The organism is Pseudomonas frederiksbergensis (assembly GCF_017114915.1).
In the GTDB taxonomy this organism is placed as follows: domain Bacteria; phylum Pseudomonadota; class Gammaproteobacteria; order Pseudomonadales; family Pseudomonadaceae; genus Aquipseudomonas; species Aquipseudomonas frederiksbergensis_I.
In genome coordinates this window covers 1-50,353 of record NZ_JAAUOE010000039.1, presented here as the reverse complement: position 1 = coordinate 50,353, position 50,353 = coordinate 1, and the positions used below count along the sequence as shown (strand labels likewise).

General features: G+C 59.2%; 38 protein-coding genes, 10 tRNA genes and 1 pseudogene. 42 read left to right on the top strand and 7 right to left on the bottom strand.

What is annotated here, in order from left to right; translation table 11 throughout:
- Positions 1-554: 554 nt before the first annotated feature.
- The 5 genes from HCU66_RS22460 (at position 555) to HCU66_RS22440 (ending at position 7,170) form a co-directional block, all read left to right on the top strand.
- Complete coding sequence (locus HCU66_RS22460) at positions 555-2,201, top strand: glycoside hydrolase family 13 protein (RefSeq protein WP_205890625.1); 1,647 nt, start codon at positions 555-557, stop codon at positions 2,199-2,201.
- A gap of 509 nt (positions 2,202-2,710) precedes the next feature.
- Positions 2,711-3,907 (top strand): ABC transporter ATP-binding protein, encoded by a 1,197-nt coding sequence (locus tag HCU66_RS22455; protein ID WP_205890624.1) that lies wholly within the window; start codon positions 2,711-2,713, stop codon positions 3,905-3,907.
- A gap of 103 nt (positions 3,908-4,010) precedes the next feature.
- Positions 4,011-5,285, top strand: coding sequence for an ABC transporter substrate-binding protein (locus HCU66_RS22450; protein ID WP_241015625.1), 1,275 nt, complete (start codon positions 4,011-4,013; stop codon positions 5,283-5,285).
- Positions 5,279-6,331, top strand: coding sequence for a carbohydrate ABC transporter permease (locus HCU66_RS22445; RefSeq protein WP_420908071.1), 1,053 nt, complete (start codon positions 5,279-5,281; stop codon positions 6,329-6,331). Before HCU66_RS22450 ends, HCU66_RS22445 begins: the two co-directional genes overlap by 7 nt.
- Before the next feature lie 11 nt (positions 6,332-6,342).
- A complete protein-coding gene (locus HCU66_RS22440) occupies positions 6,343-7,170 on the top strand; it encodes a carbohydrate ABC transporter permease (RefSeq protein ID WP_205890623.1) in 828 nt (275 codons plus the stop codon).
- A gap of 225 nt (positions 7,171-7,395) precedes the next feature.
- Here the strand turns inward: HCU66_RS22440 and HCU66_RS27400 are convergent.
- The 4 genes and pseudogenes from HCU66_RS27400 to HCU66_RS22420 form a co-directional block, all read right to left on the bottom strand.
- A pseudogene (locus tag HCU66_RS27400) lies at positions 7,396-8,166 on the bottom strand (DUF3987 domain-containing protein); the annotation flags it as partial.
- A 1,056-nt stretch (positions 8,167-9,222) separates the two neighbouring features.
- A tRNA-Asn gene (locus HCU66_RS22430) sits at positions 9,223-9,298 on the bottom strand.
- 97 nt (positions 9,299-9,395) lie between these two features.
- Positions 9,396-9,596 carry a hypothetical protein gene (locus HCU66_RS22425; protein WP_030132391.1) on the bottom strand — a complete coding sequence of 67 codons (201 nt, stop codon included), beginning with the start codon at positions 9,594-9,596 and terminating at the stop codon, positions 9,396-9,398.
- Between the two features lie 140 nt (positions 9,597-9,736).
- Positions 9,737-10,933, bottom strand: coding sequence for an amino acid aminotransferase (locus HCU66_RS22420; RefSeq protein ID WP_205890622.1), 1,197 nt, complete (start codon positions 10,931-10,933; stop codon positions 9,737-9,739).
- Between the two features lie 336 nt (positions 10,934-11,269).
- On the opposite strand from HCU66_RS22420, the gene uvrB reads away from it, so the two are divergent.
- From uvrB to HCU66_RS22365, 11 genes are all read left to right on the top strand, one after another.
- Positions 11,270-13,285 (top strand): excinuclease ABC subunit UvrB, encoded by a 2,016-nt coding sequence (uvrB, locus tag HCU66_RS22415; protein ID WP_205890621.1) that lies wholly within the window; start codon positions 11,270-11,272, stop codon positions 13,283-13,285.
- Positions 13,286-13,414: 129 nt separating this feature from the next.
- Entirely contained in the window at positions 13,415-14,896 is a 1,482-nt protein-coding gene (gltX, locus tag HCU66_RS22410) for a glutamate--tRNA ligase (protein WP_018928106.1), read from the top strand.
- 203 nt (positions 14,897-15,099) lie between these two features.
- Positions 15,100-15,175: transfer RNA gene (locus HCU66_RS22405), tRNA-Ala, on the top strand.
- A gap of 79 nt (positions 15,176-15,254) precedes the next feature.
- Positions 15,255-15,330, top strand: a tRNA-Glu gene (locus HCU66_RS22400).
- 53 nt (positions 15,331-15,383) lie between these two features.
- A tRNA-Ala gene (locus HCU66_RS22395) sits at positions 15,384-15,459 on the top strand.
- 80 nt (positions 15,460-15,539) lie between these two features.
- Positions 15,540-15,615, top strand: a tRNA-Glu gene (locus HCU66_RS22390).
- Between the two features lie 181 nt (positions 15,616-15,796).
- Positions 15,797-16,336, top strand: a complete 540-nt coding sequence (locus tag HCU66_RS22385) for a TetR/AcrR family transcriptional regulator (RefSeq protein ID WP_038980068.1) — start codon at positions 15,797-15,799, stop codon at positions 16,334-16,336.
- Positions 16,337-16,366: 30 nt separating this feature from the next.
- A complete protein-coding gene (locus HCU66_RS22380; RefSeq protein ID WP_205890620.1) occupies positions 16,367-17,200 on the top strand; it encodes an alpha/beta fold hydrolase in 834 nt (277 codons plus the stop codon).
- Positions 17,201-17,248: 48 nt separating this feature from the next.
- Positions 17,249-17,686 carry an acyl-CoA thioesterase gene (locus HCU66_RS22375; RefSeq protein ID WP_205890619.1) on the top strand — a complete coding sequence of 146 codons (438 nt, stop codon included), beginning with the start codon at positions 17,249-17,251 and terminating at the stop codon, positions 17,684-17,686.
- 80 nt (positions 17,687-17,766) lie between these two features.
- On the top strand, positions 17,767-18,726 hold the full coding sequence (locus tag HCU66_RS22370; protein ID WP_205890618.1) for a tRNA dihydrouridine synthase: 960 nt from the start codon (positions 17,767-17,769) through the stop codon (positions 18,724-18,726).
- Positions 18,727-18,857: 131 nt separating this feature from the next.
- Complete coding sequence (locus tag HCU66_RS22365; RefSeq protein WP_205890617.1) at positions 18,858-19,304, top strand: Hsp20 family protein; 447 nt, start codon at positions 18,858-18,860, stop codon at positions 19,302-19,304.
- Between the two features lie 216 nt (positions 19,305-19,520).
- Here HCU66_RS22365 and HCU66_RS22360 read toward each other — a convergent pair whose 3' ends face one another.
- Entirely contained in the window at positions 19,521-22,799 is a 3,279-nt protein-coding gene (locus tag HCU66_RS22360; protein WP_205890616.1) for a sensor domain-containing protein, read from the bottom strand.
- 81 nt (positions 22,800-22,880) lie between these two features.
- Positions 22,881-23,771 (bottom strand): LysR family transcriptional regulator, encoded by an 891-nt coding sequence (locus HCU66_RS22355; RefSeq protein WP_019649335.1) that lies wholly within the window; start codon positions 23,769-23,771, stop codon positions 22,881-22,883.
- Between the two features lie 159 nt (positions 23,772-23,930).
- Between HCU66_RS22355 and leuC the strand changes: the two genes are divergently transcribed.
- From leuC to HCU66_RS22240, 23 genes are all read left to right on the top strand, one after another.
- Positions 23,931-25,349: a 3-isopropylmalate dehydratase large subunit gene (gene leuC / locus HCU66_RS22350; protein WP_205890615.1), complete on the top strand. Its 1,419-nt coding sequence runs from the start codon at positions 23,931-23,933 to the stop codon at positions 25,347-25,349.
- Positions 25,350-25,360: 11 nt separating this feature from the next.
- Positions 25,361-26,005: a 3-isopropylmalate dehydratase small subunit gene (gene leuD / locus HCU66_RS22345; protein ID WP_105346662.1), complete on the top strand. Its 645-nt coding sequence runs from the start codon at positions 25,361-25,363 to the stop codon at positions 26,003-26,005.
- A 143-nt stretch (positions 26,006-26,148) separates the two neighbouring features.
- Positions 26,149-26,916 carry a class I SAM-dependent methyltransferase gene (locus HCU66_RS22340; RefSeq protein ID WP_205890614.1) on the top strand — a complete coding sequence of 256 codons (768 nt, stop codon included), beginning with the start codon at positions 26,149-26,151 and terminating at the stop codon, positions 26,914-26,916.
- 79 nt (positions 26,917-26,995) lie between these two features.
- On the top strand, positions 26,996-28,078 hold the full coding sequence (gene leuB, locus HCU66_RS22335) for a 3-isopropylmalate dehydrogenase (RefSeq protein ID WP_205890613.1): 1,083 nt from the start codon (positions 26,996-26,998) through the stop codon (positions 28,076-28,078).
- Between the two features lie 68 nt (positions 28,079-28,146).
- The gene (gene asd / locus HCU66_RS22330; RefSeq protein WP_205890612.1) at positions 28,147-29,259 is read left to right on the top strand and encodes an aspartate-semialdehyde dehydrogenase; all 1,113 of its coding nucleotides are present in this window, start codon (positions 28,147-28,149) and stop codon (positions 29,257-29,259) included.
- Positions 29,260-29,529: 270 nt separating this feature from the next.
- Positions 29,530-30,540: an aspartate-semialdehyde dehydrogenase gene (locus tag HCU66_RS22325; RefSeq protein WP_205890611.1), complete on the top strand. Its 1,011-nt coding sequence runs from the start codon at positions 29,530-29,532 to the stop codon at positions 30,538-30,540.
- 207 nt (positions 30,541-30,747) lie between these two features.
- Entirely contained in the window at positions 30,748-33,339 is a 2,592-nt protein-coding gene (locus tag HCU66_RS22320) for a motility hub landmark protein FimV (protein WP_205890610.1), read from the top strand.
- A 258-nt stretch (positions 33,340-33,597) separates the two neighbouring features.
- Positions 33,598-34,422, top strand: coding sequence for a tRNA pseudouridine(38-40) synthase TruA (truA, locus tag HCU66_RS22315; RefSeq protein WP_205890626.1), 825 nt, complete (start codon positions 33,598-33,600; stop codon positions 34,420-34,422).
- A gap of 63 nt (positions 34,423-34,485) precedes the next feature.
- On the top strand, positions 34,486-35,112 hold the full coding sequence (locus tag HCU66_RS22310) for a phosphoribosylanthranilate isomerase (protein ID WP_205890609.1): 627 nt from the start codon (positions 34,486-34,488) through the stop codon (positions 35,110-35,112).
- A gap of 212 nt (positions 35,113-35,324) precedes the next feature.
- Positions 35,325-36,245, top strand: coding sequence for an acetyl-CoA carboxylase, carboxyltransferase subunit beta (accD, locus tag HCU66_RS22305; protein ID WP_007935172.1), 921 nt, complete (start codon positions 35,325-35,327; stop codon positions 36,243-36,245).
- Positions 36,242-37,549 (top strand): bifunctional tetrahydrofolate synthase/dihydrofolate synthase, encoded by a 1,308-nt coding sequence (gene folC / locus HCU66_RS22300; RefSeq protein ID WP_205890608.1) that lies wholly within the window; start codon positions 36,242-36,244, stop codon positions 37,547-37,549. The genes accD and folC overlap by 4 nt, the downstream gene beginning before the upstream one ends.
- The gene (locus tag HCU66_RS22295; protein ID WP_205890607.1) at positions 37,533-38,195 is read left to right on the top strand and encodes an SPOR domain-containing protein; all 663 of its coding nucleotides are present in this window, start codon (positions 37,533-37,535) and stop codon (positions 38,193-38,195) included. Before folC ends, HCU66_RS22295 begins: the two co-directional genes overlap by 17 nt.
- Positions 38,196-38,292: 97 nt before the next feature.
- Positions 38,293-38,853 (top strand): CvpA family protein, encoded by a 561-nt coding sequence (locus HCU66_RS22290; RefSeq protein WP_205890606.1) that lies wholly within the window; start codon positions 38,293-38,295, stop codon positions 38,851-38,853.
- A 41-nt stretch (positions 38,854-38,894) separates the two neighbouring features.
- On the top strand, positions 38,895-40,400 hold the full coding sequence (gene purF, locus HCU66_RS22285) for an amidophosphoribosyltransferase (RefSeq protein ID WP_108217777.1): 1,506 nt from the start codon (positions 38,895-38,897) through the stop codon (positions 40,398-40,400).
- Positions 40,401-40,467: 67 nt separating this feature from the next.
- Entirely contained in the window at positions 40,468-41,679 is a 1,212-nt protein-coding gene (locus tag HCU66_RS22280) for an O-succinylhomoserine sulfhydrylase (protein WP_205890605.1), read from the top strand.
- Complete coding sequence (locus HCU66_RS22275; RefSeq protein WP_205890604.1) at positions 41,676-42,452, top strand: SDR family oxidoreductase; 777 nt, start codon at positions 41,676-41,678, stop codon at positions 42,450-42,452. Before HCU66_RS22280 ends, HCU66_RS22275 begins: the two co-directional genes overlap by 4 nt.
- A 176-nt stretch (positions 42,453-42,628) precedes the next feature.
- Positions 42,629-42,704, top strand: a tRNA-Val gene (locus HCU66_RS22270).
- A 55-nt stretch (positions 42,705-42,759) separates the two neighbouring features.
- Positions 42,760-42,836 (top strand) — tRNA-Asp (locus tag HCU66_RS22265).
- A gap of 92 nt (positions 42,837-42,928) precedes the next feature.
- Positions 42,929-43,005, top strand: a tRNA-Asp gene (locus HCU66_RS22260).
- Positions 43,006-43,159: 154 nt separating this feature from the next.
- Positions 43,160-43,236: transfer RNA gene (locus HCU66_RS22255), tRNA-Asp, on the top strand.
- A 257-nt stretch (positions 43,237-43,493) separates the two neighbouring features.
- Positions 43,494-44,003 carry a sigma-70 family RNA polymerase sigma factor gene (locus HCU66_RS22250; protein ID WP_205890603.1) on the top strand — a complete coding sequence of 170 codons (510 nt, stop codon included), beginning with the start codon at positions 43,494-43,496 and terminating at the stop codon, positions 44,001-44,003.
- Positions 44,000-44,944 (top strand): FecR domain-containing protein, encoded by a 945-nt coding sequence (locus tag HCU66_RS22245; protein ID WP_205890602.1) that lies wholly within the window; start codon positions 44,000-44,002, stop codon positions 44,942-44,944. The genes HCU66_RS22250 and HCU66_RS22245 overlap by 4 nt, the downstream gene beginning before the upstream one ends.
- A gap of 66 nt (positions 44,945-45,010) precedes the next feature.
- A complete protein-coding gene (locus HCU66_RS22240; protein WP_205890601.1) occupies positions 45,011-47,434 on the top strand; it encodes a TonB-dependent receptor in 2,424 nt (807 codons plus the stop codon).
- A 75-nt stretch (positions 47,435-47,509) separates the two neighbouring features.
- On the opposite strand, the gene HCU66_RS22235 is transcribed toward HCU66_RS22240, so the two are convergent.
- The gene (locus HCU66_RS22235) at positions 47,510-48,793 is read right to left on the bottom strand and encodes an NAD(P)/FAD-dependent oxidoreductase (RefSeq protein ID WP_205890600.1); all 1,284 of its coding nucleotides are present in this window, start codon (positions 48,791-48,793) and stop codon (positions 47,510-47,512) included.
- Between the two features lie 183 nt (positions 48,794-48,976).
- Between HCU66_RS22235 and HCU66_RS22230 the strand changes: the two genes are divergently transcribed.
- The 3 genes from HCU66_RS22230 to HCU66_RS27210 form a co-directional block, all read left to right on the top strand.
- Positions 48,977-49,053: transfer RNA gene (locus HCU66_RS22230), tRNA-Val, on the top strand.
- Between the two features lie 195 nt (positions 49,054-49,248).
- Positions 49,249-49,701, top strand: coding sequence for an anti-virulence regulator CigR family protein (locus tag HCU66_RS22225; RefSeq protein WP_205890599.1), 453 nt, complete (start codon positions 49,249-49,251; stop codon positions 49,699-49,701).
- Positions 49,702-49,879: 178 nt separating this feature from the next.
- A partial coding sequence (locus tag HCU66_RS27210; RefSeq protein ID WP_241015624.1) for a hypothetical protein occupies positions 49,880-50,353 on the top strand: 474 nt, incomplete at its 3' end.

Below are 50,353 nucleotides of genomic sequence, written 5' to 3'. Positions count from 1 at the left end.
CCCGTAGGAGCTGCCGAAGGCTGCGATCTTTTCTCTTGGGCTCACTTGAGTCTCAAGCGGAAGATCAAACCTGACCAAGGCCAGTATTGCCCTGACGAGTGGCATCTTTGGTAACTCCCTAAGTGGCTCGTCGGCGGGGGGGGAACTGGAGTGGTGGTAGCTCAGATGTGTCCTGAATAAGGTCCTCGGTAAAAAAGATAGAAGTGCGCTGGCGCTCACGAGATAAAACTTCATGGCTTATAAAATAAACGTTCACTGGTGCTTTACCTGAAATACTGAAAGCAGTACTCGTTAAACAGTACCGTGATGCTCAAGTAACTAAGGGATGTTTTCCACCTTGCGACTCACGTAACAATATAGCTGATGCGCATCGGTAGGCGATTGTGCTGGTCGTGGGTTAATTGTTTTTTGTCGGGCCGTGGAGTAGTTCGCTATTTGTTTTGACGACTGTTTTGCACTGGTAAGTGTTTTGGGGCTGTATCGGATGCACAGCGTGCGCTAATAAAATCGTATTCATTGACTTTAAACACGAGACGCAGGTAAAGGAAGCAAGTATGTCTATCCATATTAAAGAAGAGCCCATGACCGAATACCGTGTCGGTGCGGAGTGGTGGCGCAGCGCTGTTATTTATCAGATATATCCTCGCTCTTTTGCCGACGCGAATGGCGACGGTATAGGTGACTTGGTCGGAATCTCATCGAAAATTCCCTATCTTTCTTCATTAGGGGTAGATGCTATATGGCTCTCTCCCTTTTATCGCTCTCCCCAGATGGATGCTGGCTACGATGTGGCGGATTACTGCGATGTCGATCCGCTATTTGGCAGGCTGGATGATTTCGACCGGATGTTGGAGCAGGCCCACGAAAAAGGGATCAAGGTCATCATCGACTTGGTGCCCAACCATACGTCTAGCGCCCACAGTTGGTTTCAGTCAGCTCTGAAGACCCCAGTGGGAAGTGCGGAGCGTAATCGCTACATCTTCCGTGATGGTAAAGGTGAGAACGGGGAGTTTCCACCGAACAAATGGCAAAGCGTTTTCGGCGGTGATGCATGGTCTCGCATTCCCGGAGAAACACAATGGTATTTGCATCTGTTTGATAGTAGCCAACCGGATCTCAATTGGGAATGCCCCGAAGTGCGGGCGGAGTTTGAAGACATCTTGCGTTTTTGGTTGAAGCGAGGGGTCGATGGATTCCGTGTCGATGTGGCACATTCGTTGGTAAAAGTACCCGGGCTGCCCGATTGGGAGAGCAAAGACTCAGAAGAAAGCGCTATGAACGTTGGGCCGATGTGGGACCAGGAAGGCGTACATGATATTTATCGTAGCTGGAACAAGGTGCTGAAAGAGTTCGCCGGTGATCGCATGCTGGTCGCCGAAGCCTGGGTCCAGCCGCAATCTCGGCTGGCGCGTTATGTGCGCAGCGATGAAATGCACCAAGCCTTCAACTTTGATTATCTGCTGACACGCTGGGATGCCATGGCATTGAGAGAGGTCATCGATACCTCTATGGCTGCCGCCGCTGAAGTTGGGGCGCCGACGACTTGGGTCATGTCAAACCACGATACCGTGAGGCATACATCACGATACGGGCTGAGCAACCCGGGTACCCGCCCGAGAGGTATTGATGCGTCCAGAGAGCAGCCTGATGAGGCGTTGGGGTTGCGTCGTGCTCGTGCTGCGGCGCTTCTGACGCATGCATTGCCGGGATCGGCTTACATCTATCAGGGGGAAGAGCTGGGTTTGCCTGAGCATACAACCCTGGACGCAGCTCACCGGCAGGACCCTCGCTTTTTCCGCACCAATGGGGAGGAAGTAGGGCGCGATGGTTGTCGTGTGCCGATCCCCTGGGTTTCAGGTGAAGCTTCTTATGGATTCAGCACAGCAGGGGAGTCCTGGTTGCCTCAACCAGAGTCATTCGCCCAATACAGTGCAGATGTACAACAAGGCAACCCGCAATCAACGCTGGAGCTCTATCGCCAGTTGCTGCAGCTGCGCCGTGAGTATGGGTTGGGTAGCGGCTCTCTGACCTGGCTGCCTTCGGCCCAAGGGGTGCTGTTGTTTGACAATGGCCCGATCCGCATTGTGATCAATCTGACAGATATGGCCACTGCACTTCCTGACGGTGAGCTTCTGATCTCCAGCGAACCGGTCACTCAACCCTATGTTTTACCCGCCAATGCTGCGGCATGGCTGAGATGAGTGATCAACTCCCTGCTCGACAGAGCAGGGAGTGTCGGCCGGTATTTATCGGTGTTCGTTAGTCGTGTCTGGGCGCCGTTGCTATAGCCAATCCAAAGCGCTTTGGGCTAGGCTGCAAGTGCTTGAGCGCAACAAGAATAAAAAGAAAGTGGGAGACATCTATGATCAGTACAGTTGGCCATCGGAAGGTCAGCGTAAAACCGTCATTCGGGAGTCACGCTTACCTTGCCTATCAAATAAAAGGCGGATTGAATCCGTTCGTCGCTCTTGGTTTTCACCGCGAAAGATCGGTTCTTGGGGGGGCGTCTACTTTTCCTCTATGCAAAGACGTCTGCACCCAGCGCGAAGTTCTCCAGTATCCACGTAGCCCTTCGAGGGTTTCCTCTCAACGACATATAAAACGCTCTACGAGCTGCTCCCCGCGAATCGAGCAAGCGTTCAACCATTAATTGTGCGCTTGGCGCGAGGCAGGCCGCTCGAATCGTTCGCGCGGATGTCCTGGAGGAAAAATGGCACGAGTTCAGTTACGCAGTGTAGGTAAGGCTTACGATACCCACCAGATAATCAAGAGTGTGGATCTGAATATCGAAGACGGTGAGTTCTGTGTCTTCGTCGGTCCTTCCGGGTGTGGGAAATCAACATTATTGCGGATGATTGCGGGTCTGGAGGACATCACCAACGGCGAGTTGCTGATCGGCGATGTACTGGCCAACACCTTGCCCCCGGCCAAGCGTGGTGTTGCGATGGTGTTTCAGTCATATGCGTTGTACCCGCACATGAGCGTGTACGACAACATGGCCTTTGGGTTGAAACTGGCTGGCAAAGACCGAAAGGAAATAAAAGACAGTGTCCTGCGAGCAGCGGGCATTCTGCAACTCGACCATTTGCTCGATCGTAAGCCCAAGCAACTATCGGGTGGTCAGCGACAGCGGGTTGCCATTGGCAGGGCGATTGTCAGACAACCAGAGGTGTTTCTGTTCGACGAACCGCTTTCCAATCTGGACGCCTCTTTACGGGTGCAAATGCGAATCGAAATCGCCAAGCTGCACAAAGATCTCAAGGCAACCATGGTGTACGTGACCCATGATCAGGTCGAAGCCATGACCCTGGCGGATAAGATTGTGGTGATCAATAAGGGCAATGTGGAACAGATCGGAGCACCGTTGGAGCTTTACAATCATCCGCAAAATCTGTTTGTTGCCGGATTCATTGGTTCACCCAGGATGAATTTCGTCGATTGCAGGATTGTTTGCATTAATCCTCATGAGGCAACTGTTGTGCTGCCCGGTGGAAGTCATGTGACGGTGGCTGTGGAGGCGGGGGGCGCCAAGCCGGGCGACGAGGTGATCCTCGGCATTCGTCCAGAGCACTTGGTAGTTTCCCATTCGGCAACCTTTGATCAGAGTTTGAGCGGCAGGGTGGAGGTGTTGGAACATCTCGGTGACGAGACCTTTGCCTACCTTGACATCCCGGGCACCCGTGATGGACTGCTGACGGCTCGTTTGCCGGTGGCGACGTCAGTACAAGTAGGTGACACGCTCACACTCAATATACCGAAGCACGGTAGCCATCTATTTGCCGCTGATCAAAGAGCATACCCGAGGGTAGACGCGGTCGAGGTTGCTCTCGCTGCGAACACACATGCACTGACGGTCCCCGACAAGTCATCTGGCACCGGACAACTACCCGAATGTGCGCTCCATTAGTACACGAATGCGTTCGGCGAAAGCCAAAACACAACAATAATGATTTAGCACGGCGTAACGCTACCCACTTGAGGTGCGTTGTGTCTGCGAGGCTGGAGGCACTATGAACATGCGCAACTGCACCAGATTCGGCTTGGGTATTCTCTTGGGATCGCTACTGCAATCGGGTATCTGCTCAGCAGCGACTGTTACCATCTCTTGCATTGCGAACGGCAAAGACTTGGAGATGTGTACTCAGGGCGCTGAGGCCTGGGCACAGCAAAGTGGTAACAAAGTCAATGTGGTGTCTTCGCCGGACTCGGGCCGATTGGCGCTGTATCAACAGTTATTAAGCGCTGGTTCATCGGATATTGATGTATTGCAGATCGACGTCGTCTGGCCGGGCATACTGGCGCAGCATCTGATCGATCTGAAGGAAAAGGTCGGTAGTGGGACTGAAGAGCATTTTGCCTCAATTATCAAAAACAACACCGTAGGTAATCGGTTGGTTGCGATGCCCTGGTTTGCCGATGCTGGGGTGCTGTATTACCGTAAAGATCTGCTGGAAAAATACAAGGCTAAGGTCCCGGAAACCTGGGACGAATTGAGCGCCACGGCTAAGAAGATTCAGGATGCCGAGCGTGCTAGCGGTCATGACAAGTTGTGGGGGTTTGTCTGGCAGGGCCGCAATTACGAAGGGCTCACGTGCAATGCCCTGGAATGGGTATCGAGCTACAACGGTGGTGCAATTGTCGATGCCGCCGGCAAGGTGACGATAGACAACCCCGAGGCAACAGCCGCTCTGACCCTGGCCAAGGGGTGGGTGGGCAGTATCAGCCCACAAGGCGTTCTGAACTATGGCGAGGAAGAAGCCCGCGGTGTATTCCAGTCCGGCGATGCGGTGTTCATGCGCAATTGGCCTTACGCGTTGGCGTTGGTCAACAATGCCGACAGTCCAGTCAAGGAGAAAGTCGGTGTAGCGGTACTCCCAAAAGGTGGTGAAGAAGGGCGACATTCGCCGATCCTTGGAGGGTGGCAGCTAGCCGTTTCCAAATACTCCAAAGAGCCTGACTTGGCGGCGGATCTGGTGATGTACCTCACCAGCGCGGCTGAGCAGAAACGACGTGCCATCATTGGCTCCTACGCCCCAACAATCCCGGCCCTATACAAGGATGAAAGTGTGCGGGTGGCAGCTGGCCCGGTGGTAGACCCGCTCTACGACACACTAAGCAGCGCTGCGGCTCGCCCATCTGCGATCACCGGGGTCCGATACAACCAGTTTAGCGCCGAGTTCTCCAATGCTATTTATTCCGTTCTCTCCGGTCGTACCGACGCGGCGGCGAGTTTGAAGGAGTTGGCTAGTAAACTGAACAGAATGAGCCGGGGTGGGAAATGGTAACCACCACGGCGAAATCGCCAATCGCGGATATCCACTCCAGCGAAAAGCGAGAGAATCCCGCGTCCCGTAGTAGCGCTTTAACCCGCGACCGTGTGCGGTCAGCGTGGTTGTTTCTGGCCCCGATGTTGGTGATTCTGGCGCTTATTGCCGGTTGGCCGCTCGCCCGCACTATCTGGTTTGGTTTCACCAATGNGGTGATTCTGGCGCTTATTGCCGGTTGGCCGCTCGCCCGCACTATCTGGTTTGGTTTCACCAATGCCAACCTTGTGGATTTGAGCGGCGCGCAGTTTATTGGTTTTTCCAATTATCTAAGTGTTGACGCTGGGCACTGGTCGGGCCTGCTTACGGACCCCGATTGGTGGCGCGCGGTTTGGAACACTGCGTGCTTTGCTGTTGTGTCGGTCAGTCTGGAAGTCGTTCTGGGTATGATCGTCGCTCTGGTGTTGAACGCACAGTTTCCAGGGCGTGCGTGGGTGCGCGCGGCCGTGCTGATCCCCTGGGCTATTCCCACTATTGTCTCAGCGAAAATGTGGAGCTGGATGCTGAACGATCAGTTCGGGATCCTGAATCATGCGCTGATGGCCTTGGGCGTCATCGACCATCCGCTCGCCTGGACGGCGGATCCAGACCTCTCGATGATGGCCGTGGTGATGGTGGACGTCTGGAAAACTACACCCTTTATGGCGCTGCTCATTCTGGCCGGCCTGCAGATGCTGCCTTCCGATTGCTATGAAGCCGCAAAGGTTGATGGTATCCATCCGGTGCGGGTGTTCTTCAGGGTCACATTGCCGCTGGTTCGGCCCGCGATCATGGTAGCGGTGCTTTTTCGCGTGCTGGATGCCTTGCGCGTGTTCGATCTCATTTATGTACTGACCTCCAATAGTAAAGACACCATGTCGATGTCGATTTACGCACGCCAGCAGCTCCTGGATTTCCAGGAGGTCGGCTACGGTTCCGCCGCGTCCACGCTGTTGTTTCTGGTTGTGGCCTTCTGCACCGTTCTATATATCGTGGCCGGGCGCGTTCGCTTCGACGATGAGCATTAAGGAGATTTGTTATGAAAAAAGCACTCGGGACCTGTGCCTTTTACTTTCTGGTGGCGATGATTGTTTTCGTTTCTGTGTTTCCGTTTTACTACGCGATCATTTCCTCGCTTAAACCGTCGTCGCAGCTATTTAATGTCGACTACTTTCCTGAGTTCTGGCACTGGGGAAACTATGTTTCAGTGTTCCGTGAGCAACGCTTCGCGGCTAACATCCTAAACTCACTGCTGGTCTCGCTTTCTGTGGTTGTGGTGTCTTTGTTGCTGAGCGTCACCGCTTCCTATGCGTTGGGGCGAATACGTTTCCGCGGGCGCAACACGATCCTCGTGACTATTCTGGCTGTTTCCATGTTTCCGCAGGTCGTTGTTCTGTCGGGCATGTTCGAACTGATCCGCTTGCTCGGCCTATACAACAACATGCTTGGCCTGACGCTTTCATACTTGATTTTCACACTTCCTTTTACTGTCTGGGTGCTGACCACTTTTATTCGAGGTTTACCCAAGGAGCTGGAGGAAGCGGCAATCATGGACGGTGCTGGGCCCTGGACGATTATTACCCGTGTATTGATGCCGCTGATGTGGCCGGTTTTAGTGACTACAGGGTTATTGGCCTTTGTGGCAGCATGGAATGAGTTTCTCTTTGCCTTGACGTTCACCTTGACCAACGAGCAGCGCACAGTACCTGTAGCAATTGCTTTGATTACCGGTGGCAGCGCACATGAACTGCCTTGGGGCAACATTATGGCCGCTTCGGTCATTGTGACGATCCCCATTGTTTTGTTGGTTTTGTTCTTCCAGCGGCGCATTGTTTCAGGGTTAACCGCAGGAGCAGTGAAAGGCTGAGGCCTCTAGATTTAGTCGGTGTGACGTTCGAACACGAACACAGGAGGCTTTAATGGGGGCTTTGTCACAGGGTCTCTCTCTGCTCCTGTGGGTCAGAGTGTTCTCATGGTGCTCTCTTGAAGCGTGATCTTTGACTTACCACTTTGCTGACCTTCCTCGTGTGTGTATCCGTCGTGCTGCTGACCGTTTGGCAGATAGGATGTGGTTGACCTCGATCAGGTCGCGGTCTTCCAGTACCGCAAGGACGCCGGCAATCCGTAGCAGGTTGTCCGCGGCCTTGGAGGCGCTGGGTCGTACGGGACCAGGCTCCTCAGGGGCAGGGTTTTGGGGTGTAGCGCGCCATCGCTGTCGATTGCCCAAGGACGTTGCAGCAGGTCGGTGATTCGTTGGGTGTAGCGTTTGAGACTGATGTCTTGGGTGAGATCCACCGGCTGATAAAAGCGCTGTCCGGCCAAGCTCGGTGGCCAGGTGATCAGGCAACGGGCGAAGATGCCTTGGCTGTTGAGCAACGGGTCCTTGAGCAGTCGACCTGCCAAATAGGGCTGCAGCATTAAGTGCAGGCTCTATCTGGATTGGCGTGTCGGTGTGGCAATCGATCGTTGCCATCTGCTTCTGAGATTGCGCCAGCGTGGCAGGATGGCGACTGAGTTTTTCGTGGTAGGCCTGCCATTGCAGGCGTTCCCATTCGCGGGATGGTTGCAAGGCCAGCTTATCCACCGCCGTCTTGCGATCACCGGAAGCCGCAATAGTGAGCAGGTACAGTGACAGCGGATAGACCCGGCCATTCAAATGCACATTGGCATGCCCCTGAGTGGCCAAGGCCGAGGTGGCCAGCACCGATTGCGCGGCCATGGCCTGCGGCACACCCATCACTTCGGCCATGCGCTCGACGGCCGGTCCCAGCAGATCACCGAGGGCGGCCACCGGATAATCTAATGGCGTCGGGTTGGCCTCCAGCAAGGGTTGCGGCGGCAAGCTCCAGCTTGATTGCAGCATCACCTTTCTCCTGTTTTCCCACTGATGCCCTCACGCGCCCGCCACGGATGTTGAGTGTTATCAGGGATGAAGGTCCCTGCGGCCTGTGAGGGTGTTCACTGACGCGGAACGGACGGCTCTTTACGACCAAGAGCCCGGGCAACTCCCATGAAACTGGCCTCCTGGACGCATCCGAGGATGCGGGCGGGTGGAGGCTGTACCGGTTGACGAATCCGGTGCCGCGAGATTCTGAGTCTGGTGAAGGCAGCGATGCGATGACCAGGGCATGCCTGACTCAGTCAGGTGCAGTCCATTCCTTGGGCTTCGGCACCATCATCTGCGTCGCTGTTGCGAGTGACTTTTCGGTGTTTGTCACGCCGATTGTCACGAGGGGAAATGCCGCAAAGCCTTGTACGGGTTGGGCTGCAGCAGCGGAATTAGCGCCCGTCTCTTTCCGGGAGAAAGAGACGGGCGCAGGTTGGCGCAAGGAAATGGCCAAGCGGATAGGTTGCTGCAGAGCAGCTATGAAAGGGGAAGAGTTGCCGCAGTCGGCACACTGATAAAAGTAGGCATCCATCACATCGCTGTGACCGTGCGAGCCGCCGGACGCTAATCGCACTTTGGGAGAACCACCACGGTGTGGCGTAGCCTTAAAGGTTCTGGCTACCTGGGTTGCTGTCAACGACAGCGCTTTGCCCGATCTTTTCTACGCCTGTGGAGAATGCGGGTCAAGGCTCGAACTTTCGGGAGTTCTGCGGCTGTGGATGAAATTATCCACCGGTGGAAATCATTGGTTTTCCACAGACAGTTGCGTGGGTTTTAGATTTTTTAAATGAGGTCCATCCAAACAGGGTGGCTTTGCAGCCCTGTTTGGATGGACCCGCGTGGACAAGCGGATCACTGAGATATGAGGACCGAGCGCTTACTCAGTTGCGCCACGTTTTGCTTTTAGGCGAGCGAGCTGCGCTTCGCCGGTACCCACCGGAATCCGACGGAACGCCAAAACGCAAAAACCCGCCAGAAGGCGGGTTTTTCGGTTGTTTCAGAGATTTTGGAAGCCCTCTCTGGAACCTTGTCTGGCTCCACGACCTGGACTCGAACCAGGGACCCAGTGATTAACAGTCACTTGCTCTACCAACTGAGCTATCGCGGAATGGCGTGTATGTTACTGATTCAAAAAGAGAAGTCAAGCCTTTGTTGGGAAATTGATATTTTCGATTCAGTGACCAGGGCTGTACGCGCGAATTGGCCTAACCGCCGAAGGTAATGGTGGCGAGCATCAGCTTGGCGTACAGCATCGTGGCCGCCAACTGCACCAGCCACAACGCCAGGCCGCCAAGGAATACGCCCGCGGCCACTTGCAGCACCAGGTTATTACCGCGTTTGGCCGAGGAGCGGGGCACGAAGTGGTCCAGCTCGTCGCGGTCGGCGCGTAGGTCATCGTTTTTCATGTGGGTTCTCGCAAGAATTCTCGGGTGTACACAAAACTTTGTGAGAGTTTAAAGGGCGCAGCCGCTGCTTTGAGATTTATCTGAGGCCAATAAAAAACGGGAAGCCACTTTGGCTTCCCGTTTTCATATCACGCGACGACTCAGATCACCTGAACGATGGCCTTGGTCACGACGTCGATGTTGCTCTGGTTCAGCGCAGCCACGCAGATGCGGCCGGTGTCCAAGGCATAGATGCCGAACTCGCTGCGCAGGCGGGTCACTTGCTCAACTGTCAGGCCGGAGTAGGAGAACATGCCGCGCTGACGACCGACGAAGCTGAAATCGCGCTGAGGAGCGTTTTTTGCCAGCAGGTCGACCATCTGGGTGCGCATGCCGCGAATCCGCAGGCGCATTTCGGCCAGTTCCTCTTCCCACTGGGCGCGCAGTACCGGGCTGTTCAGCACGGCGGCGACGATGCTTGCGCCGTGGGTCGGCGGGTTGGAGTAGTTGGTGCGGATCACGCGTTTGACTTGCGACAGCACGCGAGCGCCTTCTTCTTTCGATTCGCTGACGATCGACAGAGCGCCAACGCGCTCGCCGTACAGCGAGAAGGATTTGGAGAACGAGCTGGAGACGAAGAAGGTCAGGTCCGATTCGGCGAACAGACGCACGGCAGCAGCGTCTTCATCGATACCGTCGCCAAAACCCTGGTAGGCCATGTCGAGGAACGGCACGTGACCTTTGGCTTTCACCACGTCCAGCACATTTTTCCAGTCCGCCGGGCTCAGGTCCACGCCGGTCGGGTTATGGCAGCAGGCGTGCAGCACAACGATGGAGCCGGACGGCAGGGCGTTCAGGTCTTCCAGCAGGCCGGCGCGGTTAACGTCGTGGGTGGCGGCGTCGTAGTAGCGATAGTTCTGCACCGGGAAACCGGCGGTTTCGAACAGCGCGCGGTGGTTTTCCCAGCTCGGGTCGCTGATCGCCACGACGGCGTTCGGCAGCAGTTGCTTGAGGAAGTCGGCACCGATTTTCAGAGCGCCGGTACCGCCGACGGCCTGGGTGGTGATGACCCGGCCAGCGGCGATCAGTGGCGAATCATTGCCAAACAGCAGTTTCTGCACGGCCTGGTCGTAGGCGGCGATGCCGTCGATCGGCAAGTAACCACGGGAAACGTGTTGAGCGGCGCGAATCGTCTCGGCTTCGACAACGGCGCGCAGGAGAGGAATTCGTCCTTGCTCGTCGCAGTAAACACCGACCCCCAGGTTGACCTTGTTGGTACGGGTATCGGCATTGAATGCTTCGTTGAGGCCCAGGATTGGATCGCGTGGTGCCATTTCGACAGCGGAGAACAGGCTCATTATTACGGCGGCTCTGAATGGAGTGTGGAGGGACGTGTCGCGCTCCAGCCGAATGCACTAGAGCGGTGCACAAACGGGGAGCTAGTATAGAGGCCATCAGCGATTGATGGCGACAGGCGATTCGGTTTTTACGGTAAGTTTTTCCAATTATTTTTCGATCGTTGGTTGAGTGGCGTCGTCAAAGGTTTTACCCGATGTAGGACGTTTGCCTTGAAAGGGATGGCAATCGGCTCCACATTGAGCACAATCCAGTTTTTTCCTCGGGCGACATCGGTCGTTTGCGGTCTTTCTCGTTCCTGTCTGGTGTCACCGGGCAAGAGTGAACAAGAGGTATGTATGTCTGAATTTCAGCTAGTGACCCGCTTCGAGCCCGCCGGCGATCAGCCGGAAGCCATCCGCCTGATGGTCGAGGGCATCGAGGCCGGGCTGGCGCACCAGACGTTGCTCGGTGTGACCGGTTCGGGCAAGACCTTCAGCATCGCCAACGTCATCGCCCAGGTGCAGCGCCCGACCCTCGTACTGGCGCCCAACAAGACCCTGGCCGCGCAGTTATATGGCGAGTTCAAGACGTTCTTTCCGAACAACGCCGTCGAATACTTCGTGTCTTATTACGACTACTACCAGCCCGAAGCCTACGTGCCGTCGTCCGACACCTTCATCGAGAAGGACGCCTCGATCAACGACCACATCGAGCAGATGCGCTTGTCCGCGACCAAGGCATTGCTGGAGCGCAAGGACGCGATCATCGTCACCACGGTGTCGTGCATTTACGGTCTGGGCAGCCCGGAAACCTATTTGAAGATGGTGTTGCACGTGGATCGCGGCGACAAGCTCGACCAGCGTGCGCTGTTGCGGCGCCTGGCCGACCTGCAATACACCCGCAATGACATGGACTTCGCCCGCGCAACCTTCCGGGTGCGTGGCGATGTGATTGATATCCACCCGGCGGAATCCGATTTTGAAGCGATACGCATCGAGCTGTTCGATGACGAAGTGGAGAGTCTGTCCGCCTTCGATCCGCTGACCGGTGAGGTCATCCGCAAATTGCCGCGCTTCACCTTCTATCCGAAGAGCCACTACGTGACGCCGCGCGAAACCCTGCTCGACGCCGTCGAGGGCATCAAGGTCGAGTTGCAGGAACGCCTGGAATACCTGCGCTCCAACAACAAATTGGTGGAAGCTCAGCGGCTGGAGCAGCGCACCCGTTTCGACCTGGAGATGATTCTCGAGCTGGGCTACTGCAACGGCATCGAAAACTACTCGCGCTATCTGTCGGGTCGCCCGGCCGGTGCGCCGCCACCGACGCTTTACGATTATTTGCCGCCGGACGCCTTGCTGGTGATCGACGAATCCCACGTCAGCGTGCCGCAGGTCGGCGCCATGTATAAGGGCGACCGGTCCCGTAAGGAAACGTTGGTGGAATACGGCTTCCGTCTGCCATCGGCGCTGGATAACCGACCGATGCGGTTCGATGAATGGGAAAGCATCAGCCCGCAGACGATTTTCGTCTCGGCCACACCGGGCAATTACGAAGCCGAGCACGCCGGTCGAGTGATCGAGCAACTGGTGCGCCCGACTGGCCTGGTGGACCCGGAAATCGAAATACGTCCGGCGTTGACTCAGGTCGATGACTTGCTCTCGGAAATCACCAAGCGCGTGGCCCTGGAAGAGCGGGTGCTGGTCACCACGCTGACCAAGCGCATGTCCGAAGATTTGACCGATTACCTGGCCGACCACGGCGTGCGCGTGCGTTATCTGCACTCGGACATCGACACCGTGGAGCGGGTCGAAATCATCCGTGATTTGCGTCTTGGCACCTTTGATGTGCTGGTGGGGATCAACCTGCTGCGTGAAGGTCTGGACATGCCGGAAGTCTCGCTGGTGGCGATTCTTGATGCCGACAAAGAAGGCTTCCTGCGCTCCGAGCGCTCGCTGATCCAGACCATCGGCCGGGCGGCGCGCAACCTCAATGGCAAGGCGATTCTGTACGCGGATCGCATCACTGGCTCCATGGAGCGAGCCATCGGTGAAACCGAGCGTCGTCGTGACAAGCAGATCGCCTTCAACCTGGCCAACGGCATCACGCCCAAGGGGGTGTTCAAGGATGTTGCCGACATCATGGAAGGCGCCACCGTGCCGGGTTCGCGCAGCAAGAAGCGCAAAGGCATGGCCAAGGCCGCCGAGGAAAGTGCCAAATATGAGGCCGAACTGCGCTCGCCGAGCGAAATCAGCAAACGCATTCGTCAGCTGGAAGAGAAGATGTACCAGCTCGCCCGCGACCTGGAATTCGAAGCCGCGGCACAGCTGCGTGACGAAATCAGCAAGCTGCGGGAGCGGTTGATCGTAGTTTGATGCTCCCTCTGTAGAAGCTGCCGAAGGCTGCAGCGCTTAAATCCCGCACTCACTGGAGCCGGGCGGCTATCGCCTGTTACCATTCGCCCCTTGTTTGATCTTCGCTTTTCATTCTTTTTGAGACATGCCATGACCACCGTCCGCACTCGCATCGCGCCATCGCCTACCGGGGACCCCCACGTAGGTACCGCTTACATCGCTTTGTTCAACTACTGCTTTGCCAAGCAGCATGGCGGTGAGTTCATCCTGCGGATCGAAGATACCGACCAATTGCGTTCGACCCGCGAGTCCGAACAGCAGATTTTCGACGCCCTGCGCTGGTTGGGGATCGACTGGAGTGAAGGCCCGGATGTCGGCGGCCCGCACGGTCCTTACCGTCAGAGCGAGCGCGGCGATATCTATCAGAAGTACTGCCAGCAACTGGTCGACATGGGCCATGCCTTCCCGTGCTTCTGCACCGCCGAAGAACTGGATCAGATGCGCGCCGAGCAAATGGCCCGCGGCGAAACCCCGCGCTACGACGGCCGTGCGCTGTTGCTGTCCAAGGAAGAAGTTGCGCGCCGCCTGGCCGCCGGCGAGCCGCACGTCATCCGCATGAAAGTGCCGACCGAAGGCGTGTGCGTAGTGCCGGACATGCTGCGTGGCGACGTCGAGATCCCGTGGGATCGCATGGACATGCAAGTGCTGATGAAGACCGACGGCTTGCCGACATACTTCCTGGCCAACGTGGTCGATGACCACTTGATGGGCATCACCCACGTCTTGCGTGGTGAAGAGTGGCTGCCCTCGGCGCCGAAACTGATCCTGTTGTATGAATACTTCGGCTGGGAACAGCCGCAGCTGTGCTACATGCCACTGCTGCGTAACCCGGACAAGAGCAAGCTGTCCAAGCGCAAGAACCCGACTTCGGTGACGTTCTACGAGCGCATGGGCTTCATGCCCGAAGCGATGCTCAACTACCTGGGTCGCATGGGCTGGTCGATGCCGGATGAGCGCGAGAAGTTCTCCCTGCAGGAAATGGTCGACAACTTCGACCTGAGCCGCGTCTCGCTTGGCGGGCCGATTTTCGACATCGAGAAGCTGTCGTGGCTCAACGGCCAGTGGCTGCGTGACCTGCCGGTGGAAGAGTTCGCCGCTCGCGTGCAGAAGTGGGCACTGAACCCTGAATACATGATGAAAATCGCCCCGCATGTGCAGGGCCGGGTTGAAACCTTCAGCCAGGTCGCCCCGCTGGCCGGCTTCTTCTTCGCCGGTGGCGTGAACCCGGACGCCAAGCTGTTCGAATCCAAGAAACTCTCGGGCGATCAGGTTCGTCAGTTGATGCAGTTGATCCTGTGGAAGCTGGAAAGCCTGCGTCAGTGGGAGAAGGACAGCATCACCGCAACGATTCAGGCGGTGGTCGAATCCCTGGAGTTGAAGCTGCGTGACGCCATGCCGCTGATGTTTGCCGCGATCACCGGACAAGCCAGTTCGGTATCGGTGCTCGATGCAATGGAAATCCTCGGCCCTGACCTGACCCGTTTCCGTCTGCGCCAGGCCATCGACCTGCTGGGCGGCGTGTCGAAGAAAGAAAACAAGGAGTGGGAAAAGCTTCTGGGCGCGATTGCCTGACTGCGTTTGACTCTGCAGGAGCTGCCGAAGGCTGTGATCTTTTGATCCTGATCTTCGGCGCTTTCCCCCCGAATTTACGGGGGGAGGGCGGTAAGTGATTGTTATGCCGACAAAAAATTTTAATTTTTTTGAAAAATAAGTTTGACAGCCTTTCGATACGCCCTTAAGATTCGCCCCGTCCTCAGCGATGACATCAACGATGAGGGGCTATAGCTCAGCTGGGAGAGCGCTTGCATGGCATGCAAGAGGTCGACGGTTCGATCCCGTCTAGCTCCACCAATTTACACTTCAAGGTCTGGCCACACCGGCCTTGAAGCGATCAACACTCAGCGTTGATCAGTTGTATAGAAGGGTTTGCGTCCCCTTCGTCTAGTGGCCTAGGACACCGCCCTTTCACGGCGGTAACAGGGGTTCGAGTCCCCTAGGGGACGCCAGTTTTACAGAAGCGATGTTGCAAGATGTCGCTCCGCCGCGAGGCGAAAAATCCGGGGCTATAGCTCAGCTGGGAGAGCGCTTGCATGGCATGCAAGAGGTCGACGGTTCGATCCCGTCTAGCTCCACCAATTTTACAGTTCAAGGTCTGGCCACACCGGCCTTGAATCGATCAGCTCTCAGCACTGATCAGTTGTATAGAAGGGTTTGTGTCCCCTTCGTCTAGTGGCCTAGGACACCGCCCTTTCACGGCGGTAACAGGGGTTCGAGTCCCCTAGGGGACGCCACGATTACCCGCTTTGCGGGATTTTTAAGGGTCATTCAATTATTGAATGGCCCTTTTGTTTGTCTGGCGTTTGGCCAACTCTCCTTTTCCCTCAAACTGTTCTTCAGACCAGCGGTCACATCCACGACTTGCGAAAAATTATTATGAGAATAATATTCTAGTCGTAATATTCGGAGGCAACGATGAACGATAAAAAAGCTCAAACCCGCGAACGCATCCTCAAGGCTGCCAGTGCAGCGCTGATCCAGCGCGGCCCGGCCGAGCCGAGCGTGGGCGAAGTGATGGGCGCGGCTGGCCTGACGGTCGGTGGCTTCTACGCGCACTTCGAAAGCAAGGACGCATTGATGCTGGAAGCGTTCAAGCAGCTGCTCAGCCATCGTCGTGGCTTGATCGCCGACATGGACGCTGAGTTGACCGGCGAAGAGCGTCGCGCGCTGGTCGCGGCGTTCTATCTGTCGCGTAAACACCGTGATTCCACCGAGCATGCGTGTCCGATTCCGGCGTCGGTCGGCGAGCTGGGCCGTCTGCCTGACGAATTTCGTGTGGCGTTGAATGAGCATGTTGAGTTGATGGTCGCGCAGTTGGCGGCCAGCCCGGAAGACACCGACAAGGTCTTGGCCGACATCGCCTTGATGGTCGGTGGTTTGGCTCTGGCGCGGGCGCTGGGGCCAGGAGAGTTGTCTGATCGTTTGCTGCGCGCCGCCAAATCGGCGGTGCTATGACCTAAAGGCGTCAGCCTGAGGAGATGGGCGATGAACACGTTGAGCTGGGTTCGTGGCGTTAATGGCACCTTGGGCTGGTTCGCGCCGAAGCTGATGGCGAGCAAGATGCGCCTGGCATTCATGACCCCGCGGCAATTGCTGCCGCGTGATTGGGAATTGCCGCTGCTGGCGAAGTCCGAGCGGATCACCTTGCGCTTCGGTCTCTCGGCACTGCGTTGGGGCCAAGGCCCGGCGGTGTTGTTGATGCACGGCTGGGAAGGCCGGCCGACGCAGTTCGCCGCGCTGATCACGGCGCTCGTCGATGCCGGTTACACCGTGGTTGCCCTGGACGGCCCGGCTCACGGTCGTTCGCCTGGCCGCGAGGCCAATGTGGTGCTGTTTGCCCGGGCCATGCTCGAAGCGGCCGCTGAATTGCCACCGCTGCAAGCGGTGATCGGTCACTCCATGGGCGGCGCCAGCGCCATGCTCGCGGTTCAGTTGGGCTTGCGCACCGAAACCCTGGTCTCGATCGCCGCCCCGGCGCGAATTCTCGGGGTACTGCGCGGTTTTGCCCGATATGTGCGCCTGCCGCCCAAAGCGCGTTCGGCGTTTATTCGCCAGGTGGAGAAAGACGTCGGTATGCGCGCCGCTGCGCTGGATGTTGCGCGCTATCAGCTCGACATGCCGGGGCTGATCGTCCATGCCGAGGACGACAACTTTGTTCCAGTCAAGGAATCCCAGTTGATCCACGAAGCCTGGTTCGACAGCCGACTTTTGCGCCTGGAAGAGGGCGGTCATCAGCGGGTGCTCGCCGATCCGCGGGTGATCGATGGCGTTCTTTCGCTGCTGGCCGGTCGCAGCCTGCAATCGCGCCAATCGGCCTGAGCTTCCGTTACACTGCCCCGGTCGAAATAATCTGACCAGGAGTGGGGTATGGGCTGGGATCGGGCAACGCCGTTTATCATTGATCTGGAAGTGGGCGCCGAGGACATCGACGGGCTGGGCCACGCGAACAACGCGGTGTACGTGACCTGGCTCGAGCGCTGTGCCTGGCGCCATTCGCAACGGCTGGGCCTGGACCTGGTCGAGTACCGGCGGCTGGACCGGGCGATGGCGGTGGTACGGCACGAGATCGATTACCTGGCAGCAGCCTATGAGGGCGATGAGTTGCAGTTGGCGACCTGGATCGTCGATTGGGATCAGCGCCTGAAAATGACCCGCCACTTCCAGCTCAAGCGCCCCAGTGACAACTCAACGTTACTGCGGGCGCAGACCACGTTTGTGTGCATCGAGCTGTCCACTGGCAAGCCCAAGCGCATGCCGGCGGAATTCATCGAAGGCTACGGCCCTGCACTGCAAGTGACGAACTGACACGGTCCCTGTAGGGGGGTTACCTTTTCGTTAACGAATCCCAGTAAACTGCCGCACGTTTTTCGTTGAGTGTGTTTTTCATGCAAATTGCTTTGGCGCCCATGGAGGGGTTGGTCGACAACATCCTGCGGGACGTGCTGACTCGTGTAGGCGGTATCGATTGGTGCGTGACTGAGTTCATTCGGATCAACGATCAGTTGCTCACGCCTGCCTATTACCACAAGTTCGGCCCGGAACTGCTGACCGGGGCCAGGACAGCGTCCGGCGTGCCGCTGCGGGTGCAGTTGCTCGGCTCCGATCCGGTGTGCCTGGCGGAAAACGCCGCACTGGCCTGCGAGTTGGGCTCCGAAGTCATCGACCTGAACTTCGGCTGCCCGGCCAAGACCGTCAACAAGTCCCGTGGCGGCGCGGTGTTGCTCAAAGAACCTGAACTGCTCAACCAAATCGTCGAACACGTCCGTCGCGCCGTCCCCGCGCACATTCCCGTGACCGCCAAAATGCGCCTGGGCTTCGACAGCCCCGATGGCTCGCTGGTTTGTGCCACAGCCCTGGCCGAAGGCGGCGCGGCGCACATCGTGGTTCACGCGCGGACCAAAACTGACGGTTATAAGCCTCCTGCCCACTGGGAATGGATTCCGCGAGTGCAGGACGTGGTCAAGGTGCCGGTGTTTGCCAACGGTGACATCTGGAGTGTCGAGGACTGGCGCCGTTGCCGCGAAATCAGCGGCGTCGAAGACATCATGCTCGGTCGCGGCCTGGTGTCGCGTCCGGACCTGGCCCGGCAAATCGCCGCCGCCCGCGCTGGTGAGGAGGTCGTCGAGATGACTTGGGCCGAGCTGCTGCCGCTGATTCAGGACTTCTGGCTGCAAGCCAAGGCCCAGATGACGCCGCGCCAATCGCCGGGTCGCTTGAAGCAGTGGCTGGCAATGCTGACACGCAATTATCCTGAAGCGGTTGAGCTGTTTACCGTCCTGCGTCGTGAAACCGAGCTGGATCAGGTCTCGCGTTTACTGGGGTTGCAGGTGTCTGAAGCCGCCTGAATCTGCTTGAAAAAAATCTGAAAATAATCTCTTGAAAAGCAATCAACGGTCCTTATCTAAGGATTACGCGATGCCGAATTCGGGTCGCGGAGACAAAAAAACTTGCTGATTATGTTCAGGAGATTTGAATCATGAGTACTGCATTTTCCTTGGCCCCACTGTTCCGTTCCTCGGTGGGTTTCGACCGTTTCAACGACCTGTTCGAAACCGCCCTGCGCAATGAGCCAGGCAGCACCTATCCACCCTACAACGTTGAAAAATACGGTGATGACCAATACCGCATTGTCGTGGCGGCCGCCGGTTTCCAGGAAGAAGACCTGGACCTGCAAGTGGAAAAAGGTGTGTTGACCATCAGTGGCGGCAAACGTGACGCGGACGAAAACGTCACTTACCTGTACCAGGGCATCGCACAGCGCGCCTTCAAACTGTCGTTCCGTCTGGCGGACCACATCGAAATCAAGGCCGCCGAACTGCGCAACGGTTTGTTGAGTATCGACCTGCTGCGTGTGATCCCGGAAGAAGCGAAAGCCAAACGCATCCCGATCAATGGGGCGGAAAAACCGGCTCTGCAGCACTAAGTCAGAGCAACGAAAAGGGCGCCATCCAATGGCGCCTTTTTTTGTGCTCGTTTGTAGCAGCTGCCGAGCCTGCGAGGCTGCGTTCGGCTGCGCAGCAGTCGTGAATCCGGGCGGCGCGGTACTTCAGGCAGACCATACAAGCAGGTTTTACGACTGCTGCGCAGCCGAACGCAGCCTCGCAAGCTCGACAGCTGCTACAGCCGAACGCAAGGCGGCTTATTTAAGGAGTTTCTGAAACTCCTCCACCGGCAACGGCCGGCTGTGCAAATACCCCTGATACAAATGGCAGCCCAACCCCTGCAGGAACTCCAGCTGCTCCAGGGTTTCCACGCCTTCGGCGATCACTTCCAGCTCCAGGCTGCGGGCCATGGCGACGATGGCGCGAATGATTTCGGCATCGTTGGGGTCGGTGGTGGCGTCGCGGATGAACGACTGGTCGATTTTCAGGGTGTCGACCGGCAGGCGCTTGAGGTAGGTCAGCGAGGAATAACCGGTACCGAAATCGTCCATGGCAAAGCTCACGCCGAGTTTTTTCAGGCGACGCATTTTGTTGATGGTGTCGTCCAGATTCTGGATGACGATGCCTTCAGTGATTTCCAGTTTCAGCAACGAGCAGGGCAGGCCGTGGCTGCTGAGGCTGTTTTCAATGCGTTCGACGAAATCGTTCTGGCGGAATTGTCGCGGGCTGATATTCACGCACAGGCTGAAATCGAGCGGGTCGATCCGGCCGTTGGCGATCAGTTGTTTGAAGGCCTGGCAGGCTTCGTCGAGGATCCATGTGCCGACTTCCAGAATCAATCCGCTGTCTTCCAGCACCTTGATGAACTCGGTGGGCGATTGCGCGCCAAATTGCGGATGGAACCAGCGCACCAGGGCTTCGGCGCCGGTAATGCGGTTGTCGCGGGCGTCCACCTGGGGTTGGTACTGCACGCTGAATTCACCTCGGGACAGGGCCAGCCGCAGGTCGGTTTCCATGCGCAGGCGTTCGCTGGCGGCCTTCTGCATGGTGTTGTGGTACATCTGCGTGGTGTTGCGGCCTGAGTCCTTGGCTCGATAGAGGGCGATATCGGCGCGTTTTAGCAGGTCGGTCGGGGTTGAACCGTGGTCGGGGATCAGCGCGATACCGATGCTCGGCGTCACTTGCAGGCGCTGTCCATCGAGGAACATCGGTTCGGACAGCAGTTCGCGCAAGGTGTCCGCCAGTTCCCGGACTTGGGCGCTGACGTCACTGCGCGAGCCTTCCAGGCCACTGAGCAGCACCACGAATTCATCGCCGCCCAGGCGCGCAACGGTGTCTTCCATGCGCACGCTGGCTTCGAGGCGCGCGGTGATGATCTTCAGCACCGTATCGCCCACCGGGTGGCCGAGGGAGTCGTTGATGTGCTTGAAATGGTCGAGGTCGAGGAACATCAAGGCGCCGCGCAGGTTGTGGCGCTTGAGCAAGGCGATCTGCTGGCTCAGGCGATCCATCAATAGCGCGCGGTTCGGCAGGTTGGTCAGCGGATCGTGATAGGCCAGGTGACGGATCTGCGCTTCGGCATTTTTCAGCAGGCTGACGTCCCGGGCGGTGAGTAGCAGGCAGGCGGTTTCGTTGAGGGTGATCGGTTCCACCGAGACTTCCACGGTCAGCAGTTCGCCGCGTTTGTTGCGCCCGAGCATTTCCAGGTGGTGAACCCGGCCCTTGATCTGCAGCTCCGCCAACAACGCCGAGCGTTGTTTCTCTTCGGCCCAGATGCCGACCTGATACACCGTGCGGCCGACCACCTCATCGGCACGGTAGCCGGTCAGGCGACAGAAGCCGTCGTTAACCTCCAGGTAGCGTCCGGTGTCGCGCTCGGTGATGGTGATGGCGTCGGGGCTTGAGTGGAAAGCCTTGGCGAACTTCTCCTCGCTGGCCTTGAGCGCCGCTTCCGAGCGTTGCTGCTGGGTGATGTCGCGCAGGGTGGTGACGATGCACGGCTGGTCGCCGACGCTGATCTGGCGGCTGGAAATCACGCAGGTCAGGGACTGCCCGTCCTTGTGCTGAACGATGATCGCCACATTGTTCAGGCCCTGTTCGCGGATAACCCGCTCGATCCTTTGCAGGCTTTTCGCCGAAGCGTCCCACAGGCCGATTTCGTCGGCGCTGCGGCCAATCACGTCGGCAGTGCTCCAGCCGAACGTCTGCGTGAAGCTGGAGTTGATCTCGATGAAATGGCCGGTGTCCTGGCGCGTGACGCAGATCGGGTCCGGGCTGACCTGGAACAAGGTGGCGAATTTCTCTTCCGACGCTATCAGTTGCTGTTCGCGCTCCACTTGATCGGTGATGTCCAGCAATGTGCCGGCCATGCGCAGCGGGTTGCCGCTGTCATCGCGGTAGAGTCTGGCGCGGCTTTCCAGATAGCGCGAAGTGCCATCCGGCAGCTGCACGCGGTACGTCACCTGATAATTGCCGGCCGGGCCTTCGCGCAAGCTGCGGTAGGCGTCGCGCATGGTGTCGCGTTCTTCGTCGGGCACACCTTCAAAAAATGCATCGAAGGACTCATGGAAGGGTTTGGGTTCCAGCCCATGCAACTGGGCGGCCCGTGCCGAGCCGTAAAGCATGCCGCTGGGGATGTGCCAGTCCCAGGTGCCGAGTTGCGCCGAATCCAGGGCCAGGTCGAGGCGTTCCTGGCTGTCTTTGAGGGCGTGCTCGGCGATTTTGCGTTCGGTGGTGTCAAGGAACGTGCTCAGCAGATAAGGCTGACCTTCGAGCTCGACCTTTTGCGCGCTGAGAATGCCGTCGTGAACTTGCCCGTTGCTGGCGCGAAATTGCACCTCCATGTTGATCAGCTCTCCTTTGGCCTTGGTGGCCTTGACCAGTTCTGCCCGTTGTTCCGGGTTGACCCAAAGGCCCAGTTCCAGCGTGGTTCGGCCGATAGCGTCCTGAACCGGCCAGCCGAACAGGCTTTCGAAATACTGGTTGGCTTCGCTGATCAGGCCATCTTCCTGACGGGTCAGCAGCACCATGTTCGGGCACAGGTGAAACAGCGTGGCGAAGCGTTTTTCCGAACTGCTCAGCGCCTGCTCGCGCTGACGCTGATGGGTGATTTCACGAATGACCCCGATCATTCGCGGCCGGCCATTTTTGTCCGGCAGCAGGCTGCCGCTGATTTCCAGCCAGTGCAGGCTGCCGTCGGGCCAGCGGATCCGGTGGCGCATGGCTTGTTCCAGCGGGGCGCCGGCAATCACCGCATGGAAGGCGCGAACGGCTTTTGCCCGATCCTCCTGGGGCAGCAGGTCGAGGTATTCCAGATCCTCGGGCAACGGTTGCCGGGGATCGAAGCCAAACAACGCCTGAGTGCCCCGGGACCAGCTGATTTTCCCGCGCTCGATGTCCCAATACCAGGCGCCCAGCCGGGCACCGTTGAGGGCCGCCAGCAACTGTGGAGCACTTTCCCAGCTCTGCTCGGACCGTTTTGGGTCAATGGCCTGAATTCGCGGCATCGGCGGCGTACGTTCAACAGATTTGGGCATGGATAACAGGCCTTGGGCTGAATTGGGCGTTAGGCACAGGGTTTTTGGGATCCAGGACTAGAACAATAGAAGTAGCACAGCTTAGCCGCGAGTCCCTGGCTGATCGATTTGTGCATCCAGCAGAGCCATGAAGGCCTTTGCCGCATTCGACAGCGTCCGTTCGGTGTGCAGGATATAGCCTAGCTGGCGAGTGAGTTGTATGCCCGGCAAAGGTATGCGCGCCACTTGATCGTCCAGCATGGTGCGCGGCAGCACGCTCCAGGCCAGGCCGATCGAGACCATCATTTTTATGGTTTCCAGATAGTTCGTGCTCATGGCGATGTTCGGCGTCAGGCCTTGTGCCTCGAACAGGCGCTGCACGATGTGGTGGGTAAAGGTGTTGCCGCCGGGGAAAACCGCCGGGTGCAGAGCAATATCCGCCAGGCTGACTGCGCCGTTGCTGATCAGCGGATGTTCCGGGGCGGCCACGAAATCCAGTGGGTCATCCCACACGGGCGTGGCCTTGACCAGTGTGTGTGGCTCCGGTGCAAGGGTGATGACCGCCAATTCGGCGCGGCCATGGAGGATTTCCTCGTAAGCCACTTCCGAATCGAGGAACTGAATATCCAGCGCCACCTGCGGGTAGCGTCGGGTGAACTCCCTTAATAAGGGCGGCAAGCGGTGCAGGCCGATGTGATGGCTGGTGGCCAAGGTCAGACGGCCGGTGACTTCGCCGGTCAGGTTGGTCAGGGCGCGGCGGGTGTCATCCAGTACATTGAGGATCTGATAAGCCCGTGGCAGCAGAGCGCGACCGGCTTCGGTCAGGCCGACTTCCCGGCCCAGTCGATCGAACAGCCGCACCTTCAATTGTTGCTCCAGCCCGGCGATGCGCTTGCTGATCGCCGGTTGCGTCAGGTGCAGCCGTTCGCCGGCGCCGGAGAAGCTTCCGGTCTCGGCGATCGCGATAAAAGCGTTGAGGTTGGCGAGGTCCATGATGATGTCTCGATCGGATTCCAGTTGGTTATGCAAAGCATAAAAAATATGAATTTGAGTTATTTAATGTAACCCCCTAGGATCGACCTCACAAGCCAAAGGGTTATTGAAACTTTCAAGATCCGGGGCATAGAAACAAGCTGATGAGGAAACCGTCTGATGGCCGGCAAAACGCTCTACGACAAGCTCTGGGATTCGCATTTGGTCAAGCAGCGCGACGATGGCTCTGCGCTGATCTACATCGATCGTCACATCATCCACGAAGTGACCTCGCCGCAAGCCTTCGAAGGCCTGCGTCTGGCCGGGCGCAAGCCTTGGCGCATCGATGCCAACATCGCGACCCCGGACCACAACGTACCGACCACCCCGGAGCGCAAGGGCGGCATCGAAGCGATTGTCGACCAGGTCTCGCGTTTGCAGGTTCAGACCCTCGACGATAACTGTGACGAGTACGGCATCGTCGAATTCAAGATGAATGATGTCCGCCAAGGCATCGTCCACGTCATCGGCCCGGAGCAGGGCGCCACCTTGCCGGGCATGACCGTGGTCTGCGGCGACTCCCACACCTCGACCCACGGCGCTTTCGGTGCCCTGGCTCACGGTATTGGCACTTCCGAGGTCGAGCACGTGCTCGCTACTCAGTGTCTGGTCGCGAAAAAAATGAAGAACATGCTGGTGTCGGTCGAGGGTAAATTGCCGTTCGGCGTGACCGCCAAGGACATCGTCCTCGCCGTGATCGGCAAGATCGGCACTGCTGGCGGCAATGGCCACGCCATCGAATTCGCCGGTAGCGCGATTCGTGATCTGTCGGTCGAAGGCCGCATGACCATCTGCAACATGTCCATCGAAGCCGGTGCTCGCGTTGGCCTGGTGGCCGCTGATGAAAAAACCGTGGCTTACGTCAAGGGCCGTCCATTTGCTCCGAAAGGCGCGGAATGGGACTTGGCCGTCGAAGCCTGGAAGGACCTGGTTTCCGACGCCGATGCCAAGTTCGACACCATCGTCGAGCTCGACGCCGCTCAGATCAAGCCACAAGTCAGCTGGGGCACCTCGCCCGAGATGGTCTTGGCCGTGGATCAGAACGTGCCGGATCCGGCCAAGGAAATGGACCTGGTCAAGCGCGATTCTATTGAGCGCGCCTTGAAATACATGGGTTTGACCGCCAATCAGGCGATCACCGACATTCAACTGGACCGCGTATTCATCGGTTCCTGCACCAACTCGCGGATCGAAGACCTGCGCGCCGCTGCCGTGATCGCCAAGGGCCGCAAAGTGGCTTCGACCATCAAGCAGGCCATCGTGGTGCCGGGTTCAGGTCTGGTGAAGGCGCAGGCCGAATCCGAAGGCCTGGACAAGATTTTCCTTGAGGCCGGTTTCGAATGGCGCGAGCCGGGTTGCTCGATGTGCCTGGCAATGAACCCGGACCGTTTGGAGTCGGGCGAGCATTGCGCCTCGACCTCTAACCGTAACTTCGAAGGCCGTCAGGGCGCCGGTGGCCGTACGCACCTCGTCAGCCCGGCCATGGCCGCCGCGGCGGCTGTGAACGGTCGTTTCGTCGACGTCCGTGAATTGATCTAAAGGAGCGCAGCATGAAAGCTTTTACCCAGCACACTGGTCTTGTCGCGCCTTTGGATCGTGCCAACGTCGACACCGATCAGATCATTCCCAAGCAATTCCTGAAGTCGATCAAGCGCACCGGTTTCGGCCCGAACCTGTTCGATGAATGGCGTTATCTGGATGTGGGCCAGCCGTATCAGGACAACTCCAAGCGCCCGTTGAACAAGGACTTCGTCCTCAACGCCGAACGTTACCAGGGCGCCAGCGTGTTGCTGGCCCGCGAGAACTTCGGTTGCGGCTCCAGCCGCGAGCACGCGCCGTGGGCGCTGGAAGAGTACGGTTTCCGCAGCATCATCGCGCCGAGCTACGCCGATATCTTCTTCAACAACAGCTTCAAGAACGGCTTGCTGCCGATCATCTTGAGCGACGCTGAAGTCGATGAGCTGTTCAAGCAGGTTGAAGCGAACCCGGGCTACCAGTTGCAGATCGATCTGCAAGCCCAGACCGTGACCCGTCCGGACGGCAAAGTGCTGAGCTTCGAGATCGATGCCTTCCGCAAACACTGCCTGCTCAACGGCCTGGACGATATCGGCCTGACCTTGCAGGACGGCGAGGCGATTGCCGCGTTTGAAGCCAAGCACCGCGCGAGCCAGCCATGGTTGTTTCGCGACGCGTGATTTTGCGTAAGGCGGGCTGACGCTTTCGCTGGCAAGCCAGCTCCTACAGGGTTTTGTGAACGCCGAAAACCCCTGTAGGAGCTGGCTTGCCAGCGAAGAGGCCCGCAAAGACACCACAAGGCTAAACCCAAAAGGAAGTCCCGATGACCAGCACCGCCCAGCACAGCCAGGTAGTCCAAAAACAATTCGGTGAACAGGCCTCGGCCTATCTGAGCAGCGCCGTACACGCTCAAGGCGCCGAGTTCGCACTGCTACAGGCTGAACTGGCGGGGCAGGGCGATGCCCGCGTGCTGGACCTTGGCTGCGGCGCCGGTCATGTCAGTTTTCACGTGGCCTCGCTGGTCAAGGAAGTAGTGGCCTACGACCTGTCGCAGCAGATGCTCGATGTGGTCGCCGCCGCGGCTGTCGACCGAGGTTTGAGTAATGTGACCACGGTCAACGGCGCCGCCGAGCGTCTGCCGTTCGCCGATGGCGAGTTCGATTTCGTCTTCAGCCGCTATTCGGCGCACCATTGGAGCGACCTCGGGCAGGCCCTGCGGGAAGTTCGCCGGGTGCTGAAGCCGGGCGGGGTGGCGGCGTTCATCGACGTGTTGTCGCCGGGCAGCCCGTTGTTCGACACTTACCTGCAAAGCGTCGAAGTGCTGCGCGACACCAGCCACGTGCGCGATTATTCTGCGGGCGAGTGGTTGCGTCAGATCAGCGAAGCGGGGTTGCATACCCGCAGCACCACGCGCCAACGGTTGCGCCTGGAGTACGCCTCCTGGGTCGAGCGCATGCGCACGCCGCAAGTGATGCGCGCGGCGATCCTCGAGTTGCAGCAATCGATGGGCAACGAAGTTCGCGAATATTTTGAGATTGAGGCCGATGGTTCGTTCAGTACCGATGTACTGGTGCTGATGGCTGAACGATAAGCTCTAAATGAGAGCCGCTGAGCGATAGAATTTTTCCGGGCGTGCCCCAGGGCGCGCCGACTGATGACATGAGGAAAGCATGAGCAAGCAGATTCTGATTCTCCCGGGTGACGGTATTGGCCCGGAAATCATGGCCGAAGCGGTCAAGGTGCTGGAGCTGGCGAACGACAAGTACAGCCTGGGCTTCGAGCTGAGCCATGACGTGATCGGTGGCGCCGCCATCGACAAGCACGGCGTGCCGCTGGCCGACGAAACCCTGGCCCGCGCCCGTGCCGCCGACGCGGTGTTGCTGGGTGCCGTGGGCGGTCCGAAATGGGACACCATCGAACGTGACATCCGCCCAGAGCGCGGCCTGCTGAAAATCCGTGCGCAACTGGGCCTGTTCGGCAACCTGCGTCCGGCGATCCTGTATCCGCAGTTGGCCGAGGCTTCCAGCCTGAAGGCAGAAATCGTTGCCGGCCTGGACATCCTGATCGTCCGTGAACTGACCGGCGGGATCTACTTCGGTGCGCCGCGTGGCGTGCGCGAGCTGGAAAACGGCGAGCGTCAGGCCTATGACACGCTGCCATACAGCGAAACTGAAATCCGCCGCATCGCCCGTGTCGGTTTCGACATGGCCCGCGTGCGCGGCAAGAAGCTGTGCTCGGTGGACAAGGCCAACGTGCTGGCCTCCAGCCAACTGTGGCGTGAAATCGTCGAGCAAGTGGCCAAGGACTACCCGGACGTCGAACTGAGCCACATGTACGTCGACAACGCCGCCATGCAACTGGTGCGCGCACCGAAGCAATTCGACGTGATCGTCACCGACAACCTGTTCGGCGACATTCTTTCCGACGAAGCGTCGATGCTCACCGGTTCCATCGGCATGCTGCCGTCGGCGTCGCTGGATGCCAACAACAAAGGCATGTACGAGCCGTGCCACGGTTCGGCGCCGGACATCGCAGGCAAGGGCATTGCCAACCCGTTGGCGACTATTTTGTCGGTGTCGATGATGCTGCGTTACAGCTTCAATCTGCAGGATGCGGCCGATGCCATCGAGCAAGCCGTGAGCCTGGTTTTGGATCAAGGCCTGCGCACGGGCGACATCTGGTCGGCCGGTTGCACCAAGGTCGGTACGCAGGAAATGGGCGACGCAGTAGTCGCCGCGCTGCGGAATCTGTAATCTCTCTGGCCCGCTGCAATTTTCAACCTTGAAAGCAGCGGCCCACTTTTCAAGAAGGTGTAGTTGCGATGAAACGTGTAGGTCTGATCGGTTGGCGCGGCATGGTCGGTTCCGTGCTCATGCAGCGGATGCTGGAAGAGCAGGATTTCGATCTTATCGAGCCGGTGTTTTTCACCACTTCCAATGTCGGTGGCCAAGGCCCGTCCGTGGGCAAGGACATTGCTCCGCTCAAGGACGCTTACAGCATTGAAGAGCTGAAAACCCTTGACGTGATTCTGACCTGCCAGGGTGGCGACTACACCAGCGAAGTGTTCCCGAAGCTGCGCGAAGCCGGCTGGCAGGGTTACTGGATCGACGCCGCTTCCAGCCTGCGCATGCAGGATGACGCGGTGATCGTGCTGGACCCGGTGAACCGCAAGGTCATCGATCAACAGCTCGACGCGGGCACCAAGAACTACATCGGCGGCAACTGCACCGTCAGCCTGATGCTGATGGGCCTGGGCGGCCTGTTCGAGGCTGGTTTGGTGGAGTGGATGAGCGCCATGACCTATCAGGCGGCCTCTGGTGGCGGCGCGCAGCACATGCGTGAACTGATCAAGCAAATGGGTGTGACCCATGGTGCTGTCGCCGATAAACTGGCCGACCCGGCCAGCGCGATCCTCGATATCGACCGCCGTGTCGCCGAAGCCATGCGCAGCGATGCATACCCGACTGAAAACTTCGGCGTACCGCTGGCCGGCAGCCTGATCCCGTGGATCGACAAGGAGCTGCCGAACGGTCAGAGCCGCGAAGAGTGGAAGGCCCAGGCCGAGACCAACAAGATCCTCGGTCGCTTCAAGAGCCCGATCCCGGTGGACGGCATCTGCGTGCGCATCGGTGCCATGCGTTGCCACAGCCAGGCGCTGACCATCAAGCTGAACAAAGACGTGCCGATCGCCGACATCGAAGGGCTGATCAGCCAGCACAACCCGTGGGTCAAGCTGGTGCCGAACACCCGTGAAATCAGCATGCAGGAGCTGAGCCCGACGAAAGTCACCGGCACCCTGAACGTACCGGTCGGCCGTCTGCGCAAGCTGAACATGGGTTCGCAGTTCGTCGGTGCCTTCACCGTCGGCGACCAACTGCTGTGGGGCGCGGCCGAACCGCTGCGTCGCATGTTGCGGATCCTGCTTGAGCGTTGATCGATTGATGCAATGAAAAACCCGCGCCTTGAAAGAGGCGCGGGTTTTTTTATGGGCAATAGCGCAGAGTTGTATTGAAAGGAAGACCGCCTTCGCTGGCAAGCCAGCTCCTACAGGTCGTGCGCCAATTATGAAATCGCGTACGACCCTGTGTAGGAGCTGGCTTGCCAGCGAAGAGGCCGGTACAGCCACCACATTTCCCAACCGAATTGCCTGCACGCCAACCACCCGGTAAAGTGCCGCTCCCCCCGTTTCGCCAGAGGTAGAACCATGAGCCAGTCCTTCGATATTGCCGTGATCGGCGCCACCGGTACTGTCGGCGAAACACTCGTCCAGATTCTCGAAGAGCGCGACTTTCCGGTCGGCAATCTGCACCTGCTGGCGAGCAGCGAGTCAGCCGGGCATTCGGTGCCGTTTCACGGCAAGAACGTGCGGGTGCGGGAGGTCGATGAGTTCGATTTCAGCAAAGTCCAGCTGGTGTTCTTCGCCGCCGGCCCGGCGGTAACCCTCAGTTTCGCCCCGCGTGCCACGGCCGCCGGTTGCTCGCTGATCGACCTGTCCGGTGCCTTGCCAGCCGATCAGGCGCCGCAAGTGGTGCCCGAGGCCAACGCTGAAGAGCTGGTCGGCTTGAAAATGCCTTTCCAGGTCAGCAGCCCAAGCCCTTCGGCGACGACGCTGGCAGTGGTACTGGCGCCACTGCTCGGTTTGCTCGATCTGCAACGCATCAGCTTGACGGCGTGCCTGGCGGTATCGGCCCAGGGTCGCGAAGCCATCAGCGAGCTGGCCCGGCAAACCGCCGAACTGCTCAATGTGCGTCCGCTGGAGCCGGCGTTCTTCGATCGCCAGATGGCTTTCAACCTCCTGGCACAAGTCGGCACACCCGACGCCCAAGGTCATACGCTGCTGGAAAAACGCCTGGTGCGCGAGTTGCGTCAGGTCATGGCGCTACCTTCATTGAAGATTTCCGTCACTTGCATTCAAGCCCCGGTGTTTTTTGGCGATAGCTTAAGCGTGACCTTGCAGTCATCGAGCGCTGTCGACCTGGCGAAAGTCAACGCGGCACTTGAGGCAGCGCCAGGTATCGAGCTGGTCGAGGCGGGTGATTACCCGACCCCGGTAGGCGATGCGGTAGGGCAGGATGTGGTTTACGTTGGTCGGGTTCGCGGCGGGATCGATGACCCGGCGGAACTTAATATGTGGCTGACGTCAGATAACGTACGCAAAGGTGCCGCGCTCAATGCTGTGCAGGTGGCTGAATTGTTGATAAAAGACCTGCTGTAAAAGATACTTGGCAACAATTTTTCGAATGAATCTGGCCCAGCGTCATGCTTGGCCGGAATGCTTGAGGCGAGCCACCCCGCAGGGCTTTCGTCGCATGAATGAAACGATCGCGCGCGACGACCCTTCGTCGCCGCGCAGAACGCCTTACGGCAGCGGCTATCAACACCTTCTCGCTGGCCGAGGAATGTTCAAACAAAGGAAGAGGCTATGGTTCAAGTTCGCAAACTGGTGTTAGCAATAGCGGCCGCCTCGGCGCTGTCCTCCGGTATGGCGCATGCCCTCGGGCTTGGGGAACTGACCCTGAAGTCGACGCTGAACCAGCCTCTGGTAGCAGAAATCGAGTTGCTCGACGTCAAGGACCTCACGGTTGCCGAAGTGGTGCCGAGCCTGGCTTCGCCCGAAGATTTCACCAAGGCCGGTGTCGATCGTCAGACGTTTCTCAACGACCTGACCTTCACCCCGGTACTTAATGCCAACGGCAAAAGCATCCTGCGCGTCACCTCCAGCAAGCCGCTGTCCGAACCGATGGTGAAATTCCTGGTTCAGGTGATGTGGCCTAATGGTCGTCTGCTGCGCGATTACAGTGTGCTGCTCGATCCGTCCAAGTTCTCGCCGCAGACTGCCGATGCCGCCGCGCAACCGGCGCCAGCCCAAACGGTGACCGCACCGGTGACCGGCGCGACCAAATCGACCTCATACACCACCACGCCGCGCGATACCCTGTGGGAAATCGCCGCAAAGGCACGCAATGGCGGTTCGATCCAGCAAACCATGCTGGCCATCCAGGCGCTGAACCCGGATGCGTTTATCGACGGCAATATCAACCGACTGAAAACCGGTCAGGTGCTGCGCCTGCCTGATCAGGTGCAGAGCACCAACCTGCCGCAACCCAAGGCCATCGCTGAGGTCGCGGCGCAGAACACCGCGTGGCGTCAGGGTCGTCGCTATGTGGCGAAGCCGGGAACCGGTCAGCAGCAACTCGACGCCACCAAACGCGCACGCGGTGAAGGTGGTTCGACGCAAGCCGCCACAGACAAACTGAGCCTGGTCTCTGCCGACACCGGCAAGGGCGGCAAAGGTGCCGCCGGTGATGCGAAAGCCTTGAGCAACAAGCTGGCCGTGACTCAGGAAAGCCTCGACACGACCCGTCGTGACAACGCTGAACTGAAAAGCCGCATGAGCGATCTGCAAAGTCAGGTAGACAAGCTGCAACGCCTGATCGAACTGAAGAACAATCAATTGGCCAAACTGCAGGCCGAAGGCGACGCGGGTGCGCCGGCGGCTACTGCGGCAATGTCGGCCGAGCTGGCGGCCAATCCTGCGGCAACGCCTGCGGACGCGGCTCCTGCACCGGAAGTCGTTCCGGCGCCACCCGTGGAGCCGACGCCTGCCGCATCCGACGAGCAGAAGTTCAACGAGCTGCTGACCAACCCGATCCTGCTGGGTCTGGTAGGCGGTGGTGCGGTGGTTCTGTTGCTGTTGTTGCTGTTGCTGGCTCGTCGTCGCAAAGCTCAGCAAGAAGCAGAAAAACATTTGCGCATGGCCCGTGCCTTGGCTGAGGAGCAAGCGTTCCCTACCGATGACGACCTGCCGGAAAGCAGCTTCGAAGGCCTGGAGGTTCCGCCGCCAAGCGTGAAACTCGCGACTGCGCCAACACCTGCGCCTGCGCCGGCCCCGGTCATTGCTCCGGTTGTGGTGACGCCACCGATCGCGGCACCGTTGGTTGCGCCTGCCGCCGAACGCTCTGACGACGTACTGGCTCAGGCCCAGTCGCACATCGCGGCCGGTCGTCTGAATCAGGCCGTCGCATTGCTGGAAGACGCTATCAAGCAAGAGCCGCAACGCAGTGACCTGCGCCTGAAGCTGATGGAGGTCTATGGTCAGCAGGGCGATCGCGATGCATTCGTTGTTCAGGAGCGTCAACTGGTGGCCAACGGCGACAACTTCGCCCGGGTCGAACAGCTGAAAAGCCGCTTCCCGGCGATGGTGGTTGCAGCAGCGGGTGGTCTGGCCGCCGCAGCTATTGCCGCCGAGCTGGATGCGCAGTACGTCAAAGACCTGTTGCTGGACGAGCCGCAAGCGCCGGAACCGGCATTGGCCGACTTCGACAGCGCCTTCGATCTGAGTCTGGATGATCTGGAAGCGGCTACTCCGATCGCGCCTGCGGTTGCAGCCGAGCCCGCGCCGGAGCCAGAACCAGAGCCTCTGGCTGAGCTGGATGAATTCCCGCTGGATGACGACCTGAGCTTTGAGTCGGTGTTGCAGCAACAGACTGAAACCAAGGAAAACCTCGACGATCTGTCGGACTTCGATCTGGACATGGACCTGGGCGGCGATGCTTCGCCAGCCATCCTGGCTGAAGACGACTCCTTGATGGGTCTGGATGAAGACCTCAAGGACGTGCCAGCCACCGACGCAACGACCGTGGCAGAAGCGCCGCTCGACGACCTGGAATTGCCGTTGGACTTCGACCTGTCGCTGGCCGATGAAATGGACGCCACCCCGGATCAGCCTGACGCCTTCGAAAATGAACTCAACGACGTCAATGCTGAGCTGGAGCGTCTGTCCCAGAGCCTTGGTGAACCGAGTTTCACCGAGGAAGACGCTTTGGCCTCCGCGGACGATGAGCTCGATTTTCTCTCCGGCACTGACGAAGTCGCCACCAAACTCGACCTGGCCCAGGCCTACATCGACATGGGCGACAGCGACGGCGCTCGGGACATCCTCAATGAGGTGGTGACCGAGGGTGATGCGGGTCAGAAGAGCGAAGCCAGGGAAATGCTGTCGCGTCTGGCGTGAGTGAGTCATCGGTAAGGCATAAACAGAACGGCAGCCCAACGAGGCTGCCGTTTTTGTTTGGTGGGTGATGCAGTGGCGTCTGCTTGCCCGCGAAGAGTCCTTCACATTCGGCGCAACTGTCGGCAGTTGAACCGGTTGGGCGGGGGCACAGAAATCACACGGCTCTGGCATCCCGGTCCGTCGGCCCTATAATGCTTGCCTTTGCGTAGATCAGCAGGCTGTCACCCCTTGGCAAATATAGATAATCCGGCTGCCGAAATGGCGGCCGACGGCTTTTTCCGGATCGCGTTGGGCGTTGAATACAAAGGTTCGCGTTATCGCGGCTGGCAACGTCAGGCCTCTGGTGTGGACACGGTGCAGGAAATCCTCGAAAAGGCCTTGTCCAAAGTCGCCGACTCTCCCGTGTCGCTGCATTGTGCCGGGCGTACCGACGCCGGTGTGCATGCTTGCGGACAAGTGGTGCATTTCGACACCCAGGTCGAGCGCTCGATGAAGGCCTGGGTCATGGGCGCCAACATCAACTTGCCGCACGACATCAGCGTCAGCTGGGCCAAGGTCATGCCGGCGCATTTCCATGCGCGGTTCAAGGCCATCGCCCGGCGCTATCGCTACGTGATCTACAACGATCAGATCCGCCCGGCGCACCTGAACGAAGAAATCACCTGGAACCACCGCCCGCTGGACGTCGAGCGCATGTCCGAGGCCGCTCAGTATTTGCTTGGCACCCACGACTTCAGCGCTTTCCGCGCCGGCCAGTGCCAAGCCAAGTCGCCGATCAAGGAGCTGCATCACCTGCGCGTTACCCGCCATGGCAAAATGATTGTGCTGGATATCCGCGCCAGCGCGTTCCTGCACCACATGGTGCGCAATATCGCAGGCGTCTTGATGACCATCGGTGCCGGCGAGCGTCCCGTGGAGTGGATGAAAGAAGTGCTGGAGAGTCGCGTTCGTCGTTCTGGCGGAGTGACGGCCCATCCGTTTGGCCTGTATCTGGTGCAGGTCGAGTACCGCGATGAGTTTGAATTGCCTGAGCGTTACATCGGCCCACACTTCCTCACGGGTTTCTCGGAACTTGACGGCTGACGCCCTCGAACGGTTTTGTTACCATCCGGGACTTTCCCGGATTTGCCCTGAGGTTCTATCGACATGTCGGCCGTTCGCAGCAAAATTTGTGGGATTACCCGCATAGAGGATGCGTTGGCGGCGGTCGAGGCCGGAGCCGATGCCATCGGATTTGTGTTCTACGCCAAAAGCCCACGGGCCGTGACGTTCGAGCAGGCGAGGGCAATCATCAAGGCCTTGCCGCCGTTCGTGACCACCGTGGGTTTGTTCGTCAACGCCAGTCGCTGCGAGTTGGGAGAGATCCTCGATGCCGTGCCGCTGGACCTGTTGCAGTTCCATGGCGACGAAACCGCGGCCGACTGCGAAGGCTGGCACCGGCCGTACATCAAGGCATTGCGGGTCAAGGCCGGTGATGACATTGCGGCAGCGTGTGATGCATACCCAGGCGCCAGCGGTATTTTGCTCGACACCTATGTCGAAGGTGTTCCCGGCGGAACCGGTGAAGCCTTCGACTGGTCACTGATACCGCAAGGCTTGAGCAAGCCGATTATCCTGGCGGGTGGCTTGACGCCGGACAACGTCGCCGAGGCGATCGCTCGGGTTCGGCCTTACGCAGTGGACGTCAGCGGAGGGGTAGAGGCGAGCAAGGGCATCAAGGATCACGCAAAGATTCAGGCATTTATCAAAGCGGTACGCACGTCGTTGATGTGACGGCTGGCAGACTGCCGCCGTCCACTGCTCTGTACAAAAGAGGTACACCTGCACAAGGCAGGCATGGCTGAGAATTTTTTGGGTTGTACGCAGGTCGCGTCTCGCAGACCCGGCAATCCATTGATCATCGCCACACACATGAATTTAGCTCAAGGGCATACGCGGGGCTGCGAACCAGAGCGTTCGGGCCGCCGGTACTGGAGAAAGAAAGCATGAGCAACTGGTTAGTAGACAAACTGATCCCTTCGATCATGCGTTCCGAGGTCAAGAAGAGCTCGGTGCCTGAAGGTCTGTGGCACAAATGCCCGTCTTGCGAGGCGGTGCTGTATCGTCCGGAGCTGGAAAAGACCCTGGATGTTTGCCCCAAGTGCAACCACCACATGCGTATCGGCGCACGCGCCCGTATCGACATCTTCCTCGACGCTGAAGGGCGTGCCGAACTGGGCGCTGACCTGGAGCCGGTTGACCGTCTGAAGTTCCGCGACGGCAAGAAGTACAAGGATCGCCTGACCGCTGCGCAAAAGCAGACCGGCGAAAAAGACGCACTGATCTCCATGAGCGGCACCTTGCTGGGCATGCCGGTCGTGGTGTCGGCCTTCGAATTTTCCTTCATGGGTGGCTCGATGGGCGCCATCGTCGGCGAGCGCTTCGTGCGCGCCGCCAACTACGCCCTGGAAAACCGTTGCCCGATGATCTGCTTCTCTGCTTCCGGCGGTGCGCGGATGCAGGAAGCGCTGATCTCCCTGATGCAAATGGCCAAGACCTCCGCGGTGCTGGCGCGTCTGCGTGAAGAAGGCATTCCGTTCATCTCGGTACTGACCGATCCGGTTTATGGCGGTGTTTCCGCCAGTCTGGCGATGCTCGGCGACGTGATCGTTGGTGAGCCAAAAGCCCTGATCGGTTTCGCCGGTCCGCGCGTCATCGAGCAAACCGTTCGCGAAAAACTGCCGGAAGGCTTCCAGCGCAGCGAGTTCCTGCTGGAGCATGGCGCGATCGATATGATCATCCCGCGTCAGGAACTGCGTCCGCGCCTGGGCAACCTGCTGGCACAACTGACCGGCAAGCCGACGCCTAAATTCGTCGCCGCGCCAGTCGAGCCAATCGTGGTCCCACCGGTACCTGCGAACCTATGATCGAGCGCACCCTTGGCGAGTGGCTCGCCTACCTTGAACAGTTGCATCCTTCGGCCATCGACATGGGGCTGGAGCGTTCGCAACAGGTAGCGTCCCGCATGGGACTGGGCAAGCCGGCGTCTCGGGTGATCACGGTCACGGGCACCAACGGCAAGGGTTCTACCTGCGCTTTCGTGGCTTCGTTGCTGCGGGCCCAGGGCCTGAACGTAGGTGTCTACAATTCTCCGCACCTGCTGCGTTACAACGAGCGGGTGCAGGTCAATGGCATCGAAGCCACTGACGCACAGCTGTGCGAAGCCTTTGCGGCAGTCGAGGCGGGCCGTGGCGAGACCTCCCTGACTTACTTCGAAATGGGCACCCTGGCGGCATTCTGGCTGTTTCAACAGGCCGGTCTCGATGCGGTGGTGCTGGAAGTCGGTCTGGGCGGGCGCCTGGACACGGTCAACGTGGTGGATGCCGATATCGCGCTGGTCACCAGCATTGGTGTCGACCATGCGGATTACCTGGGCGATACCCGTGAATCCGTGGCTTTCGAAAAAGCCGGGATCTTCCGTCAGGGCGCGCCGGCGCTCTGCGGCGATCTGAATCCTCCCCAACCTCTGCTGGATAAGGCGCGCGAGCTCAATTGCCCGTTTTTCCTGCGTGGGCGCGATTTCGACCTGGGCATCACCGATCACAACTGGCAATGGCGCGGCCTCGATGCTCAAGGGCGTGAGGTCGAATTGCACGATCTGCCCTTGCTCGATCTGCCGATGGAAAACGCCGCGCTGGCGTTGCAGGCTTATCTGCTGCTTGGTTTACCTTGGGTGGATGCGCAGATTATTGACGCGCTGAAAGCGACGCGGGTGGTCGGTCGTCTTGATCGTCGTCAGATCGACTGGCAGGGCAGGCGTCTGAATCTGCTGCTGGACGTGGGGCACAACCCTCATGCGGCAGAATATCTGGCCCGGCGTCTGGCCAGTCGACCTCCGACCGGCAAGCGTCTGGCGGTGTTCGGTTTGCTGGCGGACAAGGATCTGGATGGTGTTGTCGGTCAATTGAATGCTAGTGTCCAGCATTGGGCTGTCGCCCCGCTGGATTCGCCGCGGGCGCGACCGGTTGCTCAGTTGCACGCGGCGCTGCAGAACCTTGGCGCCTCGGTAACGTCTTATGACAGCGTGGCCGCCGCCCTGGAAGGGCAGTGCGCGCAGGCGACGAGCGACGACGAGATTCTGTTGTTCGGATCATTTTATTGTGTCGCCGAGGCCCTTGAATGGCTGGCTCGGCACTCCACGGAGGAAGGGGCAAATGGCTTTGCTGGATAAGGCTTACAAGCAGCGCATGGTCGGCGCCCTGGTGCTGGTGGCGCTGGCGGTGATTTTCCTGCCGATGCTGTTTTCCCGTCAGGATGAACAGCGCCAGGTGACAGTCGACGCGCCTGCCGCGCCGCACGCACCCGCAGTGCCGCAAGTGCAGGTCGAACCGGTGGTGGTGCCTGAGCCGCAGGCATTACCGCAGGAGCCAGTGCCAAGCGACGACGAAATTGCCCAGCAGCAAGCGCCGTCGGCGCCGATTGCGCCAAGTGCTCCCGTAGCGCCAGCGCCACCGGCCGCCAAGCCGGTCACGCCGCCTGCGGCGCCAGTCGTCAAGCCTGCACCGGCACCAGCGCAGCCCATCGCTGCCGCACCGACCAAACCGGCCACCACCCCAAGTCGTGTCGATGCCAATGGCCTGTCGGTCAGTTGGTCGGTGCAACTGGCCAGCCTGTCGAGCCGTGAAAGCGCTGAAAGCTTGCAGAAAAACTTGCGCAGCCAAGGCTATAACGCCTACATCCGCTCTGCCGATGGCAAAAATCGGGTGTTTGTCGGACCGCTGATCGAGCGCGCGGAAGCCGATCGTCTGCGTGACTTGTTGAGTCGCCAACAGAACCTCAAGGGTTTTGTGGTGCGTTTCCAGCCTGAGCGCGGTTAAAACTATCGCCCCGATTGAAAAGCACTGACAATCTCAGCTTACCGACAGCCATGGGCTCTGCTAAAATGCGCCGCCTCATCTGTCTGTAGGCTGCACTGTGCTATTTACCTGGGTTGACTGGGCGATCGTTGCAATCGTCGCCATCTCCGCTTTGATCAGTCTGAGCCGCGGCTTCGTCAAGGAAGCACTCTCGCTGCTGACCTGGATCATCGCAGGAGTCGTTGCCTGGATGTTCGGTGGTTCATTGTCCGAGTACCTCGGCGGATACATTGCTACGCCGTCGGCTCGTGTGATCACGGGCTGTGCCATCATGTTTGTCGCCACTTTAATCGTAGGCGCAATGATCAATTATCTTATCGGCGAGTTGGTTCGCGTCACCGGGTTATCCGGGACCGATCGATTCCTCGGCATGGCCTTCGGCGCGGCGCGTGGCGCGTTGCTGGTGGTCGTGGCGGTCGGGCTGTTGAGCCTGGGGCCGGTACAGCAGGACGGGTGGTGGCAAGAGTCACAGCTCGTGCCAAAATTTCTATTGGTCGCAGACTGGTCCAAAAACCTGATCCTCGGGTGGAGCAGTCAGTGGCTTGCCAGCGGAATCAGCGTACCCGCTGATATTCCGTTCAAGGAGCACCTCTTGCCGACGGCCAAAACGCCTCAGTGAGTTGTGTTCAGTTCAGATCCATTAAGTAGGGGTTGCGTCGCATGTGTGGCATCGTCGGTATCGTCGGTAAGTCGAACGTCAATCAGGCGCTGTATGACGCGCTAACCGTCCTCCAGCACCGCGGCCAGGACGCTGCCGGTATCGTGACCAGCCATGATGGCCGGTTATTCCTGCGCAAGGACAATGGCCTGGTGCGTGACGTGTTCCATCAGCGTCACATGCAGCGCCTGGTCGGCCACATGGGCATTGGCCATGTGCGTTATCCGACCGCGGGCAGTTCGACCTCGGCCGAAGCTCAACCGTTTTACGTCAACTCGCCGTACGGCATTACCCTGGCGCACAACGGTAACCTGACCAACGTTGAACAACTGGCCAAGGAGATTTACGAATCTGACCTGCGCCACGTCAACACCAGCTCCGATTCGGAAGTGCTGCTTAACGTGTTCGCACACGAACTGGCCCAGCGCGGCAAGTTGCAGCCGACCGAAGAAGACGTATTCGCTGCGGTCACCGACGTACACAACCGTTGCGTCGGTGGTTACGCGGTCGTGGCGATGGTGACCGGTTACGGCATCGTCGGTTTCCGTGATCCGCATGGCATCCGTCCGATCGTCTTCGGTCAGCGTCACACCGACGAAGGCGTCGAGTACATGATCGCCTCCGAAAGCGTCTCCCTGGACGTGCTCGGCTTCACCCTGATTCGCGACCTGGCTCCGGGCGAAGCGGTCTACATCACTGAAGACGGCAAGCTGCACACCCGTCAGTGCGCGACCAACCCGTCGCTGACCCCGTGCATCTTCGAACACGTCTATCTGGCGCGTCCGGATTCGATCATCGACGGCGTTTCGGTTTACAAGGCCCGTCTGCGCATGGGCGAGAAGCTCGCCGAGAAGATCCTGCGCGAGCGTCCGGATCACGACATCGACGTGGTCATCCCGATTCCGGACACCAGCCGCACCGCGGCCCTGGAGCTGGCGAACCACCTGGGCGTCAAGTTCCGCGAAGGCTTTGTGAAGAACCGCTACATCGGCCGGACCTTCATCATGCCGGGTCAGGCTGCGCGGAAAAAGTCTGTTCGCCAGAAACTCAACGCCATCGAACTGGAATTCCGCGGCAAGAACGTGATGCTGGTGGACGACTCTATCGTTCGCGGCACCACCTGCAAGCAGATCATCCAGATGGCTCGCGAAGCCGGCGCCAAGAACGTCTATTTCTGCTCCGCGGCACCGGCCGTGCGTTATCCGAATGTCTACGGCATCGACATGCCGAGCGCTCACGAGCTGATCGCCCACAACCGTTCGACTCAGGACGTGGCTGACTTGATCGGTGCTGACTGGTTGATCTATCAGGATCTGCCTGACTTGATCGAAGCGGTCGGTGGCGGCAAGATCAAGATCGACAAGTTCGATTGCGCGGTGTTCGACGGCCAGTACGTCACCGGCGACGTCGACGAGGCTTACCTGAACAAGATCGAGCAGGCACGCAACGATGCCTCCAAGGTCAAGACCCAGGCAGTCAGTGCGATCATTGATCTGTACAACAACTGAGTAACTACCGGCCCTGAGGGGCCGGTTTTGTATCGACTAAATAAAGAGCAAGGCAAGGAGTGACAGCATGAGTCAGGATTGGGATGCCGGTCGGCTGGATAGCGACCTCGAAGGCGTAGCGTTCGATACCCTGGCCGTACGTGCCGGTCAGCACCGCACGCCGGAAGGCGAACACGGTGATCCGATGTTCTTCACTTCCAGCTACGTATTCCGTACCGCCGCCGACGCGGCCGCACGCTTTGCCGGTGAAGTGCCGGGCAATGTTTACTCGCGTTACACCAACCCGACCGTGCGCGCCTTCGAAGAGCGTATTGCTGCGCTGGAAAGCGCCGAGCAAGCCGTGGCCACGGCGACGGGCATGGCGGCGATCATGGCCGTGGTAATGAGCCTGTGCAGTGCCGGCGATCACGTGCTGGTGTCGCGTAGCGTGTTCGGTTCGACCATCAGCCTGTTCGAGAAGTACTTCAAGCGTTTCGGCATCGAAGTCGATTACGTGCCGCTGGCGGACTTGTCTGGCTGGGATGCAGCGATCAAGGCCAACACCAAATTACTCTTCGTCGAATCGCCGTCCAATCCGCTGGCTGAGCTGGTGGATATCACCGCGCTGTCGGAAATTGCTCACGCCAAGGGCGCGATGCTGGTGGTCGACAACTGCTTCTGCACGCCGGCGTTGCAGCAGCCGCTGAAACTCGGCGCGGACATCGTCGTGCACTCGGCGACCAAGTTCATCGATGGTCAGGGCCGTTGCATGGGCGGTGTCGTGGCCGGCCGCAGCGAGCAGATGAAAGAAGTCGTCGGTTTCCTGCGTACCGCCGGGCCGACCCTGAGTCCGTTCAACGCCTGGATTTTCCTCAAGGGCCTGGAAACCCTGGGCCTGCGCATGAAGGCGCATTGCGCCAATGCCCAGCAACTGGCCGAGTGGCTGGAGCGGCAGGACGGCATCGAGAAAGTCCATTACGCCGGTCTCAAGAGCCATCCGCAGCACGAGTTGGCCCAGCGTCAGCAGAAGGGTTTTGGTGCGGTGGTGAGTTTCGAGGTCAAGGGCGGCAAAGAGGGCGCCTGGCGCTTTATCGATGCGACTCGCCTGATTTCCATCACCGCCAACCTGGGCGACAGCAAAACCACCATTACCCACCCAAGCACCACCTCTCACGGCCGTCTGGCGCCGCAAGAGCGTGAAGCGGCGGGGATCCGTGACAGCCTGATCCGCATTGCGGTCGGTCTGGAAGACGTGGCAGACCTGCAAGCCGATCTGGCGCGCGGGTTGGCCGCCTTGTGATCGAGTTGTCCACGCCGAGCACGGGCACCCATGGCCGCGTCGCGCTGGTTACCGGTGCTGCGCGGGGCATTGGCCTGGGTATTGCGGCCTGGCTGATCAGCGAAGGCTGGCAGGTGGTGCTGACCGATCTGGATCGCGAGCGCGGGTCGAAAGTGGCGAAGGTGCTCGGCGAAAACGCCTGGTTCATCGCCATGGACGTCGCGAATGAAGCACAGGTGGCGCTGGGCGTGGCCGAGGTGCTGGGGCAGTTCGGGCGTCTGGATGCGCTGGTGTGCAATGCGGCGGTGGCCGATCCGCATAACATTACGTTGGAAAGCCTCGATCTGGCCTACTGGAACCGGGTACTGGCGGTGAACCTCAGCGGGCCGATGCTGTTGGCCAAGCATTGTGCGCCGTATCTGCGCGCTCACAGCGGTGCCATCGTTAACCTGGCCTCGACCCGCGCCGCGCAGTCGGAACCCGATACAGAGGCTTATGCGGCGAGCAAGGGCGGTCTGTTGGCCCTGACTCACGCTCTGGCCATCAGTTTGGGGCCAGAGATTCGCGTCAATGCGGTCAGCCCCGGCTGGATCGATGCGCGAGATCCGGCGGCACGGCGTGCCGAACCGCTGACCGACGCCGATCATGCGCAGCATCCGGCGGGCAGGGTAGGGACGGTCGAGGACGTGGCCGCGATGGTGGCATGGTTGTTGTCGAAGAATGCCGGTTTCGTCACGGGCCAGGAGTTTGTGGTCGACGGTGGCATGACCAAGAAGATGATTTATGAGCAGTGAGAAGCAGCCTCAAGCTGCAAGTCAAAGCGAGACGGTGGTGTGGCTGCTTTATGCGTAACCGCTTTTACTTGCAGCTTGAAGCTTGCCGCTAAAAGCTGTTTTTGAAAAAAACTTCAATCCTGCTATTGACTTAGCTTCGGTACCTGCGTAAATTTCGCGGCCTCGGAGATGCAAACGGGTGATTAGCTCAGCTGGGAGAGCGTCTGCCTTACAAGCAGAATGTCGGCGGTTCGATCCCGTCATCACCCACCACTTCCGAGAGTCTTGCGAAAGCAAGATGGAAGCTTTTAAAAGCCTCCACCGACGCGCAGCGGTAGTTCAGTCGGTTAGAATACCGGCCTGTCACGCCGGGGGTCGCGGGTTCGAGTCCCGTCCGCTGCGCCATATTTTCCGGGTCAGGTTTTCCTGTCTCGAGATTGAAAAGCCTCAAAGCTTTCAGTCAGACGAGTTAACTGGACGCAAGTCCAAAGCGACGCGCAGCGGTAGTTCAGTCGGTTAGAATACCGGCCTGTCACGCCGGGGGTCGCGGGTTCGAGTCCCGTCCGCTGCGCCATATTTTCCGGGTCAGGTTTTCCTGTCTCGAGATTGAAAAGCCTCAAAGCTTTCAGTCAGACGAGTTAACTGGACGCAAGTCCAAAGCGATACGCAGCGGTAGTTCAGTCGGTTAGAATACCGGCCTGTCACGCCGGGGGTCGCGGGTTCGAGNCGCAGCGGTAGTTCAGTCGGTTAGAATACCGGCCTGTCACGCCGGGGGTCGCGGGTTCGAGTCCCGTCCGCTGCGCCATATCTGCCTCAAGGCCTACTGAACGCCTTGAAGCTACGAAGCAAGCCACTGGTAAAACCGGTATTTGTTTCGAGTCGATAGCAAAGACCCTGGTCGAAAGACCGGGGTTTTTTGTGTCTACGATTTGGCTTTTTCTCTTCTCGCCTCTTCCTGGTCCGACCTTTCTGCATCTGCGATGCATAAAGGACTTGGTTCACGACGCTGACATTAATTAGAATCACTCTCATTTACGACTCCTTGGCACAGGGCTTCTTGAGATGAGTGATGCAGCGATGCCGAAGGAGCAAACCTTCCACGACCTGTACCGCGATCACCGTGGCTGGCTTGAAGGCTGGTTGCGACGACGCATGGGCGATGCCTGTGATGCGGCGGACCTCAGTCAGGATACGTTCCTGCGCGTACTGGCCAGCTCTCAACGGCTTGCCGACCTGCAGGAGCCTCGTGCCTATCTGCTGACCGTGGGCAAACGCCTGCTGAGCAATTTCTATAACCGTCGAAGCCTCGAACAGGCTTATCTGACAGCACTGGCGGCGTTGCCGGAAGACTGTGTGCCGTCGCCCGAGCAGCGCTGGTTGTTGCTCGAAACCCTGCAAGCCCTGGATGAACTGCTCGATGGGTTGCCAGTGGCCGTGCGCAGGGCGTTTCTCTGGAGTCAGCTGGAAGGCTTGAACTATCAGCAAATCGCCGAGCGCTTGCGGGTGTCGGAGCGCACGATCAAACGCTACATGGCGCAAGCCTACGAACATTGCCTGTTGGTGGAACTGTGAACAGTCCGGTGCCCGATGCCCGTCAGGCAGTGCGAGCTGCCGCGCAGTGGCTCGCCTTGCTGGAATCCGGGAGTGCCAACGAGCAGGATCGTGCGAATCTGCAGCGTTGGCGCGACAGTTGCGTCAGTCACGAGCAGGCCTGGCAGAAGGCTCAAGCCTTGCGTCAGCGATTTGCCAATCTGCCTTCAGCATTGGCGCTCAAAAGCCTGGATCGCCCCGAGCCGGGTCGGCGAGTGGTGCTCAAGCGTGCATTGGGTGCGGTGGCGTTAGTGCCGGCGGCTTGGCTGATCAGCCGGCAATTACCCCTGGAGGTCTGGCGAGCCGATTTGCACACGGCCACCGGGGAGCGCAAACAGCTGCAACTCGCTGATGGCAGTTCCTTGCAACTCAACACGGCCAGTGCCGTCGATGTGGATTTGCACAGCCAGCGCTTGAAGCTGATTGAGGGCGAGCTATCGCTGAAGGTGTCGGGCGCGTCGCCGCTGACGATTCAAACGAAGTTTGGGCAGATCATCGTCAGCCAAAGCGAAGTCTGTGTGCGTCAGGATGCGCGAGGTTGCCGCGTGTCGGTGTACAACGGCGCCGTGCAATTGCAGCCTTTGCAGGGGCCAGCGTTGGCTTTGCGCAGTGGTCAACAAGTCAGTCTTCAAGCGGCCGGCGTCGGGCTGATCAGCCCATTTGATGTGCTTGCACCCGGTTGGCGAGAAGGCGTGCTGATGGCAAAAAATCAGCCGCTGGGGGATTTCCTGCGCGAACTCGGCACTTATCGACCCGGTGTGCTGCGTTGGGAACCGGAGCTTGAAACGTTGCGTGTCACCGGCAGTTTCCGCCTGGACGACACCGATCGCGTCCTCGCATTGCTCGCGGCCAGCCTGCCACTGGAGGTGCATTCGCGTACGCGATATTGGGTTACGTTGCTGCCACGCAAAAATAGTGTGTGAAGCCTGTCCCCTTTTTTCGGGTCGCTTGTCATTTAAGGCATGTGAACGAATCAAGAGAGCTATTTCATGCCCGCAGTAATACCTTGCTGTCCGCATCCGGCTTCTTCCCGTCTGCGTCCGTTGCTGCACTTGAGCCTGTTGGTGGGCCTGAGTGCCAGTCCGTTGTTCATCACTGCCAGTTGGGCCGTAGACAGTGCCCGGCGCAATTATCAGGTGCCTGCTGGCAGCCTGAGTGATGCGCTGACCCGCTTCGCCGGTCTGTCTGGCGTCAATCTATCGGTCGACCCGGCACTGGTGGGCGGTCGCACCAGCCCCGGTCTTTCCGGCGAATACGCGGTCGAGGAGGGCTTTACCCGGCTGTTGCAGGGTTCCGGTCTGCAGCTGCAGCCCGCGGGCGAACAGGCCTACATCCTGGCCCCAGCGCCAGAAGGCAGCAGCCTGCAACTGGCCCCCACTTCGATTCTCGGTGCTGCGGGCGGGGCGGACGGCGATCCGTATGCCGGTGGTCAGGTCGCACGCCGCGGTTCGCAAGGCTTGTTGGGCTCGAAAGACTTCATGGAAACGCCGTTCAGCATGACCACCTACACCAGCGAGGTGGTCAAAAACCAGCAGGCTCGTACCTTGGGCGATCTGATCGCCAATGATCCCTCGGTACGCGCGACCAACCCGGCGGGTGGGCGTTATGAGCAATTCACCATTCGTGGGTTCAGCCTGTTCAACAGTGATGTCGCCTACAACGGTCTCTACGGCGTCCTGCCGACCTATACCATCGACATGGAGATGGCCGACCGCGTCGACATCCTCAAAGGCCCGACCCAGCTCATCAACGGCATCTCGCCGCGGGGCAGTGTGGGTGGCGGAATCAACGTGGTGCCCAAGCGCGCGACCGACAAACCCATCACTTCGTTTACCGGTAGCTACGCTTCCGACAGCCAGCTCGGCGGTGCCGTGGATGTCGGTCGGCGCTTTGGTGAAGACAACAAGTTCGGTATTCGTTTCAACGGCGTGAAGCAGTCCGGCGACACCGAATGGGACCATCAGAGTGTCGACCGCGAGATGGCCGTGCTGGGCCTGGATTTTCGCGGTGAACGCCTGCGACTCTCGACGGACCTCGGGCGCACCGAGCGTGAAACCGACGCCCCGCAGGAGCGCGTGCAGGTCGGCGCCGATGCGAAAGTCCCGAATGCGAACGATGTCCGCCACAACTATGCACAGCCCTGGAGCAAGGCGCGTACCCGTGACACTTTCGGGACGGTGAACGGCGAATTCGATGTCAGCGATTCTGTCATGCTGTACGGCGGTGTGGGCGCGCGTAAAAGCGACCATGACTTTCTGCGGCATGCCGTTGCGGTCACCAACGACGCCGGCGATTTCAGCATTCAGCCGCGTGACTTCACCCGTGACGAAAATGTCCGGACGGCCACGGCAGGGGTGCGCAACTGGTTTCATACCGGCCCGGTGAGCCATGAAGTCAACCTGGCCGCCAGCTATTTCTACATGGACTTCGAAAATGGCGGCGCCCGTTATGCCGCGGCCCGCAGCAACCTCTACGACCCCGTGGAAACACCAACGCCTGTAAGACCCACTCGATTCGACTCGAAGGTCTACACCGAGAACCGCTTCAGTGGCGTGGCGTTGTCCGACACCCTGGGTTTCTTCGATGACCGGCTGCTGCTGACCCTCGGCGCCCGCTGGCAGCGCGTGAAGGTTGATGACTGGGCGGATGATGTCAAAGGCGACACGGCCTACGATGAGGAAAAGGTTTCGCCTTCGGGCGGCATCCTGTTCAAGGCAACCGATAAGCTGTCGCTGTATGCCAACTACATGGAGGGCCTGAGCCAGGGCAAGATCGCACCGTCGACCTCTGTGAACGAGGACGAGATATTCCCGCCATTCATCAGCCGGCAGGTCGAGGTCGGCGCCAAGTATGACGCGGGTGCATTCGCCGTGACCGCCGCGGTGTTCCGGATCAAGCAGCCGGCCTATGAGACCAACGCCACGACGCGAGTTTTCGGCCCGAACGGCAAGCGTCAAAACGACGGTGTGGAACTGAGTGTGTTCGGCGAACCGTTCAAAGGTTTTCGCCTGCTCGGCGGTGTCATGTACATCGACAGCGAGTTGACCGACACCACCAATGGCACCTTCGACGGCAACCGGGCGCCCGCCACGCCGAAATACAACGTCAACCTGGGCGCCGAGTGGGATGTGCCGACCGTACAGGGCCTGACCCTGACCAGCCGCGGCATCTACTCCAGCTCGCAGTATCTGGACCAGTCCAACAGCAAGGAAATCGACTCCTGGGCGCGTTTCGACGTGGGTGCACGCTACGCGTTCAAGGTCGACGAAAAGAACATCACCCTGCGTGCCAATGTCGAGAACGTGGCGGACAAGCGCTACTGGAGTTCGGCGGGAGCCTCGGATGATAGCGAGCCCGGCTTGACGCTCTCGACCCCACGAACCTACCGGGTTTCGGCGACGGTCGACTTCTGAATCAGTGACGGGTCTGACTTCCCCGGCGGATACAAAAAGGGGCCGCATTCAGCGGCCCCTATTCAGCGCTATCGGTCAGTATCCGAACTTGTCCCGCAATCCGTAATACCAGGCGCCCAACGCCGCGAACGGCGTGCGCAGCAATTGCCCGCCGGGGAACGGGTAATGGGGCAGGTCGGCAAAGGCGTCGAAGCGCTCGGCCTGACCGCGCAATGCTTCGGCCAGTACTTTGCCCGCCAGGTGCGTATACGTCACGCCGTGGCCGCTGCACCCCTGGGAGTAGTAGATGTTGTCGCCCAAACGTCCGACCTGGGGAAGGCGCGACAGGGTCAGCAGGAAATTGCCGGTCCAGGCGTAATCGATTTTCACGTCCTTGAGCTGCGGGAAGGCCTTGAGCATCTTCGGTCGAATGATCGCCTCGATGTTTGCCGGATCCCGCGCGCCATACACCACGCCGCCGCCGAAAATCAGGCGTTTATCAGCGCTCAGACGGTAGTAGTCGAGCAGGTAGTTACAATCTTCGACGCAGTAGTCCTGAGGCAACAACTGTTTGGCCAATTCATCGCCCAAGGGTTCGGTGGTGATCACTTGAGTCCCGCAAGGCATCGACTTGGCCGCCAGCTCCGGCACCAGATTGCCGATGTACGCGTTACCCGCGACGATGATGAATTTGGCCCTGACCTTGCCCTGAGGCGTATGCACCGCCGGATTGGCGCCGCGCTCGATGCGCACCGCCGGCGATTGCTCGTAAATAGTGCCGCCCAGTGACTCCACGGCTGCTGCCTCACCGAGGGCAAGGTTGAGCGGATGAATATGCCCGCCGCTCATGTCGAGCATGCCGCCGACGTATTGATCGCAAGCCACCACTTCACGGATGCGACGTTGATCCAGCAGCTCAAGTTGTGAGTGGCCGAAACGTTCCCACAGGCGCTTCTGGGACTCCAGATGGCCCATCTGCCTGGCGGTAAGGGCGGCGAACACACCGCCATCCTTCAAGTCGCACTGGATGTTGTATTTGGCCACTCGCTCACGAATGATCCGCCCACCCTCGAACGCCATTTGCCCCAGCAGCTGAGCTTGTTTGGGGCCGACACTGCGCTCGATCACATCGATGTCACGGCTGTAGCTGTTAACGATCTGGCCACCGTTGCGTCCAGACGCACCGAAACCGACCTTGGCGGCTTCCAGCACCGTTACCTTGAAACCGTTTTCCAGCAGAAACAGGGCAGAGGACAGGCCGGTGTAACCAGCGCCGATTACACAGACATCAGTCTCCACATCATCCTGCAAGGCCGGACGCGGTGGCGCCGCATTGGCCGATGCGGCGTAATAGGACTCTGGGTAGGGGGTGTTCGCCATCCTGCAGCCTCTGTTTAATATATTTTACGAATGCATCGATCCTACCCGAGTTAAAAATCGGCCGCCAGCCACCGGAAAATCTTCTTTGCCACAGCAAAATTAAATATTTTGCATATTCATAGGGTTAGGTGAAAAAAAGGTGTTGACACCCCTCCGGAATTCCGTAGAATGCCGCCTCACAGCAGGCACGTAGCTCAGTTGGTTAGAGCACCACCTTGACATGGTGGGGGTCGTTGGTTCGAGTCCAATCGCGCCTACCAAACAAAATCCGCTCTGCTGGGCGGTCTGGAAGGGCTCACCGAAAGGTGGGCCCTTTTTTGTTGCCTGCGATTTGCAAAGCCCTCACTCAAAAATGCCAACTTGGCACCCCCACCTCCAGTAAACACAGTTTCTGAACTAATACCGCCATAGCCGTCTACATTTGCAGGGGACATCCCTTTTCTGAGAGAACGGATATGTTTAGATCTCGCTCGTTGATCGCCGCTATGACGTGTCTTGCCCTGGTGTCCGGTTCAGTGACTGCATTGGCCGATCCGGGAAACGGGAAGGGCCAGGGAAGCGGCAAGGGAAATCCACAGTACAACCAGGGCCATGGCAACAAAGGGAAAGGTTCAGGGGGGGACGATTGGAGTCACGGCCCGAGCATCAACCACGGCAGCATCCTTGGGATTGTGGGTGGTTATCGCGATTACTGGAGCCCCGGACCCGCCTTACCGCCCGGTATCCAGAAAAACCTCGCACGCGGAAAACCTCTACCGCCGGGGATCGCCAAAAAACTCGACGGTCGATTGCTCGGCCAGCTTCCCCACTACGATGGCTACGAGTGGCGACAGGCGGGTACAGACTTGATATTGGTGGCCATTGCTACCGGGATCATCTACGAAGTTCTCAATGGTGCGTTCGATTGATGTGAAAACGGCAAATTCCAATCGCGCTCTTGCGGCATAACGACCAGCAACATCACGGGAAGCAGTGTGCAGGATCGATAATTGCACATTGCCTGCCCGTTGGTCGCCGGCCTTTGAACTGTATGGGGCCGAATCGGTCAATTGTTCCGTGCAATATCAACCTCCACGGAACCCCACCATGTTATTAAAAAACAAGAGTCTTGCTGCTGTTATGTCATGCGTGATGATGCTTGCAGCCGCCCCGTTATTGCCCGCTGATCTGTCCATCATGAGCTCTGCCTACGCGAAGGATGGTGGCGGTGGTGGCGGTGGCGGTGGCGGTGGCAATGGCGGTGGCGGCGGTGGTGGTAACGGTGGCGGCAATGGCGGCGGTAACGGCGGTGGTCATGGTGGCAGCGGCGGCCACGGTGGTTCCGGTCATTCCGGCGGTGTCAGCAGCAATGGTCGTGGTGCAGGCTTGAGCAGCGACCACGTCGGCCGTGGTGCAGGCCTGAGTAGCGATCATGCTGGCAAGTCCGTCCGGGACCATGGCCTCAGTGGCAACCACTATGGTCGCGATCGTAACAGTGACAGGGGTAACCGCTATGGTAGCGACCGCGGCCATGGCTCGGTCACTTCGGGCATTGCGCATGGGGACACGCGAGGAGTGGCG

Coding starts and splice junctions, on each gene's coding strand:
- HCU66_RS22460 (WP_205890625.1), top strand. CDS start 555: ATGTCTATCCATATTAAAGAAGAGCCCATGACCGAATACCGTGTCGGT.
- HCU66_RS22455 (WP_205890624.1), top strand. CDS start 2,711: ATGGCACGAGTTCAGTTACGCAGTGTAGGTAAGGCTTACGATACCCAC.
- HCU66_RS22450 (WP_241015625.1), top strand. CDS start 4,011: ATGAACATGCGCAACTGCACCAGATTCGGCTTGGGTATTCTCTTGGGA.
- HCU66_RS22440 (WP_205890623.1), top strand. CDS start 6,343: ATGAAAAAAGCACTCGGGACCTGTGCCTTTTACTTTCTGGTGGCGATG.
- HCU66_RS22425 (WP_030132391.1), bottom strand. CDS start 9,596: ATGAAAAACGATGACCTACGCGCCGACCGCGACGAGCTGGACCACTTC.
- HCU66_RS22420 (WP_205890622.1), bottom strand. CDS start 10,933: ATGAGCCTGTTCTCCGCTGTCGAAATGGCACCACGCGATCCAATCCTG.
- uvrB (WP_205890621.1), top strand. CDS start 11,270: ATGTCTGAATTTCAGCTAGTGACCCGCTTCGAGCCCGCCGGCGATCAG.
- gltX (WP_018928106.1), top strand. CDS start 13,415: ATGACCACCGTCCGCACTCGCATCGCGCCATCGCCTACCGGGGACCCC.
- HCU66_RS22385 (WP_038980068.1), top strand. CDS start 15,797: ATGAACGATAAAAAAGCTCAAACCCGCGAACGCATCCTCAAGGCTGCC.
- HCU66_RS22380 (WP_205890620.1), top strand. CDS start 16,367: ATGAACACGTTGAGCTGGGTTCGTGGCGTTAATGGCACCTTGGGCTGG.
- HCU66_RS22375 (WP_205890619.1), top strand. CDS start 17,249: ATGGGCTGGGATCGGGCAACGCCGTTTATCATTGATCTGGAAGTGGGC.
- HCU66_RS22370 (WP_205890618.1), top strand. CDS start 17,767: ATGCAAATTGCTTTGGCGCCCATGGAGGGGTTGGTCGACAACATCCTG.
- HCU66_RS22365 (WP_205890617.1), top strand. CDS start 18,858: ATGAGTACTGCATTTTCCTTGGCCCCACTGTTCCGTTCCTCGGTGGGT.
- HCU66_RS22360 (WP_205890616.1), bottom strand. CDS start 22,799: ATGCCCAAATCTGTTGAACGTACGCCGCCGATGCCGCGAATTCAGGCC.
- HCU66_RS22355 (WP_019649335.1), bottom strand. CDS start 23,771: ATGGACCTCGCCAACCTCAACGCTTTTATCGCGATCGCCGAGACCGGA.
- leuC (WP_205890615.1), top strand. CDS start 23,931: ATGGCCGGCAAAACGCTCTACGACAAGCTCTGGGATTCGCATTTGGTC.
- leuD (WP_105346662.1), top strand. CDS start 25,361: ATGAAAGCTTTTACCCAGCACACTGGTCTTGTCGCGCCTTTGGATCGT.
- HCU66_RS22340 (WP_205890614.1), top strand. CDS start 26,149: ATGACCAGCACCGCCCAGCACAGCCAGGTAGTCCAAAAACAATTCGGT.
- leuB (WP_205890613.1), top strand. CDS start 26,996: ATGAGCAAGCAGATTCTGATTCTCCCGGGTGACGGTATTGGCCCGGAA.
- asd (WP_205890612.1), top strand. CDS start 28,147: ATGAAACGTGTAGGTCTGATCGGTTGGCGCGGCATGGTCGGTTCCGTG.
- HCU66_RS22325 (WP_205890611.1), top strand. CDS start 29,530: ATGAGCCAGTCCTTCGATATTGCCGTGATCGGCGCCACCGGTACTGTC.
- HCU66_RS22320 (WP_205890610.1), top strand. CDS start 30,748: ATGGTTCAAGTTCGCAAACTGGTGTTAGCAATAGCGGCCGCCTCGGCG.
- truA (WP_205890626.1), top strand. CDS start 33,598: ATGGCGGCCGACGGCTTTTTCCGGATCGCGTTGGGCGTTGAATACAAA.
- HCU66_RS22310 (WP_205890609.1), top strand. CDS start 34,486: ATGTCGGCCGTTCGCAGCAAAATTTGTGGGATTACCCGCATAGAGGAT.
- accD (WP_007935172.1), top strand. CDS start 35,325: ATGAGCAACTGGTTAGTAGACAAACTGATCCCTTCGATCATGCGTTCC.
- folC (WP_205890608.1), top strand. CDS start 36,242: ATGATCGAGCGCACCCTTGGCGAGTGGCTCGCCTACCTTGAACAGTTG.
- HCU66_RS22295 (WP_205890607.1), top strand. CDS start 37,533: ATGGCTTTGCTGGATAAGGCTTACAAGCAGCGCATGGTCGGCGCCCTG.
- purF (WP_108217777.1), top strand. CDS start 38,895: ATGTGTGGCATCGTCGGTATCGTCGGTAAGTCGAACGTCAATCAGGCG.
- HCU66_RS22280 (WP_205890605.1), top strand. CDS start 40,468: ATGAGTCAGGATTGGGATGCCGGTCGGCTGGATAGCGACCTCGAAGGC.
- HCU66_RS22250 (WP_205890603.1), top strand. CDS start 43,494: ATGAGTGATGCAGCGATGCCGAAGGAGCAAACCTTCCACGACCTGTAC.
- HCU66_RS22240 (WP_205890601.1), top strand. CDS start 45,011: ATGCCCGCAGTAATACCTTGCTGTCCGCATCCGGCTTCTTCCCGTCTG.
- HCU66_RS22235 (WP_205890600.1), bottom strand. CDS start 48,793: ATGGCGAACACCCCCTACCCAGAGTCCTATTACGCCGCATCGGCCAAT.
- HCU66_RS22225 (WP_205890599.1), top strand. CDS start 49,249: ATGTTTAGATCTCGCTCGTTGATCGCCGCTATGACGTGTCTTGCCCTG.